32 protein-coding genes are annotated in these 41,941 nt (G+C 61.5%); 26 read left to right on the top strand and 6 right to left on the bottom strand.

What is annotated here, in order from left to right; translation table 11 throughout:
* Nucleotides 1-135: 135 nt before the first annotated feature.
* Nucleotides 136-657 (top strand): hypothetical protein, encoded by a 522-nt coding sequence (locus AC1DMY_RS20390; protein ID WP_477166682.1) that lies wholly within the window; start codon nucleotides 136-138, stop codon nucleotides 655-657.
* 127 nt (nucleotides 658-784) lie between these two features.
* Here the strand turns inward: AC1DMY_RS20390 and AC1DMY_RS20385 are convergent, their stop codons facing one another.
* The gene (locus AC1DMY_RS20385) at nucleotides 785-1,258 is read right to left on the bottom strand and encodes a YehS family protein (RefSeq protein ID WP_477166681.1); all 474 of its coding nucleotides are present in this window, start codon (nucleotides 1,256-1,258) and stop codon (nucleotides 785-787) included.
* Between the two features lie 481 nt (nucleotides 1,259-1,739).
* Between AC1DMY_RS20385 and AC1DMY_RS20380 the strand changes: the two genes are divergently transcribed.
* From AC1DMY_RS20380 to AC1DMY_RS20370, 3 genes are all read left to right on the top strand, one after another.
* Nucleotides 1,740-2,168: an HD domain-containing protein gene (locus tag AC1DMY_RS20380; protein WP_477166680.1), complete on the top strand. Its 429-nt coding sequence runs from the start codon at nucleotides 1,740-1,742 to the stop codon at nucleotides 2,166-2,168.
* Between the two features lie 73 nt (nucleotides 2,169-2,241).
* A complete protein-coding gene (locus AC1DMY_RS20375; RefSeq protein WP_477166679.1) occupies nucleotides 2,242-2,520 on the top strand; it encodes a hypothetical protein in 279 nt (92 codons plus the stop codon).
* A gap of 763 nt (nucleotides 2,521-3,283) precedes the next feature.
* Nucleotides 3,284-3,634, top strand: a complete 351-nt coding sequence (locus AC1DMY_RS20370; protein ID WP_477166678.1) for a hypothetical protein — start codon at nucleotides 3,284-3,286, stop codon at nucleotides 3,632-3,634.
* A gap of 151 nt (nucleotides 3,635-3,785) precedes the next feature.
* On the opposite strand, the gene AC1DMY_RS20365 is transcribed toward AC1DMY_RS20370, so the two are convergent.
* The gene (locus AC1DMY_RS20365) at nucleotides 3,786-5,162 is read right to left on the bottom strand and encodes an aldehyde dehydrogenase family protein (RefSeq protein WP_477166677.1); all 1,377 of its coding nucleotides are present in this window, start codon (nucleotides 5,160-5,162) and stop codon (nucleotides 3,786-3,788) included.
* Between the two features lie 449 nt (nucleotides 5,163-5,611).
* Between AC1DMY_RS20365 and AC1DMY_RS20360 the strand changes: the two genes are divergently transcribed.
* The 3 genes from AC1DMY_RS20360 (at nucleotide 5,612) to AC1DMY_RS20350 (ending at nucleotide 14,489) form a co-directional block, all read left to right on the top strand.
* Nucleotides 5,612-8,029, top strand: a complete 2,418-nt coding sequence (locus AC1DMY_RS20360; protein WP_477166676.1) for a GH92 family glycosyl hydrolase — start codon at nucleotides 5,612-5,614, stop codon at nucleotides 8,027-8,029.
* 56 nt (nucleotides 8,030-8,085) lie between these two features.
* Nucleotides 8,086-11,505 carry a GH92 family glycosyl hydrolase gene (locus AC1DMY_RS20355; RefSeq protein ID WP_477166675.1) on the top strand — a complete coding sequence of 1,140 codons (3,420 nt, stop codon included), beginning with the start codon at nucleotides 8,086-8,088 and terminating at the stop codon, nucleotides 11,503-11,505.
* A 161-nt stretch (nucleotides 11,506-11,666) separates the two neighbouring features.
* Nucleotides 11,667-14,489 (top strand): TonB-dependent receptor domain-containing protein, encoded by a 2,823-nt coding sequence (locus AC1DMY_RS20350; RefSeq protein ID WP_477166674.1) that lies wholly within the window; start codon nucleotides 11,667-11,669, stop codon nucleotides 14,487-14,489.
* A gap of 46 nt (nucleotides 14,490-14,535) precedes the next feature.
* On the opposite strand, the gene AC1DMY_RS20345 is transcribed toward AC1DMY_RS20350, so the two are convergent.
* Nucleotides 14,536-15,174 carry a response regulator gene (locus AC1DMY_RS20345; RefSeq protein WP_477166673.1) on the bottom strand — a complete coding sequence of 213 codons (639 nt, stop codon included), beginning with the start codon at nucleotides 15,172-15,174 and terminating at the stop codon, nucleotides 14,536-14,538.
* A gap of 480 nt (nucleotides 15,175-15,654) precedes the next feature.
* Here AC1DMY_RS20345 and AC1DMY_RS20340 point away from each other — a divergent pair, with 480 nt between their 5' ends.
* From AC1DMY_RS20340 to AC1DMY_RS20260, 17 genes are all read left to right on the top strand, one after another.
* A complete protein-coding gene (locus AC1DMY_RS20340) occupies nucleotides 15,655-15,984 on the top strand; it encodes a BON domain-containing protein (RefSeq protein ID WP_477166672.1) in 330 nt (109 codons plus the stop codon).
* An 87-nt stretch (nucleotides 15,985-16,071) separates the two neighbouring features.
* Nucleotides 16,072-18,432: a phosphoketolase family protein gene (locus AC1DMY_RS20335; RefSeq protein ID WP_477166671.1), complete on the top strand. Its 2,361-nt coding sequence runs from the start codon at nucleotides 16,072-16,074 to the stop codon at nucleotides 18,430-18,432.
* Nucleotides 18,429-19,508, top strand: coding sequence for an acetate/propionate family kinase (locus tag AC1DMY_RS20330; RefSeq protein ID WP_477166670.1), 1,080 nt, complete (start codon nucleotides 18,429-18,431; stop codon nucleotides 19,506-19,508). The genes AC1DMY_RS20335 and AC1DMY_RS20330 overlap by 4 nt, the downstream gene beginning before the upstream one ends.
* 180 nt (nucleotides 19,509-19,688) lie before the next feature.
* Nucleotides 19,689-21,086 (top strand): FAD-containing oxidoreductase, encoded by a 1,398-nt coding sequence (locus tag AC1DMY_RS20325; RefSeq protein ID WP_477166669.1) that lies wholly within the window; start codon nucleotides 19,689-19,691, stop codon nucleotides 21,084-21,086.
* Between the two features lie 287 nt (nucleotides 21,087-21,373).
* The gene (locus AC1DMY_RS20320; RefSeq protein ID WP_477166668.1) at nucleotides 21,374-22,240 is read left to right on the top strand and encodes a GAF domain-containing protein; all 867 of its coding nucleotides are present in this window, start codon (nucleotides 21,374-21,376) and stop codon (nucleotides 22,238-22,240) included.
* A 343-nt stretch (nucleotides 22,241-22,583) separates the two neighbouring features.
* Nucleotides 22,584-23,216, top strand: a complete 633-nt coding sequence (locus tag AC1DMY_RS20315) for a fimbrial protein (protein WP_477166667.1) — start codon at nucleotides 22,584-22,586, stop codon at nucleotides 23,214-23,216.
* Nucleotides 23,217-23,694: 478 nt separating this feature from the next.
* A complete protein-coding gene (locus tag AC1DMY_RS20310) occupies nucleotides 23,695-24,288 on the top strand; it encodes a fimbrial protein (RefSeq protein WP_477166666.1) in 594 nt (197 codons plus the stop codon).
* A gap of 97 nt (nucleotides 24,289-24,385) precedes the next feature.
* A complete protein-coding gene (locus tag AC1DMY_RS20305) occupies nucleotides 24,386-25,123 on the top strand; it encodes a fimbrial biogenesis chaperone (RefSeq protein WP_477166665.1) in 738 nt (245 codons plus the stop codon).
* Nucleotides 25,124-25,509: 386 nt separating this feature from the next.
* Nucleotides 25,510-28,356 carry a fimbria/pilus outer membrane usher protein gene (locus AC1DMY_RS20300; RefSeq protein ID WP_477166664.1) on the top strand — a complete coding sequence of 949 codons (2,847 nt, stop codon included), beginning with the start codon at nucleotides 25,510-25,512 and terminating at the stop codon, nucleotides 28,354-28,356.
* Nucleotides 28,357-28,486: 130 nt separating this feature from the next.
* Entirely contained in the window at nucleotides 28,487-29,500 is a 1,014-nt protein-coding gene (locus AC1DMY_RS20295) for a fimbrial protein (RefSeq protein ID WP_477166663.1), read from the top strand.
* Between the two features lie 411 nt (nucleotides 29,501-29,911).
* Nucleotides 29,912-30,202, top strand: a complete 291-nt coding sequence (locus tag AC1DMY_RS20290; RefSeq protein WP_477166662.1) for a hypothetical protein — start codon at nucleotides 29,912-29,914, stop codon at nucleotides 30,200-30,202.
* Nucleotides 30,203-30,332: 130 nt separating this feature from the next.
* Nucleotides 30,333-30,578, top strand: a complete 246-nt coding sequence (locus tag AC1DMY_RS20285; protein ID WP_477166661.1) for a hypothetical protein — start codon at nucleotides 30,333-30,335, stop codon at nucleotides 30,576-30,578.
* Between the two features lie 105 nt (nucleotides 30,579-30,683).
* A complete protein-coding gene (locus tag AC1DMY_RS20280) occupies nucleotides 30,684-31,601 on the top strand; it encodes a DUF5996 family protein (protein WP_477166660.1) in 918 nt (305 codons plus the stop codon).
* A gap of 402 nt (nucleotides 31,602-32,003) precedes the next feature.
* Nucleotides 32,004-34,262: an ornithine decarboxylase gene (gene speC / locus AC1DMY_RS20275; protein WP_477166659.1), complete on the top strand. Its 2,259-nt coding sequence runs from the start codon at nucleotides 32,004-32,006 to the stop codon at nucleotides 34,260-34,262.
* A gap of 158 nt (nucleotides 34,263-34,420) precedes the next feature.
* A complete protein-coding gene (locus AC1DMY_RS20270) occupies nucleotides 34,421-35,533 on the top strand; it encodes a Gfo/Idh/MocA family protein (protein WP_477166658.1) in 1,113 nt (370 codons plus the stop codon).
* Between the two features lie 147 nt (nucleotides 35,534-35,680).
* Complete coding sequence (locus tag AC1DMY_RS20265) at nucleotides 35,681-36,796, top strand: alkene reductase (protein WP_477166657.1); 1,116 nt, start codon at nucleotides 35,681-35,683, stop codon at nucleotides 36,794-36,796.
* A 160-nt stretch (nucleotides 36,797-36,956) separates the two neighbouring features.
* Nucleotides 36,957-37,625, top strand: coding sequence for a Type 1 glutamine amidotransferase-like domain-containing protein (locus AC1DMY_RS20260; protein WP_477166656.1), 669 nt, complete (start codon nucleotides 36,957-36,959; stop codon nucleotides 37,623-37,625).
* 79 nt (nucleotides 37,626-37,704) lie between these two features.
* Here AC1DMY_RS20260 and AC1DMY_RS20255 read toward each other — a convergent pair whose 3' ends face one another.
* Both AC1DMY_RS20255 and AC1DMY_RS20250 read right to left on the bottom strand, forming a co-directional pair.
* A complete protein-coding gene (locus AC1DMY_RS20255; protein ID WP_477166655.1) occupies nucleotides 37,705-38,313 on the bottom strand; it encodes a hypothetical protein in 609 nt (202 codons plus the stop codon).
* Nucleotides 38,314-38,328: 15 nt separating this feature from the next.
* Complete coding sequence (locus AC1DMY_RS20250; protein ID WP_477166654.1) at nucleotides 38,329-39,234, bottom strand: papain-like cysteine protease family protein; 906 nt, start codon at nucleotides 39,232-39,234, stop codon at nucleotides 38,329-38,331.
* A 626-nt stretch (nucleotides 39,235-39,860) separates the two neighbouring features.
* Between AC1DMY_RS20250 and AC1DMY_RS20245 the strand changes: the two genes are divergently transcribed.
* The gene (locus AC1DMY_RS20245) at nucleotides 39,861-40,250 is read left to right on the top strand and encodes a VOC family protein (protein WP_477166653.1); all 390 of its coding nucleotides are present in this window, start codon (nucleotides 39,861-39,863) and stop codon (nucleotides 40,248-40,250) included.
* A 267-nt stretch (nucleotides 40,251-40,517) separates the two neighbouring features.
* The gene (locus AC1DMY_RS20240) at nucleotides 40,518-41,258 is read left to right on the top strand and encodes a DUF1223 domain-containing protein (RefSeq protein WP_477166683.1); all 741 of its coding nucleotides are present in this window, start codon (nucleotides 40,518-40,520) and stop codon (nucleotides 41,256-41,258) included.
* A 37-nt stretch (nucleotides 41,259-41,295) separates the two neighbouring features.
* On the opposite strand, the gene AC1DMY_RS20235 is transcribed toward AC1DMY_RS20240, so the two are convergent.
* Nucleotides 41,296-41,700 (bottom strand): GFA family protein, encoded by a 405-nt coding sequence (locus AC1DMY_RS20235; RefSeq protein WP_477166652.1) that lies wholly within the window; start codon nucleotides 41,698-41,700, stop codon nucleotides 41,296-41,298.
* Between the last annotated feature and the right edge of the window lie 241 nt (nucleotides 41,701-41,941).

The raw sequence follows: 41,941 nt of genomic DNA, 5'->3' as shown, positions 1-41,941 counted from the left end.
GGTGCCAGCGTCGGATTACGCTCAATAGGGCCACGTCGATCACTCCCGTTACTCCCGCTCGTGTCGTGAGCGGAGGGTGGTAGGAGGTGGCTCAAAATTCGACGAAAATCACCCCGGGAAGTGGCTCAGGTTTGGATGAAACTCAACAGTCTAGCGGTTCTGTTGTTCGCGTTCATTTCCTTTGCTGCTGAGAGCCAGCCTTCCAGCTTTTTTCCGGAGGATGTCAAACCCGCTGCGCGCGAATACGCGCGTGCCGCCGGGCTTGCACCGTTAACGTCGACCGCCGACTTTGAGCTCCGCGTCTGGACCCGCGATTACATGTCCGGCGCGGTCACCGGATCTATAGTGTCTAATCGCATGCAGCGCTCATTCGAAAGCGTGTCGACCCATGATCAGGGAAGGTTGCTCGTCAAAGCGGCCAGTCTAGGAGCCGAGAAACCGGTGCACGATCTGGTTCGACTGAAGAAGCTCACTGAGGTTTTGAAGGCTTACAACGGAAAAGCTGTGTCGTGCGGTGTTATGGATGGCGAATCGGATCTGGTGGACGCGGTTGTGCAAGGCGAGGTTGTTAAAGTCAAAGTCGACAACCCAAGATTTTGTTCCGACAAGGCGTCTAAGACTGTGGCACTTCTTCTCGATGCACTTCGGGGGCCATAACGGGGTCAAGTTCACTTATATCGCGGCCTTTGGTTCGAGAAGTGAACCTGACCCCGTTATTGCTCGTTTCCCACGCTGACCCTCGTTTCCGTCCATTGATCTGAAGCGCGAGCGCCTTCGGGTACGTTCAGCCTTTCCCCCGTACGCGCAGCGTCAATCCCTTAAGGAAGTTTCGAAGCAGCTGGTCTCCGCAGAGGCGGAAATTCTTATGACCGGGCTGGCGGAATAGGGCGGTGAGTTCCGGCCTGGAGATCGGGAAACCGGCATCGTGGAAAGCTTGGTGCATGTCGACATCCTTGAGCTGGAAGGCGACACGAAGCTTTTTCATCACCACGTTGTTGGTAACGCGTCTTTCAATCGGTCGTGGCGGGAGGCTTTCATCTTTACCGCGATAGTAAAAGACCAGGCCATCAAGAAAGTGTGCGAGTACCTGATTGCTGCACTCGGCATAACCCTCTTCATCGTCCTTCTTCAGGAACGCTTGCACGTTCAATCTATCGATCGGGATGTCGGCATCAGACAGTTTGGTGATTTCGACAACTTTGTTGTCGCTGAGATCGAGCATGTAGCGAACGCTTCGTAGTACGTCGTTGTTGATCATTGCTTGTCCTGTCGTGCCGCGCCCCATGGCCCTTGGGCGTTGCACTTGTCAATTCGTGATCCTGGCTGGGACCAAGCCCACGTCCATGTTGTCGGTATGCGCCGCGCCTGGCGAAGACCGCTTTCGCCGGTCATCCGGAAACCGGGCTCACTTGGGGTGGCCCAATTTTAGCTCAGTCGCGCTCACATATCCGACTTCGCCGGTGTGCATGTATCAAGAAAGTGCCGGTCGCCTGCAATCAATTGGGCAGCGCTAAACGCGGCGGGGCGGCGTGCGCATTCCTTGCGGTGCATTCTGGGTATTCCGGTAGGGCTTAATATCAAATCCGGCAAACACTGAACGCCCGGTTGGTGCTTGGCAGGGTTGCGGTCGGGTACTGTTGGCTATGTTCTAGGAACGTCCGCTTCCGACTCGGGGCGGACATTTCCCTTAACGGATACATGAGTTCTGGCCAACGCTTGACTTTAAGGGGGAAGAGGGTATGGCGACTCTCGAACGCGCAATAGCAATTGCGGCTACGGCACACGCGGGCCAGGTCGATAAAGGCGGGGAGCCTTACATTCTCCACCCGCTTCGCGTAATGCTTCGAATGCAGTCAGTGCCTGAAAGGATCGTCGCAGTGCTTCACGATCTTGTCGAGGACTCCGACGTGACGCTGGAGATTCTAGGGGGCGAGGGGTTTTCGCAAGAGGTGCTCGCTGCTGTCGATGCACTGACGAAGCGTAGAGGCGAATCTCGATTGGATGCAGCCCGCAGAGCAAAGAAAGATCCTATTGCGCTCGCCGTAAAGCTAGCCGATAACGCCGAGAACATGGATCTTTCGCGGATAGCGGCGCCGACAGAGCGAGATTACGTGAGGCTAGAGGAATACAAAGTCGTCCGGGCAATTTTGCTTGGAACGGCAGAGTAAGCCAGTCTGTGTACGTCTAATCTCGACGTGCCTGGGCTGAGCACATCATCAATCGCAGGCCCGGGAATCCAGCATGAGTGACTACAATTACTACGCAGTCAGCTACCCAACGGGGAGCGTGCGAGAAATCTATAGAAGCGTGAGCACGTCGCCTTCCGACTTTGGACTGCATGGTTTGTGGCGAGCTAAGAAGGACGGCACTTGGTCAGATAGCCATACTGATGTTGAGCCGCTGTTGAACGATTTCATGAGAGGCGACTTTGATCTGGTTGATGACGAGATCACTGAGGAGCAAGCGAACGCATATTTAAGTCAGTGGCGCTCAAGTGGCTCCTGGCCAGGCCGCGAGTAGAGAGTGGGCAATCTATTGGGGTGCATAAGGTCCGCTTTCGACCCGAAGCGGACATGGATGGAGCGCACAGCTTGAACGTCACTGCAATGTACAGGGCGATGACCACTGAGGAGGAGAAGCTCCTTCGATGGCTACTAGTCAATGGTATTGAGTCCGCCAAGACCTATCTGCCGCAGGTTGAGTTGGTGCGGGTGTCGCCTCGAAAGTGCCCCTGCGGTTGTGCAAGCTTCGATCTAGTTATCCCCGGAAAGCCTCCCGCAAAGGGGGGCATGGGTGTACTTTCCGATTTCGTATTCGGGGAGGGTGGAGAGCACAGCGGCATTTTTGTTTTTGAGCGCGACGGAGATCTTGCCGGCCTCGAGGTATGTGGCTACTCCGGGGATGCTCCAAAGTCACTCCCATCTGTAGAAGCGCTTAGACCCTGGTGAGATCTGCTTCCGACCCGCAGTGGACCCTCCCACCCAGTGCCGCATGGACTGCCTGGTAAGCCCAACCTTCCGTAAAACTACGGTTTGCTCAAGCACGGCTTTGCGGGACGATGAGCCGCTGCGGTCGTATGGCCGCGGAAAATCGATGATCTTGACCCCGGTCACCGTCATCAGGACTTAGGTGTTGCGTCATCCAACACGCGATGGATAGCTGGAACTTCCACCCTCAGTCACGGAGTCATCCTATGAAAGGTCGACGCCTCGTTCAGACATCCTTGGTGATGTGCGCGCTAACCCTCTCGCAAATCGTCAGTGCCGCTGCCCTGGAATGCACTATGCGGTTCAGCCTGTCCGGCTGGTCGGTGATCTACAAGCACACGAGCGGTCAAGGTGTGGTTACTTGCACCAACGGTCAAACCATGAAGGTCAAGATCGAAAGTCATGGCGGTGGGCTGACAGCTGGTAAATCGCGCATTGACAATGGCATCGGCAATTTCAGCGATATCACCAAGATCAGCGATGTGCTCGGCACTTACGCGCAGGCGGATGCCAGCGCAGGTGCCGTGAAATCCGGCACGGCACAGGTGCTCACCAAGGGCCAGGTCTCACTCGCGCTATCAGGCGCGGGCCAAGGCATCGATCTTGGCGTGAGCATAGGTGGCATGACGATTTCGGAAGACAAGTAGAGTTGAAGCCCTTCTCGAAATGACCGGCCCAAAAGCGGACGTTCCGGGAAGGGCACTTCAATTCGCGAGCCGAGCATGAGAAGCCTCTTGCCACAGCGCTTTCAGGCAGAGAAGGATCGCGTCGACCAAGCGCGCCATGCATGGGCTATCGCTAGCTCTTGAAGACAATCATCTTCTCGGCCGTCATCTCGTGCATGGTGTACGGAATGCCGCCGATGCCGTGCCCCGATACATGGCGGCCGGCGAACGGCATCCAGTCGACGCGGAAGGCCGTGTGGTCGTTGATCATCACGGCTGATGCGTCCAGGCGTTCGGCGGCTTCGAAAGCAGGGGCGAGTTCGCGCGTGAAAATACTCGATTGGAACGCGACGGGAAGCGAGTTCGCGGCTGTAATGGCGTCGTCCAGCGTTCGAAACGGATAGACGCAGGTAAGCGGGCCGAACACCTCGAGCGTGGACACCTTGGCGTCTTTGGGCGGATCAACCAGGATGGATGGCTTCAACGTCGTTTCGCTGACGCGGCCACCTCCGATCAGGCGCCCGCCGGCCGCTACAGCCTCGTCGATCCAGCTTTGCACGCGATCGGATTCAGCAGGCAGGATGAGCGGCCCCACTTCCGTTTGCGGCAGCACCGGATCGCCGACATTCAAGGACGTCACCCGGCGTGCGAATCGTTCGAGGAATTCCTGCTGAATATGCTCATGGACGTAGATGCGCTGGACGGATACGCAAACCTGCCCAGCATGGTAGTAACCGCCCTTGGCAATGGGCTCGATGATCTTGTCGAGATCGGCGCTCCTGTCGACGATCACAGGGGCTGCACCACCGTGCTCGAGTGCGCAACGGGCGCCGGGAGCGAGCTTCGAGCGAAGGTACCAGCCGACCCGCGCCGAGCCGATGAAACTGAGGAATGCCACCCGCGAATCCGTTGCGAGCGCTTCGGCGAGGTCGCGTTCCTCGGGCAGGAAGGTTTGCACCCAACCCTCCGGCATGCCTGCTTCGTGCACCAGCGCGACGAGATCCAGGCAGCTGAGAGGCGTGGTGGTCGCGGGCTTGACGATGACGGGGCAGCCCGTCGCCATCGCCGGCGCAATCTGGTGAACGATCAGATTCAGCGGATGGTTGAAGGCTGAAATGGCAGCGACCACTCCAATGGGTTCCTCAATCGTCCACGCCCGGCGATGGTCACTGGACTTGGTGATCCCCATGGGAATCTCACGGCCCGCACTGGTTCGAAGAATCTCCGCGGCGTTTCGAACGCCATCGATGGCCCGATCAGTCTCCACCAGCGCATCGGCGTAGGGCTTGCCGCCTTCTCGAGCGATCTGTTTGGCAAAGTGCTCGCGCTTGCTTTCCATGAGCGTCGCGAGCTTATGCAGAATCTCTATGCGTTCATACGGCTTGAGCCAGCTGGATCGGTCTTTGAACAGCCGGTACGCCGTGGCGAGCTTCGCCTCCAGGGCCTTGGCGTCATCGCTCGGCAGCTCAGTCATCAGTTGGCGATCAAACGCCTGCACCACCTTGATCATTTCATCCTCCTCGCGCTGGTTGGGTATGGGGAGCGCGTGGCAACGACTTCACCGGAGCGCAGCTCCGGAACGTTACTGGTGTCTCGGCGAAGACGAGGTGAGAAGTGGCCGGCGAATCGCTTGTCGGGCCGGCCGTTGCCGAAGGAGGCCGCTCGCTTCATCGTTCAGAGGTCCGCTTTCGATCGTGGATCGCAGGACAGTGCGATGCGATAGCTGGTCACCGCGAAGGCTCTTTCGGCGTCCCTTGCCATTTGGCCAAGTGGTGACCTCTGGGCCTATTTTGCGTTGCAGCAAGCATCCCGGCGGCAAAGCAGGTTAGAGTTGGGGACAGGCACAAGTCGCTGTCATCCGTGAACCGGGTCCATCACTTCGTGGCCTTTTTTTAGATGCTCAATTTAGATCGATCTAAATACGTGAAGACGGCTAAACGTCCGTCGGGGAGAGGTGGCATGGGGCAGGGCTTGTCGGGTAGGCAGGGGCTTCGTCGCGCGTGGATCGCGGCGCTGGCGTGTGGCGTGTCGATGGCGGCCGCGTCGCCTTTGCTGGCGCAGGGCGCGAGTCAGCCGGCGGACGAGGTCAATCCGTTGATCGGTAGCCGCCATGGCGGCAACACCTATCCGGGTGCGGTGCTTCCGTTCGGCATGCTGCAGTGGAGTCCGGAGAACACCCGCGGCAAGCACACCCGTACTGCTTCGCCCAGCGGTTATCTGTACGACGCGCCGCGCATCCGCGGCTTGAGTCTCACGCATATCTCCGGCGCCGGTTGTGCGGGCGCCAGCGGCGATGTCCCCTTCATGCCGGTGACCACGGCCGTGCAGAGCTCGCCGTCGGCTGATCTCACCGACGCCACCTATGCCAGCGATTACACGCACGCCAACGAGCAGGCCACGGCCGGCGCGTATCGCGTGCGCCTGGCCAATGACGTGCAGGTGGCGCTGGCCGCGGCGACGCGCAGTGGCATCGGCAGCTTTACGTTCCCTGCCAACAAGCCGGCCAATCTGCTGATTCGCACCTCCGATTCCGAAGTGGGCAGCAGCGATGCGAACGTCAGCATCGATCGCGCCACGCACACCGTCACCGGCTCAGTCACCAGCGGCAATTTCTGCGGCTATCTGGCCAAGGCCGATCAGCGCAGCTACTACACGCTGTACTTCGTGGCGCAATTCGATCAGCCGTTCGCCTCCACCGGCGCCTGGCATGACGGCGACGTGCAGCCCGGAAAGACGGCGGCGCAGGGCGGCACGGGTTACGACGCGAAGGGCTTCCCCACCGCGGGCAAGGGCTCGGGCGTATGGCTGGGTTTTGATCCGGCCAAGGGCGCCGTGAACGTGCGCGTAGGCATCTCGTACGTGAGCCTCGACAACGCCAAGGCCAATCTCGCGGCGGAGATTCCCGCGGGGCAGTCGGTGGCGCAGGTGCAGGCCAAGGCCCGCCTGGCATGGAACGACGCGCTCGGCAAGGTCGCCATCACCGGCGGCAGCGCCGATGAGCGCACGACGTTCTACAGCGCGCTCTACCACTCGCTGCTGCATCCCAATGTGTTCAGCGACGTCAACGGCGAATACCGCGGTTTCGACCAGCAGGTACATCGCGTCGAAGGCAAGCAGCGCGTGCAGTACGCCAACTTCTCCGGTTGGGATGTGTACCGCTCGCAGTTGCAGCTGGTCACCTGGCTGTATCCGGACGTGGGCAGCGATATCGCGCAGTCGCTGTTCAACCAGGCCAAGCAGAACAACGGCGAGTGGGATCGCTGGACGCATAACAACGGGGGCACGCACGTGATGAGCGGCGACCCGGCGGTGCCGGCGCTGGCGGCGATCGATGCGTTCGGCGGCCACGATTTCGATCTCAAGGGCGCTTACGCCTCGCTGCTGACGGCTGCGACCGTGACGACTGCCAACGATCTCTCCGATGACGGCTGCAACGTGGAGTGCGTGGGCCAGCGTCCGTCACTGGACCAGTGGCTCAAGCTGCACTACATCGCCACCACCTCGCATGCCTGGGGCGGCGCAGCGGAAACGCTGGAAGACGTGACGGCCGATTTTGCGCTCTCGCAACTTGCTGCCCGCGTCGGCGACAAGAAGAACGAAGCGCAATTCCTGACCCGTGCCGGCTACTGGCGCAATCTGTTCAATCCCAAGGCGGCACCGGACGGCGGCTATATCCAGAACCGCAACGCCGATGGCAGCTGGCCGGCGTTCAAGCCCGAGGCCGACGATGGCTTTGTCGAAGGCAGCGCGGCGGTCTATCTGTGGATGGTGCCGTTCGACGTGCGTGGCCTGTTCGACCAGATGGGTGGCATCGAGAAGGCATCGGCTCGTCTGGATCGGTTCTTCCACGACGACAAGGGCAAGTGGGCGCTGACTGAGGCCGGCCCGTTGCATGCCGAGCTCGACAATGAGCCGTCCATAGGCACGCCGTGGCTGTACGCCTTTGTCGGCCAGCCGTCCAAGACGCAGGAAGCCGTGCGCATCGTGGTGAACACGCTGTGGAAGAACACGCCCGAAGGCATTCCCGGCAATGACGACCTGGGCGAAATGTCGTCCTGGTATGTGTGGTCCGCGCTCGGCATGTATCCGGCCATTCCGGGGCGTGGCGAACTCATCCTCGGCAGCCCGTTGTTTACCCATGCAGTGATTCATCGCACACAGGGCGACGTGGTGATTGCCGCACCATCGGCTTCGGCGCAGACACCGTTCGTGCAGTCGCTGAGCGTGAACGGCAAGTCGCACGATAGCCCGTGGTTGCCGGCAAGTTTTGCCGAGCATGGCGGGAAGCTTGAATTTACCCTGGGTGCGCAGGCCAATAAGGCATGGGGCAGCGATATCGCCAAGGCGCCGCCGTCGTTCCCGCCGCCGAAAGCGTAAGCGGCAACGAGCGTGCATCACCCGATGTTGGGCGGACTGGATTGCGGAGAGCGTGGATGAATAAGCGGACGGCTATGCATGGCATCACGGTGGCGCAAGGCATGCGTCGCCAGGTGATGAGTCTCGCTGTCGCCTTGGGCCTTGCGTCAGTAGCGCACGCGGCGACGACGCCGCCCCAGGGCTTTGCCACCTCGTTCGAAACCGGCGACGCCCAACCCGATTCGGCCAGCGTCAAAGGCTGGCGCATGAGTGTGGTGTCCGGCCCCGGCAAGGAGGAATCCCTCACCTCCAAGCCGGGAGTCGGTTTCACCGGTACGCACAGCCTTCGTTATGACGCGGACGCGGTCAGCGACGCGCACGATCGGCGCACCGTGCTGTTTCACGCGAAGCAGCCCGTGACGGCGAACACGCATCTTTCCTATGTCGTGCTTCCCGCCGATCCGAGCGGAGAGGCGCGTGGCCTGGCGCAATACGTCGCGGTGGACCTGGTGTTCACCGACGGCACGCGGCTGTCCTCGCTGCAAGCCTACGATCAGCACCGCGTGCCCGCGAGCCCAGCCGCGCAGGGCGCTGCGCGCATGTTGCACGACAACCAGTGGAATGCGCTCGACATCAACGTGGGTGCGGTGGCTGCCGGCAAGACGGTGGCCGCGATCGAACTGGTGGAAGCGGCGCCCAAGGGTACGGCGGCCTTCCACGGATATATCGACGATATGCGCCTGGGCGATGTCGCCGCAGTGGCCGACGCGTCGCCAAACACGTATGTGGACACGCGTCGCGGCAGCAATGCGAACGCGCATTTCTCGCGCGGCAATAATTTTCCTGCGGTGGCATTGCCACACGGCTTCAATTTCTGGACGCCGACGACGCAGGCCGGCTCGGACTGGATTTACCAGTACCAGGATCGCAACGGCCCGGATAACCATCCCCGCATCCAGGCCTTTGCACTGAGCCACGAGCCCAGCCCGTGGATGGGCGATCGCCAGACTTTCCAGATCATGCCGGCGGCCGTGGCCAGCGGGGCGCCGCCTCTGGATCGCGACGCTCGCTCACTGAGCTTCACCCACGATCACGAAACCGCACGCGCCGATCTGTATCAGGTCACCTTCGACAACGGCATCAGCGCGGCGATGACGCCGACCAGTCATGCGGCCATGATGCGCTTCACCTTCAAGGGTGGTCGCTCGCAGCTGGTGTTCGATAACCGCAATGACAAGGCCGGGATCGAGCTCGATCCGCAGCACGGCAGCATCAGCGGTTATTCCGATGTGGCCAGCCATCTGTCCACGGGCGCGACGCGCTTGTTCTTCTTCGCCAGCTTCGACCGGCCCGTCACCGAGAGCGGCCGACTGAGCGCGCAGGGCCGCGATCACGTGGGCGCGTGGTTCGGCTTCGACACGGGCGCGGAAAAGACGGTGACGATGCGTATCGCCACCTCGCTGATCAGTCTGGAACAGGCCAAGTGCAATCTCGCCCAGGAGATTGCGGACAACGACACCTTCGACAGCGTGCAGGCACGTGCTGCGACGCGCTGGAACGAGATGCTCGGGCACATCGAGATTCCCGGCGCCGGCGCGTCCGACAAGGTGACGCTGTATTCCAACCTGTATCGCCTGTTCCTGTATCCGAACGAGGCGTACGAAAACGTCGGCACGGCGGCGAAGCCGGATTATCGCTACGCCAGCCCGTTCTCTGCCGCCACGGGTGCCAATACTCCGACGCAGACTGGCGCGCGCATCGTCGCTGGCAAGCCTTATGTCAACAACGGCCTGTGGGATACCTATCGCACGGCATGGCCGGCGTATGCGCTACTGACGCCAACACAAGCGGGCGAGATGATCGACGGCTTCGTGCAGCAGTATCGCGACGGCGGTTGGATCGCGCGCTGGTCATCGCCGGGTTACGCCGACCTGATGGTGGGCACGAGCGCCGATGTCGCGTTTGCGGATGCCTGGAACAAGGGCATCCGTAACTTCGACGTGCACTCGTTCTATCAAGCCGCCCTGAAGGATGCGACGGTCGTCAGCGAGATTCCCGGCGCCGGCCGCAAGGGCATCGAACGCTCGGTGTTCAAGGGTTATATCGACAACAGCACCGACGAAGGGCTGTCGTGGTCGATGGCCGGTTATCTCAACGACTTCGGCATCGGCGAGCTGGCGCAGACCTTGGCCGCCGGGCATGAGGCGAACGATCCCTATGCCGCGCACTATGCCGACGACGCCCGCTACTTCCACAGCCGCTCGCTGAACTTCGTGAACCTGTTCGACGCGGCAGTCGGCTTCTTCGTGGGCCGCAAGCCGGACGGTTCCTGGCGCACCGATGCCGAGCATTTCGATCCCAAGGCATGGGGCGGCGATTACACCGAAACCAATGCCTGGAACATGACCTTCGAAGGCGTGCAGGACGGGCAGGGGCTGGCCAATCTCTATGGCGGCCTCGATGGGCTGGCCAAGAAGCTCGACGCGTTCTTCGACGCCGGCACCGATTTCAACGTGGGCGAATACGGCGGGATCATCCACGAGATGCTCGAAGCGCGCGACGTGCGCATGGGCCAGTACGGCCACAGCAACCAGCCGTCGCACCACATCCTCTACATGTACGACCTGGTCGGCCAGCCGTGGAAGACGCAGGACAAGGTGCGCGATGCGCTGTCGCGCCTGTATATCGGCAGCGAGATCGGCCAGGGTTATCCGGGCGACGAAGACAACGGCGAGATGTCCGCATGGTGGGTGTTCAGTGCCGCGGGTTTCTATCCGCTGCGCATGGGTACGCCGACCTATGCGATTGGTGCGCCGTATTTCCCGCACATGATCATTCATCTGGATAACGGCAAGACCATCGATATCCGTGCGCCTGATGTGAGCGATCGAAATCGCTATATCCAGAGCATGACGCTCAACGGCAAGGCTTACGACCGTAGCTGGCTGGCGCATGCCGATCTGGCCAGCGGCGCGGTGCTGGACTTCCGCATGGGCGCGGCACCGTCCCAGTGGGGCAGTGCGGACGGCGACGCGCGACTGCCGTCGCAGACGTCGGGCTCGAAGGCGCCGGCGCCGCTGGTCGACTTTGCCGACAGCAAGGGGGCGCACGTCGTGGTCGCGGGCGACGACAGCGCAGCGCACGCGTTGAGCGACAACACGTCCGATACCGAAGCGTCGCTCAAGGGTTCGCAGCCCACCGTACAACTGGATCTCGACCAGCCGCGTGAAATTTCGATGTACACGCTGACGTCGTCGGCGAAGGCGGGTCGCGATCCGAAGAGTTGGAAGTTCGAAGGTTCAACCGATGGCGTTCACTGGGTCAGCCTGGATGAACGTCGCGGCGAAGCATTTCCATGGCGTCGACAGACGCGCGCATTCGGTGTGGCGCACCAGGGGACTTACGCGCACTACCGGTGGCGTGCGGAACATGTCGAAGCATCGCAAGGGGTTGCATTGTCAGAGGTGGAATGGCTTGGGTTAGCGCCTACGCCCTGAGTTGATCCAACAAGGAAAGGCCTGGCCCGCGGAAGGCGACCTTCTGCGGCATAGGGGAGTTTTTGTCTTCGTTTTGCCGTCGGCCAGAGACGGTGGCGAGGTTTGTCTTAGCAAGCCGTCTTAGAGGGGCGGTGAGCACATTCCGGGGAGAACCGCTGTTTATGAAAGCTCACGTAGTAAGTGCATTTGCAGTCAGTTTGCTGGCCTTGTCGATCGGACAGGCGCTGGCCGGGGACAACGATGTTGCAGCGCCAGCGCCGGCCGCACAGTCGACTTCGGCGCAGGACAACAGCACGCCGCCAGTCGCCACGGCCACCGATGAAAAGAAGACCAAGAAACTCGAAGCGGTGACGGTGACCGGCTCGCTGATTCCGCGCGCGCAGATCGAAGGGCCGTCGCCCATCACCACCATCACCGCCAAGGACATCGACCAGCAGGGCTTTACCGATACATTCGACGCGCTGCGTTCGCTGCCGATTGCCAACGGTTCCGTGCAGGACCCGCAGTTCACCGGCGGCTACACGCCAGGCGCCAAGACCGTCAGCCTGTTCGGCCTCAATCCCAGCTTCACCCTCACCCTGCTCAACGGCCGGCCGATGGCGAGCTATCCGCTCGCGTACAACGGCAACAACAACATCACCGACATCGCCAATATTCCGGTGGGCCTGATCGACCATATCGACGTGCTGACTGGTGGCCAGTCCTCGATCTATGGCTCGGCGGCGATCGCCGGCGTGGTCAACATCGTGATGAAGGATCACATCGACGGCACGCACGTCAGCTTCCGCTACGGCGACTACAGCGACGGCGGCGGCGCCAGCAAGCGCCTGCAGGTGAGCTCGGGCCACACCTGGGGCAATTTGGAACTGAGCGGCGGCCTGCAGCTGTCGCAGGAAAATCCGATCTGGGCCTATCAGCGCAGCTACATCGATTCCTATAACGACGATCCGACCGGCAAGCCCGGCGTGCCCTCGCGCACCTTCCTGCGCCTGGCCGAAGGCGACAATCCGCACTACGTCGATCCGGGCGCGGCCACCTGCGCGCCGCTGAGCTATCTGTACAACGGCACCACTGCGTACAGCTACCGCGCCGGCTCCAGCCTGGGCTATTACTGCGGCAGCCCGAACAACGTGAGCTATGCCACGCTGGCCAACAAGAGCACCGATGCGAACGGATCCCTGTTTGCGCGCTATCACCTCAACGACAGCACTGAGCTGTATGCGGACATGCTGTACAGCTACAGCAATCCGACCTACAACGGCGGCAGTCCGTTCTGGAACAACACGTTCTACAACAAGACCAGCGGCCAGTACGAGGAATGGCAGCGCATCTTTGCGCCCGAGGAAGTGGGCTCCGATGCGCAGGACCAGCACGTGTTCACCCGCACGTACAACGTGAGCCTCGGCGTGCGCGGCAGCATCGGCAACTCGAGCTGGAACTACGACGGCTACTACAACCGATCGCAGTCCAACGTGACGCGCAAGTCGACCGACTTCCTCGCCGCCAACGGCATCGACGATTACTACCTCGGGCCGCAGCTGGGCACCGACCCCAATGGCTACGCTATTTACGCGCCGAATTTAGATCGATTGTATCAACCGCTGACGCGTGCCCTGTACGATCAGTTCACTGCGCCCAACATCTCCCAGTCGATGGCCTGGACGCAGAACGAAACCCTCACCGCCAACACCACTTCGCTGTTCTCGCTGCCCGCGGGCGACGTGGGCTTCGCTGCCATCGTGCAGAACAGCAACGAGCGTTTCGACAACAGCTCGGCCAGCCCGGCAGCCGCCGAGGGCTACTATCGCGGCGTGACCGGCAGCACCACCGCATCGGGCAAGCGCAGCCAGTACGCCTTTGGTGGCGAGATGCGCATTCCCTTGTTTGAGACGCTGATCGCCAACGTGTCCTCGCGCTATGACAAGTACAGCTACGCGGGCACCGGCAACGGCAAGGCCACGTACAAGCTCGGCCTGGAATATCGCCCGATCGACACGCTGCTGCTGCGCGGCAGCTACGCCACGGCCTTCCGCGCACCGGACATGTTCTACCTGTTCTCCTCCCATAGCAGCGGCTATTCGCAGTCGACCGACTACTACAAGTGTCGCCAGGAGGGCTACAACTCGCAGAACTACGGCGATTGCGCGCAGTCGGGCACGTCGATGTTGGCGGTGTCGTCCGGCAACACCAACCTCAAGGACATCACGGCCAAGTCGTTCACCTATGGCTTCGTCTGGTCGACGGCGGACAACAACCTGAGCTGGTCGGTGGATTACAACGCCATTCGCATCTCCAACGAAGTGGTGACGCTGAGCAGCGACGAAATCCTGCAGCAGGAGGCCAACTGCCGCCTGGGCACGTCCGAGAATGGCGAGACCAAGTTCGACATCAACTCGCCGACCTGCCGCGAAGTGCTGGGTGAAGTGAAGCGCCTGCCGTCCACCGATCCGGTGAATCCGGGCGGCGTGTCGGAAGTGGATACCTATCCGATCAACGTGGCCACGGAATACCAGACCGGTATCCAGTCCAGCTTGAACTATCACTTCAAGACGTCGTCCATTGGCAGCTTCCTGTTTAGCCTGGACTACTACGACGAACTCAAGCACACCTATCAGGAAAAGGCCGGCGATCCGGTGACCAATTACCTGTGCTGCGCCAACTCGGACGAGTTCAAGAGCAGGGTCAGCGGCACGGCCACCTGGAATATCGGCAAGTGGAGCAGCACGCTCTATGGCATCCGCAATGGCCGTTCCTGGAACTCCATCGGCACCGAGAAGGACATCGGCCCGTGGATCACCTTCAACGGCAGCGTGAACTACAAGATCATGCCGAAGACGACGATCTCGCTGGTGGTCAACAATATCGCCAACAAGCGTCCGCCGACCGACACGACCAACGGCAACTGGCCGTACTACGACGTGACCCTGTACAACGCGCTGGGTCGCTCGGTGTATCTCGAAGTGGGGTATGACTTCGGCAAGTAAGCAAGAAGACCCGCCGAGCCTGGTGCTCGGCGGGTCGCTACGGAGCTCAACCTAGCCCGTGTTCGTGCGCGTAGTTGTACAGCTCAGGATCGTTGCGTATGCCGAGCTTGTGCATCGCGCTCATCTTCTGATGGCTGATGGTCTTGACGCTGCGTTCGCGCTTGGCGGCGATCTCCGAGATCGTGGAGCCCGCGACAAACAGCCGTAACACTTCGATTTCCTTTTCGGTCAGGGCGAGCAATCCGTCCTCGCGCACGCTTCCGGCGGAAAGGCCGAGCAGGCGCACCACCGACGCGCTCATATAGCCTTCGCCCGCCTTGATCGCGCGAATAGCGCTGGTGATGTCGTCGAGACGGTCCGATTTGCTGAGCAATGCTGCAACGCCCTTGGAACGGATGGCGTTTAGCAGGCCGGCGTTGGACAGCATGGTGAGCACGATGACCTGGATATCCGGCCAGCGGCCACGGATTTGTTCCAGCAGCTCCATGCCGTCATCGCCCGCAGGGCCCGGCATGCTGAAATCCGTGATGACGAGGTCGCAAGGTGTGTTCTGCAACGTCGCCAGGAGTTCCTGCGGCGAGTGTGCTTCGGCAACGACGTCCACGCCGGCGACTTTCTGGATTTCCGCGATGACGCTGACCCGAACGATCGGATGGTCATCGGCAACGATGGTACGCAGAGACATAAAAATACATTTCGCAGTGATGATCTTGCGATCACTTTAATTTGTGCGGCGCATGGTTCGGCGAAAGCCAGCCGCAAATCAGAGGACTCTCAGCGGAGGCTTCGGCGGCTGATCATCAACATGCATCGAGTGGCGGGAACAGGGCCGGTGATCGTGGTGAGTCCCGGCGCATCGTAGGCCTGATCAAGAAGTCGCCCGGGCGGGCGGTGGATACCTCCATCGGAGATCGGAATGTCAATCTCAGACTCATCCGATTTTCCTGTCAGCGAAATCCTGGGAATATGGCGGCCTGTCACGGGACGGACAGAACAAACAGGGATGTCCGACCGCCTCTCACGTAGGGGCGGTCTCTTTTCGCCTAGGCAGCCGGGCTGCGGCCATGTCGGGTCGGCTAGCCAAAGGCAAAATGCACGTGCGTTTCACGGCGTTCGACGATAAATAAAGTCGCAGATCAGGCCCGATACGCGACGAGGCAATCGTATGAAAGCTCATGTCATGGGGTGGTTGGTGATGCTCGCTGCCGGCCCGGCAATGGCTTTTCAGGCAGCAACCCCGCAGGAAGCGGCATCGCAAGTGCATAGTTCCGCCGACGCGCAACTGCAAGCCGCGGTGCGCAAGGCGCTGGCGAACGATGCGTCGCTTTCCGACGCGGGACACCGCGTGGAAGTGATCGTCTCCGATGGCGCCATCGTGCTGCGCGGCCCGGTCAAGAACGATACCGAGTCGTTGCGGGTCGAGACTGTCGCGCGGCAGGTCAACGGCGTCAAAGAAGTCACCAACGAGCTCGATGTGATGCCCAGGGCGCGCTGACGCACGCCCTGGCGGCCGATGACGGCCCCTGCACGCGGCGATTGGCACGATCCGGAGCCTTGAGTTCCGGACCCGAGGAAGCGCGCCATGCCGTCACTCGATCCCGTCCTGATGGACCGGATGCATCGCTATTGGAATGCAGCGAACTATCTCACCGTCGGCCAGATCTACCTGCGCGACAACCCCTTGCTGGAGGAGCCGCTGCGGCTGGAGCACGTCAAGCAGCGCCTGCTGGGCCACTGGGGCACCACCTCCGGGCTCAATTTCATCTACGTGCATCTGAACCGGCTCATCCGGCAGCACGATCTCAATATGATCTACGTGATCGGGCCGGGCCATGGCGGTCCCGGGCTGGTTGCCAACAGTTATCTGGAAGGCTCCTATACCGAGGTATATCCGCACGTCGGTCGCGATCGCGAAGGCATGCACCAGTTGTTCCGCCAATTTTCCTGGCCGTACGGCGTGCCCAGCCATGTGGCGCCCGAGACGCCGGGCTCGATCCACGAGGGCGGCGAGCTGGGCTACTCCTTGTCGCATGCGTATGGCGCGGCCTTCGATAACCCCGACTTGATCGTCACCTGCGTCGTCGGCGATGGCGAGGCGGAGACCGGGCCGCTCGCCACCAGCTGGCACTCCAATAAATTCCTCAATCCCGCGCGCGACGGCGCGGTGCTGCCGATCCTGCATTTGAATGGCTACAAGATCGCCAACCCCACGGTGCTGGCGCGCATCGGTGACCGCGAGCTGAAATATTTGCTGCAGGGTTACGGCCACGACCCGATTTTTGTCGAGGGCAGCGCTCCCGCGCTGATGCATGTCGCCTTTGCCGCCGCGATGGATGGCTGCTTATCGCGGATTCGTCGGATCCAGAGCCGCGCTCGCCGCGCCGGTGCCAGTGCCGCTGCGCGGCCGCGCTGGCCGATGATCGTGCTGCGCTCACCCAAGGGGTGGACGGGACCGGCCTATGTGGACGGCCTGCCGGTCGAGGGCACCTGGCGCGCTCATCAGGTGCCGCTGTCGGACATGGCCAAGCCCGGGCATCTGCAGATCCTCGAGCAGTGGATGCAGAGCTACGAACCGCGGGCGCTGTTCGATCGCAACGGCACGCTGATCGATGAATTGGCCGAACTGCCGCCCACCGGTCATCGGCGCATGAGCGCCAATCCGCACGCCAATGGCGGCAGCTTGCTCAAGCCGTTGCGCATGCCCAATTTCCGCGATCACGCGTTGAGCTTCGAACGACCCGGTGCGCTCAAGGCCGAGGCCACACGCAATCTCGGTCGTTGGCTGCGCGACGTCATGGCGCTCAATCGCGATACCGGCAACTTCCGCCTGTTCGGTCCGGACGAGACCGCCTCCAATCGGCTGGAAGCGGTTTACGAAGTCTCGCCAAAAGTATGGATGGCCGAGACCGTCGATACCGACATGAATCTGGCGCCCGATGGCCGCGTGATGGAAGTGCTCAGCGAGCATCAATGCCAGGGCTGGCTGGAAGGCTATCTGCTCACCGGCCGCCACGGTTTGTTCAACTGCTACGAGGCGTTCATCCACATCATCGACTCGATGTTCAACCAGCATGCCAAGTGGTTGAAGGTGACGCGCACCATGGCCTGGCGTCCGCCGATCGCCTCGCTCAATTACTTGCTCAGCTCGCATGTGTGGCACCAGGATCACAACGGCTTTTCACACCAGGATCCGGGTTTTATCGATCATGTGGCGAACAAGAAAGCGGAGATCGTACGCATCTACCTGCCGCCGGATGCCAACTGCCTGCTGTCGGTGGCAGATCACTGCCTGCGCAGCCGCCACTATGTGAACCTGATCATCTCCGGCAAGCAGCCGGACTGGCAGTGGCTGGATATCGAATCGGCCATCGCCCACTGCACGGCCGGCGCCGGCATCTGGCATTGGGCCGGCCACGGCGATGACGATCCGGACGTGGTGCTGGCCTGCGCCGGCGACGCGCCCACGGTGGAAACCTTGGCGGCAGTGATGCTGCTGCGCCAGCGCATCCCCGACTTGCGCATCCGCGTGGTCAACGTGGTCGACCTGCTGACGCTGCAGACCTCCGACGAGCATCCGCACGGCATGGATCACGACGAGTTCGATCGCTTGTTCACGCGCGACCGGCCGGTGATTTTCGCGTTCCATGGCTATCCGGGCATCATTCACAAGCTTACGTATCGGCGGCACAACCACGACAACATCCATGTGCGCGGCTACAAGGAAGAGGGAACCACCACCACGCCGTTCGACATGATGGTGCTCAACAACCTCGACCGCTTTCAGCTCGCCCTAGACGTTATAAATCGCGTGCCAAGACTCGAGCCCTTGCGCGCCGAAGCGGCACAGCGCTACTGGAGCGATATCGAACGTCATCGCCTCTATGTGAGTGAGCACGGTGTGGATCTGCCGGACATCCTCAACTGGCAATGGCAGCCTGCATGAAGGTATTGACCCTGAATGTCGGCTCCTCGTCGCTGAAGTTCGGCATCTATCAGGTGGACTCCAACGGGCCGCAAGCAATCGCAGTAGGTGAGATCGATACCCGGGGCGAGCGCCGGCAGCTGCACTATCACGATGCATCTGGCTTGGTGGAGCAGGAACTAGTGGGTGAGGGCGACGAAGCGGCGCTGGATGCGCTGCGGAAACTCGCGCGCATCACGACAATCGATGCGGTCGCTCACCGCATCGTGCACGGCGGTCCATGGCTGCGGGAGCACTGCCTGATCGATGACGCCGTGATCGCGAAGATCGAAGCCGCTGCCAGCTTTGCGCCGCTGCATGTTCCCGCGGCGCTTGCATGGGTCAGGCATGCGGCGAAGGTGTTGCCGCAGGCCCCGCAAGTCGCCTGCTTCGATACCGCCTTTCATCGCGGCCTGCCCGATACCGCACGGATCCTGCCATTGCCGCATGCCTTGCTGGCCAAGGGCGTGCAGCGGTATGGCTTTCACGGCCTTTCGTGCGAGTCGATCCTGGCGCAGCTGGAGCCGGTGCCTGCCCGGCTGATCATCGCCCATCTTGGCAGTGGCGCCAGCCTCACCGCCGTGCGCGATGGCCATTCCGTCGACACCAGCATGGGCATGACGCCGACCGGCGGTATCCTTATGGGGACGCGCCCCGGCGATCTTGATCCCGGAGTGATGCTATTTCTGTTGCGCGAGGGACAGACCAGCCCGAGCGAACTGGACGATCTGCTGGAACACCGCTCGGGTCTCCGCGGCATCTCGGACCTCAGTGCCGACGTGCGCGAACTGCGCGGTGCCAAGAATCATCCGCTTGCCGCACTGGCGCTGGAGCAGTTTGCCTTGTCGGTGGCGCGGCAGGCAGCAGGCATGGCGATCGTGCTGGGAGGCGTCGATCTGCTGATCTTTACCGGAGGCATCGGAGAGCACGACGAGCCGACGCGCGACAGCGTCAAGGCCTATCTCGCGCCGTGCTTTCCATCACTACAGACGCGTGTGCTGCCGGCGCAAGAGAACCGCATCATGGCGAGCCACGCCGCCCGCCTGGCGGTGCACTGAATTCTTTGCCCGTCATCCCTGCGAAAGCAGGGATCCAGCGACTTTCGTGCCACCAGGAGAAAAGGCACTGGATCCCTGCTTTCGCAGGGATGACGAGCCTTTTCCCGTTCCATCGTTGACGCGGCCTTACGCGTCACGGTGCCACGCTAACGTTTTTCGAGATCCCCTTGGGCAGCCACGATGAGCAAGCGATTCGATGCCGTAGTAATCGGGGCAGGGCAGGCCGGCCCGTCGCTGGCTGGCCGCCTGGGCGCGGCCGGGCGCAAGGTGGCCCTGATCGAGCGCAAGTTGATGGGCGGTACCTGCGTCAACACCGGCTGCATTCCCACCAAGGCCATGGTGGCCAGCGCAGAGGTGGCCCATATGGGACGCCGCGCCGCGGACTATGGCGTGGGCACCGGCGACATCACGGTAGACATGACCCAGGTTTGGAAGCGTACGCAGGGCATTTCCGGACGCTCTCGCGAAAACGTCGAGAACTGGGTGGCTGGCATGGCCAACGTCACCTTGTTTCGCGGCCATGCCAAGTTCGAATCACCTCACACGCTGCGCGTTGGCGATGAGTTGATCGAGGCCGATCAGTTCTTCATCAACGTGGGCGGCCGTGCGGTCGAACCGGACTTTCCCGGCGTGGGCACGGTGCCGTACCTCACCAATGTCGGCATCCTCGAACTGCAGGAACTGCCCAGGCACCTGGTGATCGTGGGTGGCAGCTATATCGGTCTGGAATTCGGCCAGATGTTCCGCCGCTTCGGCGCCGAGGTCAGCATCGTGGAGCGCAGCCAGCGCCTGTTGCCGCGCGAAGATCCGGATGTCTCCGCCGCCGTGGTGGACATCCTCGAGCGCGAAGGCATCACGCTGCATCTCGGTGCGGAGTGCATCGAGCTGGAGGGCTCGGCGGGCGAGATCTGCGTGATCGCCGAGTGCGCCGAGCCACGCATGAAGGTGCATGGCACGCATCTGCTGCTCGCCGTGGGCCGCCGTCCGAATACCGATGATCTCGGCCTGGACCGTGCTGGCGTCAAGCTGGACAAGAACGGCTACATCGTGGTCGACGATCAGTGCCGCACCAATGTCGACGGCATCTGGGCCATGGGCGATTGCAACGGACGCGGCGCCTTTACCCACACCTCGTACAACGACTACGAGATCGTCGCCGCCAACGTGCTGGACAACGAGCCCCGCCGCATCTCCGATCGCATCCCCGCCTATGCGCTCTACATCGACCCGCCCCTGGGAAGAATTGGCCTCACCGAAACCGAGGCCCTGCAGAAGGGCCATGACGTGCAGGTCGGCGTGCGACCGATGACGCGCGTCGGTCGCGCCATCGAGCGAGGCGAGACGCTGGGCTTCATGAAGGTCATCGTCGATGGACAAAGCGAACGCCTGCTGGGCGCCGCCATCCTCGGCGCCAGTGGCGACGAGGCGATCCACTGCCTTCTGGACGTGATGTACGCCGATGCGCCCTATCGGACTGTAACGCACGCGGTACACATCCACCCCACCATCAGCGAGCTGCTGCCGACCACGTTGCAGGACTTGCATCGGGTGGCGGCGCCGGTAGCTGCAGCCTCTTAGGTGCCCATATCGCACGCCCCATGACCGACGCGCCGCGTCGCCTTTCGCTCGTCATGCCTGCAAAAGCAGGGATCCAGCGCCTTGGCTTTTCGTGGCCCCAAAGACACCGGATGACTCGCTGCGCTGACCCCTTCGGGGCCGCTGCGGGCGTTCTACGCGCTTCGCGCTTATTCTGCTTTCGCAGGGATGACGGATAGCAGGGGTATTACACCTTAGTAGGGCGTCACACCAGCATCACATGGCGCATACTTCCCCCGGGGCGGTACCTACGGGGAATCAGCGACGTCATGGCATCACAGGACGCTTCCGAGTACGTGTGGCCGCCGACCGTGGCGGGATTCGATATGCCGGCGCCTTGCGTCGATGGCGAGGGCAGGGCCGAGCCCCTCATGCTCGCCTTCCTCAGCGCACGACCCGATCACTACTGGATCGAAGCCTTCGCTGCCGAAGTCGATGAGTTCAAGGCGCAGCACCAACTGCATGATGTGCGCATCGATGCGCGCCAGCTGGTCGTGACCGGCCCCGCCACGCAGCTGCGCAGTGTGGCCACCGATCTGCGCGACTTCGTGCATCGCGTGTCGCGCCTCAGCCTGCAGCGCCGCATGCGTGAGCGCCTGGCACCCGGCTCCAGCCTGGCTAAAGGAGAAAACGCGACAACCAATCGCGATGTCGCCCTGATAGCCCGCATGCCCGGCGTAGCAGCCATCCTCGAAGCGGTGTCGCGCGAGACCAGCATGCGCTTCGTCACCGTGGCCAAGGTATCGGACACGCGATGGACGGCATGCGCGGTGTACGACGCGATCCAATTCGGATTGCGGGCAGGGCAGGACCTGGTGCTGGAAACCACCATCTGCAACGACATCCGCCAGCATGGTCAAACGGTGACGTTCAACCATGCGAGCACGCACCCGGTGTTTTCGAGCCATCCCACGCCGGCGCTGTATGGCTTCGAGAGTTACATCGCAGTGCCGATCTATCGCGCCTACGGACAATTCTTCGGAACCTTGTGCGCCGTCGACCCGCAACCGCGGCAACTCGATACCGCCACCATACAGACGGTGGAAAAATTCGCACGCGCCATTGGCATGGAGATCGACACGCAGCTGCGCCTAGTCGAGAGCGCGCTGGATCAGGCCGTCGCCCGCAACGAGTGAAGCTTCACGGCCAGCCATCCACTGCACTTCAGCGTGTAGTACTTGCACCACGCAACGCCTTCCATGAGCCTCGATTTCCATCAGAAAGGCTTGCCTGGCACGCACATCAAAGCCGATGAGGCTGTAGTTGCTCTTCGATTCGCGAGCCACCCGATGATGCGCCACCCTTTGTGTGGCGTGCTTGCCGCTTCCTATCCTTGGCGTCTTCTATGGATCGTGCCAGAAGCGGCCTAAGACCCTTCTCGTTGCAAATATCGAGTCCGCTGCGACGATGACGTGCGGTCGTCATCACGACACGGCGTTCGGTGTCGTCGCGGCGTGTGCGCAACGGCGATCGGCCTGGATGAAAAACTCACTCGTAAGGAAACCATCGATGCAACGGACCCTCTTTTCTGCCGCCTTGGCGGCTGCGCTGAGTCTTGCAGCGCTCGCTCCCCAGAACTCCCACGCTGAGGACGGCACCGTCAACTATAACGGCGCGGTGACCGACACCACCTGCACGGTGACCGGCGGCGGCGCAGCGACCGGCACGGGCGACGTCACCGTCCAGTTGCCTGATGTTTCCCGCAGCACCCTGGCAATGGCGGGGTCGACCGCGGGCCAGACGCCTTTCTCGTTGATACTTGGCGGCGGCGCCCGGTGCACCAACGGAAAAACGGCTGCACTGTGGATTGAAACAACGCAGACGCCGGCACTGGATACTGCCACCGGCGCATTGCGCAACCAGGCATCTGGCGGAGCGACCAACGTGCAAGTGCAGCTGATCAATCCCGTCAACGATCAGCCGATCAACCTTGCCGTGAATGCCGCCGTCACCAGCGGGGCCACGCTCATCGCAGGAAGCAACCAGCCTGCAGCGACCATTGCAGGCAACACGGCCACGCTGAACTACGCCGCGCAGTACCTTGCTACCAATACGGGCGCCACGTCCGGTTTGGTCACGACCTACCTGACCTACTCGATGCAGTACAACTAAGGCACAAAGCCTGTCTTCACTCGGCGCATCCGCGTCATACGAATGGGACGGAAGAAGGGGCCGCCAAGAGCCCCTTCATCTGCAAGAGCTGAGCGTTCCTCTCGAACCCGCTTGCTTCCAGTCGATGCTTCGTACCCGACGTGCAACGCGAGCCAGCGTTGAATGGCGGTCAGTTCGGCTGTCGATGCCTTCACGAGCAGCGCGCATCTACTTGTATCCACGCACGCGAAGGCACGTTTCCTCCAGCACGGCACTGCACACGGAAGGGCGATGGGTCATTGGCTTGTGTCAGCGCGCAACGCTTTTTGAGAGTGCTCTGATGTTTTCCCCAAGCTGTCATCAGGATCATACGCAGGTCGAACAAGGCCCCCCCTGTCGACGAGTTGCCTCACCCCAGCCGGGGATATCGGATCGCGAGGCCATCCCCAACCTTCCAGCCGATCCCTGGAAAGACGACTTTTAAACCTAGGAACTATTTATGAAGAAGACTCTTTTCTCCGCCGCTCTGGCTCTGGCGTTTGGCCTCGTCGCTGTGCAGGCTTCCGCTGCTGACGGCACCATCACGTTCAACGGCCAGATCACCGACACCACCTGCACCATCACCGGCGGCGGCGCTGCCACCGGCACGGGCAACATCACCGTGACCCTGCCGACCGTCAGCACCTCGGCCCTGGCTGCCGACGGCAAGACCGCTGGCGACACCAACTTCTCGCTGATCCTCGGCGGTGGCACCAACTGCACCAACGGCAAGACGGCTGCTCTGTGGGTCGAAACCACTGCCACGCCGGCTCTGGACACCGCCACGGGCGCGCTGAAGAACCAGGCTGCTGGTGGCGCCACCAACGTGCAGGTCCGCATGGTGAACCCGGCCAACAACCAGCCGATCAACCTGGGCATCAACGCCGCCGTGACCAACGGCGCCACGCTGATCGCCGCCAGCAACCAGCCGGCCGCCACCATCGCCGGCAACACCGCGACCCTGAACTACGTGGGCCAGTACCTCGCCAAGGGTGGCGCGTCCACCGCCGGTGCGGTCACCACGTACCTGACGTACTCGATGCAGTACAACTGATCGCTCTTTAGGGCCTTCAGGAGCAAGGCCGGTTCGCCGGCCTTGCTCAACCCGATCCGGGTCAATGTTGTTCGTCTCCAGCCTAGAGAGCAGTGATATGAAAGTCTTCAGCCGCGCCTTGTGCGCCGTGACCGTCATCGCCGCGAGCCTCAGCTCCGCCTATGCCGGCGTCACCATCAACGCTACGCGTGTGGTGTATCCCGCCAATGAGCGCGAGGTTTCGTTGAGCATGGTCAATGATGGCAAGGAAGCACGTCTCATCCAGGCATGGATCGATACCGGCGACGCCAGCGAGCGGGCCGAAACCAGTAAAGCGCCGTTTGTGATCACGCCGCCGATGTCGCGCGTCGATCCCGGCAAGGGCCAGACCCTGCGTCTCATGTTTACCGGTGCGGGCAATCTCCCGCAGGATCGAGAAACAGTGTTCTGGCTCAATGTTCTCGAGATTCCGCCCAAGCCCAAGGCTGGCACGGAAGCAGCGGACAACTTCATGCAGCTTGCGGTGCGTTCGCGTCTCAAGTTGTTCTACCGTCCCAAGGGCCTGCAGGGCACGGCGGACGAAGCGGTGGATCAGACCCATTGGCGGCTGGTGTCCAACGGCAAGGGATACGACGTGGAATGCACCAACGACACGCCGTACAGCGTCTCCTTCAGCGATGTTTCTTTCAAGGGCGCGCCGGAAGAGCCTTCCGTCAGCAAGGGTGGCATGTGTCCGGCCAAGGGCAAAGGCACGTTCCCGATCTCGGGCACGCCGGATGCCGGTGGAAAGCTCGTGGTCACGGCCATCAACGATTTTGGTGGTTTCAACCCGCACGAGATCAGCTACACGCGCTGATCACTGGCGCGAAAACGGCGCACTTCCCGCCATGGAGGAAGAGCTCGGCAAGGACGCGACCGCGCCATTCGTCGATTGAGCGAATGGAGGGCAGGGCGCGGCGTCGGTCGGGTCGTCTTTCATTGAGACGATTCTGAAGGCTCTGAAAAGTGGTGGTTTTTAAGACGGCTCTTATGTTTCAGAGGCAGCCGCGGCGCGATCCTAATCAGGTCGGGAAACACAGCAAAACACCTCCGACGCTGATCTAGCGCGACGCACCAACCGAGCATCAAGAGCTAACTCCAGCAAGCCGCCCGCCAGGGCATTGCCCCTCAAGACTGTTTACCGGCGCCGCAACCGTGGCTCGTCCGGCGGGGAGTCTTTGTCCCAAAAACCCGGTGACATCCATGAACGCGACGAGCATCACTTCCATGTATTCCATGCACTCGACGGAAGCCACTACGTGCCACACGCCGCGCCCACGCTTTCTGAGCTGGTCGGTGATGTTGGCGTTGGGCTTGGCACCGGCAGCTCTGCTGGCCGCGCCGGCTGCAGCTGTCGCGCCTGCCGCCGATCCGGGTGCCGTGGAATTCAGCAGCGCCTTTACCGCCTCCAGTCAGACGGTGGACGTATCGCGTTTCGAAAAGGGCAACCCGGTGCTGCCTGGCAGCTACAACGTCGACGTGTTCGTCAACGACGGTCGCGTCGCGCGCAAGAACATCCAGTTCCACGCGGTAGATGGCAGCCAGGTCGCGCAGCCGTGCTTCGACTACGCCACGCTCGTGCAGATGGGTGTGGACGTGAGTGCGCTCGATCAGAAGGTGGTCAATCCGCAGAACGTCTGCGTGTCGATTCGCGACATCAGCGCCGATGCCAACGTGACCATGGACGTGGGCCAGCTGCGCCTTGACGCGTCCATTCCGCAGGAATCGCTCAAGCGCCAGGCGCGCGGTTACGTGAGCCCGGAGCTGTGGGACCAGGGCGAAACCGCCTTGCTGGTCGGCTACAACTTCAACGCCTACTCGCTCAACCAGAACTATTCCGGCCCGCGCAATCCCGGCTTCGGTAGCGCCCTGGCCGAGGATGGCAGCCTGGTGCAAGTGCAGGGCAATCAGTATTACGTGCCGGGTCCCGGCGGCTCGTACACGGCCGCGCCTTCGGGCAACTACATGCTCAACGCCGCTGGCCAGTACGTGCCGGTGCAGCGCGGCTCGTTTGCGCCTGCGCAGTCGGCCGGCAACAGTTCCAGCGACATCAATGCCTATCTCGGCCTCAATCTAGGCCTGAATGTGGCCGGCTGGCGTATCCGCAGTCAGGAAAACGTGCAGTGGGATGAGCGCACGGGCCAAAAGCACTGGACCAACGTCAACACCACCGCCACCCACGACATTACGAAGTGGAAGGCGCAGATCACCCTGGGCGACAGCTACACCCAGGGCATCGTGTTCGACACCACGCCGTTCCGCGGCGTGACCGTGTACAGCGATGACCGCATGCTGCCCGATTCGCAGCAGGGCTACGCCCCGACCGTGCGCGGCACTGCCAATACGCAGGCTCGCGTGGAAGTGCGCCAGAACGGCAACCTGCTGTACCAGACCACGGTGGCCCCGGGCCCGTTCGTGGTCAACGATCTGTATGCCACCGGTTACGGCGGCGACCTCACCGTGAGCGTGTTCGAAGCCGATGGCAGCGTGCACAGCTTCGTGGTGCCGTATTCCGCCGTGCCGATGTTGCTGCGCCCGGGCGTGGGCCGCTGGGCGGTGACGGACGGCCAGGTGCGCAACGACGCGCTGCGCAACGACAAGCCGTACTTCGTCGAAGGCACCTACCAGCGCGGCATCAACAACTGGCTGACGGTTTATGGTGGCGTGCAGTCCACCTACCGCGATCTGTACCACTCTTACCTGGGTGGCGCGGCGGTCAATACCTCCATTGGCGCGTTTGCGCTGGACGTCACCAATTCGCACACCACCTTCAAGGGCACCCAGTCGCTCTCGGGTTACAGCTACCGCGCGTCGTATTCGAAGGCGATTCCCACCTCGGGGACGACGTTTGCGCTGGCTTCGTATCGCTACTCCAACGGCAACTACCTGTCGCTGAGTGATGCCGTGCTCACGCAGGACATGATGACGTCCATGCATACCACCAGCATGGACGTGGTCAACACGATGCGGCAGAAACAGCGCCTCAACGTCACCATCAACCAGGACTTTGGCGGCAAGTACGGCCAGCTGTACTTCAATGGTTCGCGCAACACCTACTGGAATGGCATGACCGATGCCACGACGTACCAGATGGGTTACAGCAACAGCTACAAGCGCGTGAACTTTGGCATTACCGCCAGCCGCACCTACTCGGCTGGACCGATGTACAACGGCTCGCACTACGACAACCAGTTCGGCCTGAACGTGTCGATTCCGCTGGGTGGTCCGTCCTCGCGCAACGCGCCGCAGCTGTCGTTCAACGCCACCCACGACGATGTCATGGGCGACAACGGCCGCGTCGGCGTCACTGGCACCTTCGGCAAGAACAGCGAGTTCAACTACGGCGGCAGCGCCACCTACAGCGACTACAACAACGGCGGTTCGCAGGCCTCCGCCAGCGGCACGCTGGGCTGGCAGGCGCCGTACGCCAATCTCAACGGCAGCTACTCGTACTCGAGCAACTATCAGCAGGCCTCGGTCAGCGCGGCCGGTGGTGCTGTGGTGCATCCGGGTGGCATCACGCTGTCGCCGCAGCTGGATCTCAACAGCCCGATCGCCATCATCAGCGCGCCGGGCGCCAAGGGTGCGCGCATCACCAGCAGCGGCCTGACCACGGTCGATGGTCGCGGCTACGCAGTGGCCACCAACTTGGTGCCGTACCGGATGAATGACGTAACGCTGGATCCGGCTGGCACGTCCAGCGACGTGGAACTGCAGACCACGCGTCTGCAGACGGCGCCGCGCGCAGGCGCGGTGATCCCGCTGAAGTTCGAAACGGCCAGCGGTCGCGCCGTGCTGATTCATGCGACGCAGCCCAATGGCGACGCGATTCCGTTTGGCGCGGATGTGCTGGATGCCAACGGACAGAGCATTGGCGTAGTTGGCCAGGGTGGCCAGTTGTTCGTGCGTGGCGCAGAGGAAGGCGGCACGTTGCAGGTGCGTTGGGGCGATGGCGAGACCAAGCAGTGCAAGGTCAGCTACCAGTTGCCGGCGCGCGATAAGGACGCAAAGTCGACCGTCATCGATGGCATTGAGTCGCGATGCCAGTAATCGAGGGCGAGCCTCACGGCGAGCCGCAGTCATTGCGCACTATTCACGTCATCACCCCAAATCAGGTGCGGCGCACCAAAGCCTGCACTAGCAGCCATGCGCCCATTCAAGCCTTCAGCAGGTCACCCGTATGAACCGCACATTCGTATACATCGCCCTTCTTCTCGCCATTGTTCTATCGCCCTTGATCCCTCGAACGGCGAAGGCCAACGTTGTCTGCCCGTATTCGCAGATGTATTACTTCAGCCCTGCAACGATCAACGTTCCCGCCAACGCGGCGGTAGGCAGCGTTATTGGCACGGTTTCCGCGTCATTCCCTGATACGGGGGATTACGCCTTTACCTACTGCTCGGGTGTTGACGCCTATGGCTCCGCCAATTTGGGTATCCGTTACATTGGCGCGCGAACGCCCCTGGGCGGCAATCTCTACGATACCGGTATTCCAGGCGTGGCCTACCGGGTATCCAGCTCCAGCATGGATTGTAGTCAGGGCCTTTGGCCAATCAGCTGCCCCTATCTCTACTACGCCATGGGCTGGTATCCACGAACGATCAAGGTCGAGCTGATCAAGACGGGCCCCATTCCTGCCGGTGGCACTTGGTCGGGTGATATCGCCTATACGCAAGCTCTCAGCAGTTCGGGGGCGGTAACCACGACGTTCATGACCTATCGGTGGTCGGGCCCGCTGGTCATCGTGCCCAGCAACCCGAGCTGTACTGTGTCGACGCCCAATGTCTCGGTCAATTTGGGAACGATGTCGGCGGCGGGTGCCGTAGGTGCTACATCCAATCCTGTGGATTTCAATCTGAAACTGTCTTGTACCGCCGGATCAACGGCTGGCGCTTCCACGAACGTCTACGTGACCGTGACCGATTCAACGAACCCAGGTAATCGCACGAACACAATGAAGCTGGCTTCGGGCTCCACGGCTACCGGCGTCGGGATCCAGGTTCTATGGAATGGTACGCCGGTGACGTTTGGCGCAGATTCGTCCACCATCGGCAATGCCGGGCAGTGGCTGGCAGCAAGCACCACGGGCGCTGACGTCACGATTCCGTTGAAGGGGCGCTACATCAAGACGTTGAGTACGGCCACCGCGGGCACCGCCAACGGGGTGGCGACCTTTACGATCGCCTATAACTAGCCTGATTCGTCACTAGATTCACTATCAAAAAAACGCCGGAATTTCCTTTCCGGCGTTTTTTGTTTTGGCGGCAAAGAGGGCGCAGCGGCGCACTTCGTCCCATTAGATGAGGGTAACTTCAGGAGTAACGATCGATCGGCCGAGCCACCTTGGTCGGGCACGCGAAGGGAGCAATGGTGTCAGGGACAATTCCTGGCACATCCATAGAAGGGGAGCGCCGTTGCGCTCCTTCTTCTTCGGCCGACGAGGGGGAAGAAGTGTGGTCTACACCATTTTTCGACGCGCGTATCACACGGCAATCCGAACCAGACAGGATGAATGTGCACCCGCGATTCATCCTGCCGCAAGGAAACGGGAGGCACACTCCGGTGGTAATGAATCCGGCCTCGTGCCTCGTACGGAGATCGACCCATGCGCCATTCTTCCTTGCTCCTGGCCGCTTCCCTAGCGCTTGTCCTGAGCTCGCACGCCTTTGCATCCGACCGGCCCGACCCCGGCAAGTTGACCACCCGCTGCCTGGATGCTGCAGCGAAGAAATTCGATGTGAAGAACGACTACATCCAGCTGCAGCCGGTGCAGGCTGCGGACGCGGGCTACACGATCACCGGTGTTGCCGACGCAGGCATGGATGGCAAGAAGAATTTCAGCTGCGAGTTCGACAAGAAGGGCAAGCTGGCCAATCTTGTGCCCGAAGGCAAGTAGGCATAGCAATGGTGGCCGCGCGCAAGGCGCGGCCACCGATCACGCGACAGGTCATTGACGCCAGGCGGCGTAGCATGCGTAGGAGTGCCGGGGATTCCCGGTGCACCGCGTTCCCACTGGGAGATGAAACATGCCAACGCCTGCCAAGCTGAGCTTCACCCGCGATATTCTTCCCATGTTCACGGGCATGGATGTCGCTCACATGATCAAGAGCATGGACCTCGGTGACCGCGACAGCGTGTTTCAGCATGCCGACGCCATCTATAAATCGGTCGCCAGCGGTCACATGCCGCCGCCATCGTGCGGTGAGCCTCGCTGGACTGAGGACATGTGCGCGAAGTTCAAGCAGTGGCAGGAGCAGGGTGGCGAGCCGTAACACAGCCATGGCTGTCGAACGAGCGTGGCTCCCGGCGAGCCGCGCCGAAAACACTGCAACGTAACGTTGCATCTGGCCTCTCGCCCCTCAGAAAAGGATGCCGCCGTGCCTGTCCCGAGTGAATTCCACGCTGATCCATGGCCACAACTTTCCTACCCGGACTTTGCTGGCACCCAGTATTTGCTTCACATGGGTTTGCAAGCGGTCGGCAAGTTGAAGCTCAAGGCACCGTTTCAGCCGCAATGGTCCGCAATCGTGATTTCGATGAGTGCGCGAGGTTTGACGACAGGACCGATCGACTATGCGGGTGGTGCGTATGAAATCAGCGTGGATCTGATCTCTCACGAGCTGATCTGCGTCACCAGCTGGGGGCGCTCGGCGCGTTTCACGTTGGTGGCGATGTCCGTTGCCGAGTTTGTGGAGCGGCTCTTCGGCCTTCTGAAAAAGGTGGGCGTCGACGTATCCATCAACCTGATGCCGCAAGAAGTGGCCAACCCCATTCCGTTCGACCACGACAGAGAGCGTCGCTCCTATGAGCCAGCCATGGCCCAGAACTGGTGGCGCATCATGCTGAGCACACAGCGCGTAATGCAGGCTTTTCGCGGTGCCTTTGAGGGCAAGATGCAACCTATCGGCCTGATGTGGGGGACGCTGGATATCCGCGATGTGCTCTACAACGGCAAGGCCGTTGCACCTCCTCCCAAGTCCGACTACATCCGGCGCAATGCCATGAACGCCGAACTTATCGAGATGGGCTGGTGGGCTGGCAGTGCCGCGTATCCCAAGCCGGCGTTCTACTCGTTCACCTATCCGCAGCCGGCGGACATCGAGGGCGCACCCATAAGCCCCGCGAGTGCCCGCTGGGATGCGGCGATGGGCGAGTTCATTCTGGATTACGACGACCTGCGCCAATCGAAGGACCCAGATGGCGATCTGCTGGCGTTCTTTCGGTCTGCATACGAGGCTGGAGCTGAGCGTGCGGGTTGGGATTCGAGCCTGCTTGGAAGCGGAAAGCCTGTCTAGTTCTCTCTGAAACGATGCCATTCGAATCTGGCGAAAAGTCGTACAGCAGTTGAGTCCCCCTTGCTTGTTGCACTGATAGCTTAGGGCTGCGTGCCAGAGCTAACGCGCCTCGCCTTGGTGATCACACCTACCTATGTAGTTCTGCTTGGTTTGCGCACCGTAGTGTTTCTTAATGCCTCTGGCATTCCGACGCGCTTGCTTTCGCCAAGTCATCGAAGTCGGCATCTTCAGCAGGCACGCGCATGCTTGACGCGCTTAGGCCCGCTTCGCGACTGATTCACGCCATGTCGTCGACAATCGCCGGCGCAGTCCGGAGTAAAGCACTCCCACTGCACTCTCACGAGGCTGCTATTACTGCAGACGCCGTTCGACCTTTATCGCCCTTTCAAGGGAGTGGTCGTCATGAGCATCCCATTTCTCCACTATTTCCGCATCCTCATTGCAGGTGATCGCAGCGAAGAGGTCAGCAGCATCATCGAGCAGGATCTGCATTTCCGCACGGTGGTTGCATCGCCAAGTGACATGGCCGAAGCCATTCGATCCGGCGCCGATCTGGGCGCCATCGTGGTGTCGCGGGCACTGGCGCCAATAGCCATCGAAACACGCGATGCGCGCGGCTTGCGCATGCCCATCTTCATGATGAGCGAACGGCACGATGAAACATTCCATGATCCGTTCCTGAAGTCGCTGGACGGCGTCGTGATCGCCGATCTCGAAAGCCGCGACTTCTACGAGAAGCGCCTGGTGGCCTCGGTGGAACAATATGTGTCGAGCCTGCTAACGCCATTCTTTGGCACGCTGATGCAGTACGACTTCGATGCCAATCGCACCTGGGCCTGCCCTGGACATCAGGGTGGGCAGATGTTCATGCGCCATCCGGTCGGCCGGTTGTTCTACGAGCACATGGGCGAGAACGTGTTCCGCGATGACATCTGCAATGCCATGGTGTCCCTGGGTGACCTGCTGATCCACGAAGGTCCCGCACTGGCCGCACAGCAAGCCGCGGCACGCGTATTCCTGGCCGACCGCACATACTTCGTGCTCAATGGCACCTCGGCATCGAACAAAGTGGTCAACACGGCGCTGTTGACCAGCCGCGACATCGTCCTGTTCGATCGGAACAATCACAAGTCCAATCACCACGGTGCGCTGATTTTCGCCGGGGCCATTCCTGTTTATCTCCAAGCCGATCGCAATGGATTCGGCATGGTCGGACCTATCGACTGGGATGCTTTCGACGAACAGTCGATACGCGACAAGATCAAGCATCATCCGCGCCTCAAGGATACCGATGCGTGGAAGCGCGAGCGACCCATTCGCGTTGCCATCATCGAGCAGTGCACGTACGACGGCATCGTATACAACGCGAAGAAGGTGCTGGAGAAGATCGGCCATCTCTGCGAGTACATCCATTTCGACGAGGCTTGGGCGGGCTTTGGCGCGTTCCATCCATTGATGAAAGATCACTTCGGCATGAGCCTGTCGTTGACGGACAAGGACCCTGGCATCATCGCCACCCAGTCAACCCACAAGCAGTTGGCGGGCTTTTCGCAGGCATCGCAGATTCATGTGCGCGACGCGCATATCCGCGAACAGGCATTTCGGGTGAACCATAAGCGGTTCAACGAGATGTTCATGCTGCAGGCATCGACGTCGCCTTTCTATCCCTTGTTTTCCAGCCTGGACGTCAACGCGCAGATGCATGCCGACAAGGCTGGGCGCGTGCTGTGGGATGACATGGTGCGGCTCGGCATCGAGGCCAGGAAGGCCATACGCAAGCGGTTCGCCGGCTTCCTCAATCCGTTTGTACCGGATACGGTGAAGTACCAGGGCGAACGCATCAAGTGGGAAGACGTGCCTACCGATGTACTGGCTGTGGAACAGGAGTACTGGCAGCTCGACCCACAGGAAACCTGGCACGGCTATCGGCATCTGGGTGCCGACGCCGCGATGGTCGACCCGACCAAGCTCATGCTCACGACGCCCGGGATCGACCCAAGAACGGGCGCGTACGCCAGCAGCGGCATTCCCGCCACGGTCGTCGCCAACTACCTACGGGAGAACCATGTCATCCCGGAGAAGAATGACCTCAACAGCATTCTCTTCCTCATGACGCCCGCGGTGGGCGAGGGCAAGATGGCGATGCTTCTCGCGGCACTGGAGCGCTTCCGCGACCACTATGACGAAGACCATCCGCTCGATCAGGTCCTTCCCGCCCTGTCCCGCAAGTACCAGGAGCGATATCGCGGCTACACCGTGCGCCAGGTCGCGCAGGAAATGCACGAGTTCTATGCGTCGAGGAACGTCAAGGAATTGCAGCGCCTGAGCTTTCGCTACGAATCATTCCCGGAACAGGCCATGTCGGCGCGGGAAGCGAACGAGGCCCTGGTCAGCGGTCGCGTGGATTTCGTGCCCATGGATCAGGTCAAGGGTCGCATTGCAGCCACTCTCGCGTTGATCTATCCACCGGGCATTGGCATCGTGATACCGGGCGAGCGCTACGACGATCGCGCCCAACCCATGATCGATTACTTCCTGGCGTTCGAGGAAAGCTGCAACCGGTTCCCGGGCTTCTCCTATGAGGTGCAAGGGGTCTATCAGGTACCCGAGGATGGCCGAGTGCGGTTTTATACCTATGTGGTCAACGAAGGTAAGAGCTGACGGCGAAGCCATGCCGCCATGCTCCCCAGGCCAGGCAATCCGTTGGTCTTGAGCGTGTCATTCCACTCAGAGAGGACGTTTGCGTCACTACCGGAGCACCGCAGAGCCCTCATCTGACAGGTCTCCACCTTCTGTGAGCAAGTGACATGGTTCAAACGATGGATACTAAGAAGCCGATACGGGTCGGCGTTGTTGGTTTCGGCAACTGGGCCCGGCACGGCCATGTGCGCGTGCTTTCGCTGTTGCCTCAATACGAGTTGACGGCGCTCTATAGCCAACGTGCGGATGCCGCGGAGGAGGGCGCCAGGACCTACGGTTTTCGTCATGTGGTGGGGTCGCTCGAGGATCTCGTCCATCATCCCGAGGTCGATTTGGTCGTCGTGCTGACCACGGCGCCGCAACACGAGATGGCCGTTCGCGCCGCCATCGCCGCCGGCAAGGATGTGTATTGCGAATGGCCTTTGACGCTCAATGCTGCCATCGCGCGCGAGCTGGAGCGGGCTGCCCGCGAAAAGGGTGTGCGCCATGTCATTGGCCTGCAGCGGCGTATGGCACCGCACAACCGCTACTTGCGGGACCTGATCGAGCAGGGCTTTGTCGGCAGGCTGCGCTCGGTGCGCATGCATGTGAGCATGAATTACTTCCAGGCCCTGCGATCGCAGTCGCTGCGCTGGACGGTGCCGCCGCAGAATTTCTCTGGCGTCATCCCCATCTACGCCGGCCATTTCCTCGACATGCTGCTGACAGCGGTTGGCTGGCCGACGGCGGTGTCGGCCGTGATGGTCAATCAATTCGATCAGGTCACCATTCGGGAAACGGGCGAGGTCATTCCCACGACCAATGCCGACCAGATGGTGCTCGGTGGCCTACTGCCTGGCGGCGCCGTGCTGTCCGTGCATATCGAAGGCGGAAAGCGCAATGGATCGGGTGTGCAGATCGACATCACCGGTGACGCAGGAGATATCCGCATCACCAACACGTCGGCCTTCAGCGCCGTTGGCGACGACTACCTGATCACCGGTGCGCTTGGGGACAACCAGCCCATGCAAGCCATGCCGGTGCCGGCCCAGTACGACACGCTTCCGGCTTCGGATCTTCCATCGGCGGTACTCGAGCTGGCACATCTCTATGCTGCCTATGCGCACGATGTGAGTGCAGGGACGCAGCTGGCGCCTACTTTCAGGGACGCCATCCGCATGCACGATCTGATCGAAACGGCGGAGCGATCGTCTGCCGCGGGCGTGCGCTTGAGCGTTCCGGGCAGCCTGTAGTCGGCTGCGCCCGGTCTCACATTCGATTGCGGAACCGGCGGCCATTCTGTTCGGATGGCCGCCGGCATTCTCCTGCAACGACCCGGCACCACTTGATTGAGTGCGAACGATGCCCCCGCCGGGGCCACACTCAACGAGGTCTCATCCATGGTCGCCAACGATCAATCGCTGCTTTTTTCCCGCTTCAAGCTTGGCCCCTACGAACTCAACCACCGGGTGGTGCACGCGCCCACCACGCGCCTGCGTGCGGAGGCGGATGAGACGCCGAGTTCGATGATGGTCCAATACTATCGGCAGCGTGCAAGCCTGGGCGGGCTGATCATCACTGAGTCCAGCCATCCGTCCTCCGATAGTCGCGGCTACTACGGTGCTCCCGGCATCCATACGGATCGCCACGTTGAGGCGTGGTCGCGCATCGCTGAGGCCGTCCATGACAAGGGCGGCCGCCTCTTCATGCAGATCTCGCACGACGGCCGGCAATCCCATAGCGACCTGAGCGAAGGCCGGGCACCCATCGCGCCTTCGGTCGTGCCATTCGAAGGCCAGGCGCTGACCCGGCAGGGCTGGGTGCCGGTGTCGCCTCATCGCGAACTCGCGCTGGAGGAAATTCCTGCGCTTGTCGCGTCTTTTCGTCAGGCGGCGGAGCGCGCCAAGCGTGCAGGTCTCGACGGTGTCGAGCTGCACGTTGCCAACGGCTATCTGATGGATGAATTCCTGCAAGACGGCACCAACAAGCGCACGGACGCTTATGGTGGAACGATCGCGAAGCGCGCGCGGCTTCCGCTCGAAGTGGTGGAGGCGTTCAGTGCCGTGTTCGGTGCATCGCGCGTTGGCGTTCGCGTTTCCCCGAGTGGCCGCTGGGGCGCTATCTCCGACTCCGATCCGGAAGCCACCTTCGGCCACTTTGCGGACAGGCTCAACGACTACGGCCTTGCCTATCTGCATGTCATTGAGCCGCGCGTGATGGGCGTGGAGACTCTCGACGAGCACGGCAAACCGGTGGCATCGCAGTTCCTTCGCAGCGTTTTCAAGGGACCGATCATCGCCGCGGGTGGATTCACGCGCGAAGGCGCCGACGCGATCCTTCAGGCCGGCGACGCCGACCTGGTGGCGTTCGGACGCCACTTCACCTCCAATCCCGACCTGCCCGAACGCCTGCGCCACCGCCTGCCGTTGACCCCGTACGTGCGCGAGGCGTTCTGGGGTGGCACGGAAGAGCACTACATCGACTTCGCACCCTATCGGCAGGAGATTGTCGCCTGACCAGCATCGCGCGAGCCTGCCAGCCCGCGGCAGCTGGCTCGTACACTTGTGCGAGTCAGCGACGCCGTGATTGACTCATCCGCTGAAAAACCCGGCAGCGCTCAAACGCACACACACTTCGTCGTGGCCGGCCCCGCTCTCGATGGACAAGGAAGGCGCGATGAAGCTTCTCCTCACTTCCGGCGGCGTCAGCAATCGGAGCATCCGTGACGCCCTCGTCGACATGCTGGGCAAGCCCATTGCCGAGTCCACCGCCCTGTGCATCCCTACAGCGATGTACGGCATGCTGCCCGAGACCGCGGTCATGACGTGGCGGCAGATCGCCGGGCAGACGCCAACGCCCATGGTCGAACTGGGATGGAAGTCCGTAGGCATGCTTGAGCTGACGGCGCTGCCCAGCATCGACGAGGGGAACTGGATCCCCTTGGTGCGGCAGACCGATGCCCTGCTGGTGTGCGGTGGCGATGTCTTGTATCTGCATCACTGGATGCGTGAGTCCGGCCTGGCGGAGCTGTTCCCCTCGCTCAGCGAGATGGTCTACGTGGGGCTTAGCGCCGGCAGCATGGTGATGGCTCCGCACGTCGGCGAGAGGTTCGTGGGCTGGAAGCCGGCCGCTGGCACCGACGGCGCGCTAGGCATGGTCGGTTTCTCGATCTTCCCGCATCTGGACAACGTCATGTGCCCGCAGAACACCATGGCCGACGCCGAAAAGTGGGCCGCGCGCCTGCCAGTGCCGGGCTATGCGCTGGACGACGAGAGCGCTATCAAAGTGGTGAGCGGTGTCGTCGAGATCGTCTCCGAGGGGCATTGGAGGCTCTTCGAGCGCTGAAGACGTGGAAGCAAACTGTTCACCCCTCACATGGGGGTGGCTGAAAGAGTGCGCCCTGGTCCCGGCTTCTCGACGACTTTCAGGTGCCCTTTCCAGACGCATCGGTACGCAGAATGATTTCGGCGGCCGGTCGGATCGCTTCGATGAATTCCGACGATGAGTAGTGTCGATGGGCGGTCAGGCCGAACTGCGCCGGCGAAAGTGGGATGAGCAGGTCCGCATGGGTTCGCGACGTCGATTTCAGCCACAGCGCACGGGTTCCCAGCGCCGATACCTGCAGCAGCCTCGGTTGATAGGTTCGGTCAGCGAACCCTTTGCCGGTTTCGACGGCCGAGCGCAGCTCCTTTTGCACCGAGCGGAAGTTCGAGTTGACGTTGAGTCCGGCGAAGTGCGGCTTGCGTCCAGCCGAGACTTCCGCAGCGACCACTTCGTCACCGCTGGTGAATTCGTGCCGCCAGGCCACGAGCTTGGCTTTGCTTAGACTGGCCCCCGCTGCGATGTGGTCGAGCCCGAGGGCATAGACCGGATAGGACAAGGTCGGATGCGACAGGCTTCGCGGCGAGGCGAGGAGGGTGGCAGCAAAGCGCGGCGCGCGGTGCAGGATGCCTGCGTTTCCAACGAGCGACGGCAGCACGGACTCCAGCGCCTCAATGGAAAGTCGCGGCGGTTCGAGCATTTCGATCGGCATGGCGTTTCACTCGCATCAATGCGTGAAATAGGTGTTGGTCCATGACCCGTTGCCTTCATACGTTCCGCCGGTAAACGTTGCATAGCTGACCAGCGATTGTCCGAAAATGGGATCGGTCACCCAAAGCATATTGGTCGGCTCGATGCCGAACACGCCAATGAAGTGGCCACCCCCGCCGGACCACCCGATGCGGATGCAGGGAGGTGTCCCGGCGTTCACTGCATCCGATGTCGCGGCATAGGTTGCGGCCGAGCCTTGTTCGGATTTGAGATGGCCGACAAAGGTCAGCGCTTTATTGAGATAACCGGCGACATTGCAGTTTTTGGAAGCTGGGTTCGTGCAGCAATCGGTCCGCCCGAGTTGGTTGTTGACCACCTCGCATTGAGTCACCGTACTGCTGCTGTCGTAGTAATGGGCCACGCCCGTCGCGACGGCTGCCCAGCACCAATTGGACTCGAGCTGCGACGGAACCGTGAAGTTCAGGCGATGCGCCGTCGGTAATCCGGCCATGCCATAGGAGCAGCCCTGGTGGCCTTGCCCCGCGATGCCGGGCTGCAGGAGAACGATGGTCCAATCGACTGATGATTGGTTGAGTGTTGCTGCATTGAATGGATATGCCGCGTTGCAGCCGTTGTTGTCCGTATAGCATTGATCGAAGGCGGCGTTGTGCGGGATCGCATACCAGTTGTGCGCAGGATCGCCCGACCAGCACGGCCCATCTGCGCCGTCCGCCTGGGCGAACCAGGCAAAATTGGGATCCGGAATCGTTTGAAGATTCGCGCCGACGATCTCGACCGACGATCCGGGGTCGACCTCGTACCAACCACTCTTGCGCCAGGGTTGCACATTGCAGGCGGGGTCAAACCACAGAATCGCAATGTAGACGGGATCGGTATAGCCGTTCTGGTACCAGAGGCCCATGGACGTCTCCTTCGCTTTCCGAATGTCAGCTCTCGCCTGATGTCTTTCGAGGCGCCTGCTGCGCCGCTGCCGGCAAGGCGTGTCCGGTTCGTTGAGCCACGGGCGAAGGGCTGCCGAACAACCCCGCCGAAATCTTGGCGGCCATATCGCTTCGAGACCGGACCGGAAAAAAAGATTCCGGAATCAGGTGCAGCCAAGCCAAGGCATACGCCGGCGACAGACGCTTCGCGCGCGCCTGAGTGGCTGGAGCGGCGACGCGTTCAACTGGCCTGCGCACGGGCCGCGAATCGTGAGGTTCTTTTGCAGACATTTGCGTCCCTCCGACTAAAGAGACCGCGCGAGTATGCCCCTCCTGAATCGCTGCGAGATATATTGAAAAAGGTGTAGGGGAGGGCGCGCCATGACTGTGGCGAGTTGCAGGGTCGTATCAGTTACGTAGTGCGCTTGGGTAGTGCGCCTGCGGTGGGATTGCCTTACGAGGCATTAACTCGAGCTGCCTGCTTTCACGGTTTTTCGTTGAGGCTGGTGATGGGCGAGCTTTGGCAGTGAGATGTCCGTTTTCGACCCGAGGCACACATGGATCGTGGCACAACTAAGCTAGGCCAACGACCGGGAAGGTGACTTCGATGAAACGCCTCTGGACCATCATTGGGGTAGATGACGTCGCTGCGAGTTTCAAGTGGTACCAGACACTTTTCGGGCAGGAGGCGTCTCAGCCAGGCCATGATTATTTCGGGCAGATTCGCGACAGCGACGGAACCGTTCTCTTGTGCCTCCATGCTTGGGGTGCGCATGAGCATCCCACGCTGACGAGCGCCGGGCTGGCGAAGCCGGGGAACGGGCTAATCCTTTTTTTTCGCGTCGACGATTTTGAAGCGGCGCTGTCGAGAGCTCGTGCGCTGGTCGATCAACTGGCTGGGCAGCCCAGCGAAAATCCAGCCACTGGCACCATGGAGTTTTCGCTCATCGATCCTGATGGCTACTACGTCATGGTCAGTGCGCTTTCCGCCTCGTAGAGTCGCTGCTCGAACGTGTGCGCGACGTTTGGCCGGGAGGCGATGGCTACGGTCAGTTTCCGACCCAGAGCGGGCCCCGGAGGCAATCGACGTCCCATTATTGAGGTGTTTGACTAGATCCATTCATCGAGTATCACACTTCAATGACTTGGGCCGGATACGGGGATCCCGCTCCTTGTAACTTCGCCCCCGGCCGAAACGAAGTACTTTACGCAGGCGCACGCCAGGCGCAGCTGGCGTGACAACCGACTCGAAGAGGGCGTGGCCATGATTGCTCGAGCGTTACTCAAGTTGCTTGTTAGCACCATCGGGCTGGGAGGTTTCGCGGCCCTAAGCCACGCACAGGACGCGCCGCCGACGCAACAGCGTCCACTGGTAGTCGTCGAGCTATTCCAGAGCCAAGGTTGTTCGTCGTGCCCACCAGCGCAGGACAACCTCAATGCCATTGCCGGAAAGCCAGGGATTCTTGCGCTGTCCTTCGCCGTGACCTACTGGGACGCCCTCGGCTGGAAAGATACTTTTGCCCGGGACGCCTATACACAAAGGCAGTGGGATTACGCGCATAACAAGAAGCACGATAACGTCTGGACGCCACAGATCTATATCAACGGTCAGGTCGACCTGGTAGGAACGGATCGCCGTCAACTCAACGAGGCCATTGACCATGCCTCCAGCCACGGCCCCACCATGAGTTGGGACAAAAGCCAACTTGCGATAGGCGCCGGCCAGGCGTCGTCACCCTGCGACGTGTGGCTCGTGCGCTATGACCCTCGTGCGGTCAGCGTCCATATTCGTGCGGGGGAGAACAGTGGCCGTACGCTGCTGCATCGCAACGTTGTACACGAGCTCGTTCACTTGGGAACGTGGAACGGAGCGCCGCTCTCGTTCGCTTTGCCGCCAACTTCGTCGCCAGGTTTGTCGACCGCCGCGTTGGTGCAGATCCCCAAAGGAGGTGACATTCTCGCGGCATCCGAGGAGCCGGGAGAGGGGGCGGAGGTCGTTAAATAGGTTGACGACCTCCGGCCCCTTTCCACTTGAGAGCGATTCAGAACCAATAGTCGGTGACGCATCGACCGTCTTGCGGCAGGTCATCGGTGGTGTTGAGCCCGTCATGACGGATGATGGGAATCGTCGCAACACTCTCCAGGGCGGCCAGCCGAAGGTTGACTCCCATGGGGCGCCGCTCATCTTTGCCGTCGTTCAAGCCTCGCCAGTACGCCACGCAGCCGCAGGCGGGGCAAAAGTGAAAGACGACCCACCGTCCCTGCGTGTAGGTTTGAGTTGGGCCCGAGACGTGAATACCGTCTCCTTCATAGTCATAGGCCCACAGCGCACCGTAGCGGTGACATGCGCTGCAATTACACACCGTAGCTGACTCGGGCATTCGTTTGAGGTGCCACTGAACCGCGCCACAGCGGCATTGGCCATGGATCACTTCCGTCTTGGTCACTTGATTCCTTCCTCCGGTCTTGCCTGACCGAGTTTGCAAGCGGCTGCATTTTCGCAGGCCTTAGTGATCGTAGTACGGTAGTCAAATGTCCTCTTTCGACCCGATATAGGTATTCCGTTCCGCCTTCCATGACACTGGGCGTAGCTGGCAGATCACCGCCAGTGAGGGCGGGACTTGCACCTGCGGGTTACGAATATTTCGACCCAAACATTCGATGTTCGCCGCTTTGGCTTCGATCTCG

Source organism: Dyella sp. 01L423, from assembly GCF_056399945.1.
Note: the sequence above shows the minus strand (reverse complement) of the source record. Positions and strands in the feature narration are given on the sequence as shown.

Excerpts from the sequence above, each read along its gene's own strand:
- AC1DMY_RS20310 (WP_477166666.1), top strand. The coding sequence starts at position 23,695 with ATGAAGAAGACTCTTTTCTCCGCCGCTCTGGCTCTGGCGTTTGGCCTC.
- AC1DMY_RS20285 (WP_477166661.1), top strand. The coding sequence starts at position 30,333 with ATGCCAACGCCTGCCAAGCTGAGCTTCACCCGCGATATTCTTCCCATG.
- AC1DMY_RS20380 (WP_477166680.1), top strand. The coding sequence starts at position 1,740 with ATGGCGACTCTCGAACGCGCAATAGCAATTGCGGCTACGGCACACGCG.
- AC1DMY_RS20340 (WP_477166672.1), top strand. The coding sequence starts at position 15,655 with ATGAAAGCTCATGTCATGGGGTGGTTGGTGATGCTCGCTGCCGGCCCG.
- AC1DMY_RS20330 (WP_477166670.1), top strand. The coding sequence starts at position 18,429 with ATGAAGGTATTGACCCTGAATGTCGGCTCCTCGTCGCTGAAGTTCGGC.
- AC1DMY_RS20390 (WP_477166682.1), top strand. The coding sequence starts at position 136 with ATGAAACTCAACAGTCTAGCGGTTCTGTTGTTCGCGTTCATTTCCTTT.
- AC1DMY_RS20240 (WP_477166683.1), top strand. The coding sequence starts at position 40,518 with ATGATTGCTCGAGCGTTACTCAAGTTGCTTGTTAGCACCATCGGGCTG.
- AC1DMY_RS20245 (WP_477166653.1), top strand. The coding sequence starts at position 39,861 with ATGAAACGCCTCTGGACCATCATTGGGGTAGATGACGTCGCTGCGAGT.
- AC1DMY_RS20325 (WP_477166669.1), top strand. The coding sequence starts at position 19,689 with ATGAGCAAGCGATTCGATGCCGTAGTAATCGGGGCAGGGCAGGCCGGC.
- AC1DMY_RS20355 (WP_477166675.1), top strand. The coding sequence starts at position 8,086 with ATGAATAAGCGGACGGCTATGCATGGCATCACGGTGGCGCAAGGCATG.
- AC1DMY_RS20300 (WP_477166664.1), top strand. The coding sequence starts at position 25,510 with ATGAACGCGACGAGCATCACTTCCATGTATTCCATGCACTCGACGGAA.
- AC1DMY_RS20320 (WP_477166668.1), top strand. The coding sequence starts at position 21,374 with ATGGCATCACAGGACGCTTCCGAGTACGTGTGGCCGCCGACCGTGGCG.
- AC1DMY_RS20365 (WP_477166677.1), bottom strand. The coding sequence starts at position 5,162 with ATGATCAAGGTGGTGCAGGCGTTTGATCGCCAACTGATGACTGAGCTG.
- AC1DMY_RS20370 (WP_477166678.1), top strand. The coding sequence starts at position 3,284 with ATGCGGTTCAGCCTGTCCGGCTGGTCGGTGATCTACAAGCACACGAGC.
- AC1DMY_RS20290 (WP_477166662.1), top strand. The coding sequence starts at position 29,912 with ATGCGCCATTCTTCCTTGCTCCTGGCCGCTTCCCTAGCGCTTGTCCTG.
- AC1DMY_RS20265 (WP_477166657.1), top strand. The coding sequence starts at position 35,681 with ATGGTCGCCAACGATCAATCGCTGCTTTTTTCCCGCTTCAAGCTTGGC.
- AC1DMY_RS20305 (WP_477166665.1), top strand. The coding sequence starts at position 24,386 with ATGAAAGTCTTCAGCCGCGCCTTGTGCGCCGTGACCGTCATCGCCGCG.
- AC1DMY_RS20255 (WP_477166655.1), bottom strand. The coding sequence starts at position 38,313 with ATGCCGATCGAAATGCTCGAACCGCCGCGACTTTCCATTGAGGCGCTG.
- speC (WP_477166659.1), top strand. The coding sequence starts at position 32,004 with ATGAGCATCCCATTTCTCCACTATTTCCGCATCCTCATTGCAGGTGAT.
- AC1DMY_RS20345 (WP_477166673.1), bottom strand. The coding sequence starts at position 15,174 with ATGTCTCTGCGTACCATCGTTGCCGATGACCATCCGATCGTTCGGGTC.
- AC1DMY_RS20250 (WP_477166654.1), bottom strand. The coding sequence starts at position 39,234 with ATGGGCCTCTGGTACCAGAACGGCTATACCGATCCCGTCTACATTGCG.
- AC1DMY_RS20315 (WP_477166667.1), top strand. The coding sequence starts at position 22,584 with ATGAAAAACTCACTCGTAAGGAAACCATCGATGCAACGGACCCTCTTT.
- AC1DMY_RS20385 (WP_477166681.1), bottom strand. The coding sequence starts at position 1,258 with ATGATCAACAACGACGTACTACGAAGCGTTCGCTACATGCTCGATCTC.
- AC1DMY_RS20260 (WP_477166656.1), top strand. The coding sequence starts at position 36,957 with ATGAAGCTTCTCCTCACTTCCGGCGGCGTCAGCAATCGGAGCATCCGT.
- AC1DMY_RS20350 (WP_477166674.1), top strand. The coding sequence starts at position 11,667 with ATGAAAGCTCACGTAGTAAGTGCATTTGCAGTCAGTTTGCTGGCCTTG.
- AC1DMY_RS20375 (WP_477166679.1), top strand. The coding sequence starts at position 2,242 with ATGAGTGACTACAATTACTACGCAGTCAGCTACCCAACGGGGAGCGTG.
- AC1DMY_RS20360 (WP_477166676.1), top strand. The coding sequence starts at position 5,612 with ATGGGGCAGGGCTTGTCGGGTAGGCAGGGGCTTCGTCGCGCGTGGATC.
- AC1DMY_RS20335 (WP_477166671.1), top strand. The coding sequence starts at position 16,072 with ATGCCGTCACTCGATCCCGTCCTGATGGACCGGATGCATCGCTATTGG.
- AC1DMY_RS20295 (WP_477166663.1), top strand. The coding sequence starts at position 28,487 with ATGAACCGCACATTCGTATACATCGCCCTTCTTCTCGCCATTGTTCTA.
- AC1DMY_RS20270 (WP_477166658.1), top strand. The coding sequence starts at position 34,421 with ATGGATACTAAGAAGCCGATACGGGTCGGCGTTGTTGGTTTCGGCAAC.